Genomic DNA, 56,477 nt, shown 5'->3' on the forward strand with positions numbered 1-56,477 from the left:
TGGCAGCTGTATCGTGAGCGCCTGCCTGCAGGAGGCAAATTTCCTGGGGGTGAGGCGTATCTTTGCTCTCACCTATCAGAAGCCTTTCTTTGAGAAGATGGGTTTTCACGAAGTGGAAAAGAGTGAACTGCCCCACAAGATATGGGCTGACTGTGTCAAGTGCGCGAAGTTCCCGGAGTGCGATGAGATTGCCATGGAAATTCTGCTGCAAGGTGTGCGCGCAAGCTGATGGCAACACAGACTATCGGGGCGACGGGCATATTCGATGGCAGGCAGTGGGTACAGACTGTCGCCGTCCGCGACGGGGTTCTGCAGCCCGCCGGGGGCTGCCCTGCGGATCACGCCATCGAAGGAGTGCTTTTCCCCGGCTTTGTCAACGCCCATGCGCACCTGGACCTCTACTTTACCCTGGAGCCCGGCCCCTTCTATCAATGGGTGCAGCGGCTGATCGACAAAATATTTCACGAATATGATGCCGACTTCTCCATTCCCCTTTCCCTGAAGCTCCTTCGTGACTCTGGCGTGCGTTATGTGGGTGATATTGCCCGCAGGCCCCAGGCAGATCGCCTTCAGGAAGAGATTTTCGTCCGCAGTTTCTACGAGTTTATCGTGCGTTATCCGGACATCAGTGAGGAGGGTTTCTACTCGCCCCACTCGCTGTACACGGTTCCCCACGATTTCCTGCAGCGTTTTGGCCGGGAGAATCGGCAGCGCTTTCAGATCCATCTGGCAGAGTCCAGAGACGAGTACGAGTACTTCATCCGCGGTAACGAGACCTTTTACCGCGAATACCTGCAGAAATTCTCCCGGGAGCGCTTTGGGCAGCCGTATCGCTCGCCAGTGCAGGTGCTGGATGACCTGGGGCTGCTGGGGCCTCTCTCGATTCTCGTGCATATGGGCGAGGCCACCGGAGAAGATCTTGACCTGGTGCAGCGCGCTGGGGCCAGTGTTATTGCCTGCCCGGAAAGCAACCGGTTCCTTGGCAATGCGGTCGCCGACCTGCGCGGCCTTGAGGAGCGTGGTATCCCCTATGGTATAGGCACCGATGGTAAATGCTCACGCCACGCTCTGGATTTTCTGGAGGATTATCACGCTGTTGCGGGAGTGGTGGGATATGAGAGTGCCTTCCGCGCCGCGACCAGTGGGGGCGCGGGCGTCATCGGCCTGGGGGACGCGTACAGCCTGTATGGACAGCCGGTATCCCGGGCGGTTGTGGGTCTTGGTGATGGCGTGAATATCAACCGGGTCAAGAGCCTGAGCGATGTCCTGGCAGGCGCCTGAAATACGGGCTGGTTACAGGAAGGAACGCTGAAAGGGGCTGCCCTGTCCCACCTTGATCTGCCCGCGACGCAGCTCGGTTGCCGAATCGTACTGGGCCTCCAGGCGCTCCTTGAGGTAGTCGTAGGCGAGCCAGGGGTCAATGGTGTTTGAGGGTGTGAAGATATCCACGGCGGCGTAGCTGTGGGATGGCCAGGTATGAATGGACACCCGAATATCTGCCGTGATGACGGTGCCGTTGGCGCCGTTTTCTGGTGTAGGCTGAAAAAAACTCTCTTCGATGGAGGAAGTGCTGAAGGTGATGGCGCCTTCCACGTGTTGCTGAATCAGAACCACATCGCCGATAATCTGCGGGTTACAATTATAAAATTCGACAATAATGTGTTTTGCCAGCGCGTGGACCAATCCGGCACCTCCTTGAAAAATAAGAAAATACTTTTACTCTATTGGTGTGCCGGGCGTCAAGGATGTTTCTGGTTGACGGCGGGTAATGGCCTGTACAGAGGGCTGGCGGGGTGAGTGTTTTTTGCTTGCCTCGGATGAATATCTTTGCCAGAATTACTGTTTTGTTCAGCTGGCTGCTGAGGAAAACTCTCTGGGGCGCAAGCCTGTAGTCGTCTGTGGCTGCAATGCCTTGCGCACTGGGTGCTTTCAGCTGCCGACGGTCTTTTTGCAAGCTGTCTGTGGTTTCGGGCGCGCGGGGATCGTTTATGGAGTGGATGTTATGGAGAGAAAAGGGCTTATGTTTACGTTTTGTGCGATTACCGCTGCTGACGCCTTGGGCGACCACTGCCAGACGGCTGCTTCAGCCCTCGAGGGTGGAGCGGATATGATTCAGCTTCGGGCCAAGGAATTGTCTGGCGATGACCTGCTCGTCTGCGCCAAGAAGATCATGGAACTCAAGTCCCGCTTCCGTTTCACCTTTATCGTGAATGATTCCATCGAGGCAGCGCTGAAATCCAATGCTGACGGAGTCCATCTGGGGCAGGATGACGACGGTCTGGAATTTGCCCGCGATATTCTCGGCCCCGATGCCATCGTGGGTATTTCCACCCATACCCTGCAGCAGGCAAAATCCGCTGTGGCTGCCGGCGCGGATTATATTGGCTTTGGCCCGATGTTTGCCACGATGACCAAGTCATCGGAGTATGAACCCCGTGAAGTGGGAGATCTGCTCAAGGTGGCCCAGGGTGTCGAAGTGCCGGTGTGCGCCATTGGAGGCATCAGCGTCGCGTCCGTGGCGCAGCTGATTGTTGCGCCCAATGTGTTCGTGGCCAGTATAAGTGGCTTCCGGCGCGAAGACATGAAAGCGGCTGTCGGTGAGTATGTCCACGCGGTGGAAGAGTGCCGCCGCCTCAAAGGGTTTGACGTATCCTGACGCACCTGGCGGCTTTTCAACGGCCTGTTCGCGAGAAAAGACTTTACTAATGAAGCTTAAGGTGTTAACTACCCTGGGCTTAACTGGCCGCCGGGTTCAAGGGCCCGGCAGGCGGAAAACAACCGACTAACAATCTCACATACAATGCAAGGAGAAAGACGAAATGGCTCTGACGAAAGAGAGAAAAACTGAGATTATGAGGGAATTCGGGATGTCCGAAGGGGATACTGGTTCTCCTGAGGTACAGATCGCCCTGCTGACTGAGCGCATCAATTACCTGACCGAACACTTCAAGGATCACAAGCACGACTTCCACTCCCGCCGTGGATTGCTGATGCTGGTCGGCAAGCGACGTCGCCTGCTGGACTACCTGAAGAAGAAGGAAATCGACCGTTACCGTAAGATTATTGAACGCCTGAATATCCGTAAGTAAGTTTTCCTCGAACCTGTAAGGAGTAGTAATGGAATCGGTATCAGTAGAGTTCGGTGGAAAAATTATTGAAATGCAAACCGGCCAGGTGGCACGCCAGGCTTCGGCGGCTGTAGTGGTGAGGCAGGGCGATAATGTCATTCTGGTCACGGCCGTGAGCAATAACGAGCCCAAAGAGGGAATCGACTTTTTCCCTCTGACGGTCAATTATATTGAAAAGCGTTACAGCTCGGGCCGGATTCCCGGTGGTTTCAAGAAGCGTGAAGGCATGCCGTCGGATGACGAAACACTGATTTCGCGTCTGATCGATCGCCCGCTGCGCCCACTGTTTCCCGATGGATACTTCAATGAAACTCAGGTTATTGCCACGGTCATGTCATCTGACGGAGAGACGCCTGCTGATGTGCTGGCCATGTATGGCGCGGCTACAGCGCTGCATATCTCCGATGTTCCTTTTAATGGGCCCCTCGGAGCGTGCCGCATTGGCCGCATCGACGGTCAGTTTGTGCTGAATCCGACCTATGCGCAGATTGAGCAGAGCGACATGGACATCTCCCTGGCGGCCACGCGGGACGCGATCCTCATGATCGAAGCCGGCGCCAAAGAGGTTTCCGATCAGGATATCCTTGACGCCGTGGCTTTCGGCCAGCGTGAAATGGGTCGACTGCTGGACGCGCAGGAGCAACTGCGTACTCAGGCAGGAACCCCCAAGCGCGCGTTTACTCCCCAGCTGGTGCGCGATGAGGTTCGCGGTGCGGTGCGGGAGCAGTTTGCCGGACGTCTGCGCGACGCCCTGGCTGCTGGCGGCAAGATGGAAGTGTACAGCGCCATCGACCAGACGAAAAAAGATCTGCAGGAACACTTTGCTGCGGTTCTGGGTGAAGAGGAATTTGCGGCGCAGAAAAAAGAGTATATGCGGGCCTTTGGCGACCTTGAGCGGGACATCATGCGCGGACGTATTCTCGATGAAGGCAAGCGCGTTGACGGCAGAAGCCTCAATGAAGTGCGCCCCATCAGCATAGTCCCTTCCTTCCTGCCTCGCACCCATGGCAGCGTGCTCTTCACTCGCGGCGAGACCCAGGCCATTGTGGTGACAACGCTGGGTACCGTTTCCGATGAGCAGTTTGTGGAGAACCTTGAGGGTGAGCGTCGCTCAAACTACATGTTCCACTACAACTTCCCGCCCTACTGTGTTGGCGAGGCTGGTTTTCTGCGCTCGCCCGGACGCCGGGAAATCGGTCACGGCGCTCTGGCGAAGCGGGCCATTGAGGCGGTTCTGCCCCAGGGCGAGGATTTCCCCTATACGATTCGCATCGTTTCGGAGATCACCGAGTCCAATGGCAGTTCCAGTATGGCCAGTGTCTGCGGTGCGTCGCTGGCGCTTATGGATGCCGGTGTGCCCATCAAGGGAGCCGTTTCCGGTATCGCCATGGGCCTGATCCTTGAAGGCGACCGCTTTGCGGTGCTCACCGATATCCTTGGAATCGAAGATCACCTGGGGGATATGGACTTCAAGGTGGCGGGAACGTCCCGGGGCATTACCTCGCTGCAGATGGACATCAAGGTTGAAGGCATCACGCTGGAGATCATGAAGGCGGCCATCGAGCAGGCCAATGGTGGGCGCATGCACATCCTTGACCGCATGAATGAGGCCCTGGATACCCACCGCCCTGAGCTGAATCCCCACGCGCCCCGTATCGTGACCATCTATGTCAAGCCTGACAAGATACGCGATATCATCGGAACCGGCGGCAAGGTTATCCGCGGTATTGTGGAGCAGACCGGCGCCAAGATCGATATTGACGACGATGGTCGCTGTCTTGTGGCTTCCGCCAACAAAGAGAGCCTTGACATGGCGGTTGCCATCATCCAGGGAATCCTTGAGGAGCCGGAGATCGGCAAGACCTATAAAGGGAAAGTGAAGAAAGTTGCCGAGTTTGGCGCTTTCGTGGAATTCCTGCCCAATCAGGACGGCCTGCTGCATATTTCGCAGATTGACCACAAACGCGTTGAGCGGGTCAGCGATGTTCTGCAGGAAGGCGACGAACTGGAAGTACAGCTGATTGAAGTTGACTCCAAGACCGGTAAGTACAAGCTGTCCCGCAAGGCACTGCTGGTTCGCCCTGCCGGTATGCCCGATGATGATTCCGATGGCGATGGCGCTGAGCGTCGCCGTCCGATGCACAGTAAACGCCGCTGAAGCAGTATTTTTCCTTGACTTGGGGTCGGGGGGTGTATATGCTTTATCGGTTTTGTAAGAAAAATGATTGAGAGTTTCATGGAGGTGCAGCCGTGCAAGCGGTCATAAAAACCTGCGGAAAGCAGTACCACGTCAGCGAAGGAGATGTCCTGTCTGTCAGCCGTCTTGAAGGCGAGATCGGTGATGTCGTGCATGTCAATGAAGTACTTCTGCTCAGTGGTGACAGTGTTGTTGTTGGCGCTCCCTATGTCGAAGGCGCGAAGGTATCTCTGGAGATCCTGAGCCAGTACAAAGGGAAGAAGATTATCGCTTTTAAGTCCAAGCGACGTAAAAAATCGAAGTGTAAGCGCGGCTTCCGGCAATCGCTGACCAAGATTCGCGTTGCCAAGATAGAACAGTAACGAGTATTGAAGGAGTAGACCATGGCTCACAAGAAAGCAGGCGGCAGTTCCCGCAATGGACGGGATTCACAGTCCAAACGCCTTGGAGTGAAAAAGTTCGGTGGCGAACAGGTTCTGGCCGGAAATATTCTTGTTCGTCAAAGAGGCACGCGCTTCTATCCCGGTGAAAACGTTGGAATGGGCAGGGACTTCACCCTTTTCTCCAAGGTTGAGGGCAAGGTGACTTTTGTGACCAGAAAAGGTGGCAGAAGGTATATTAATGTTGTTGAAGCGGGCACGGAAAGCGCCAGCTGAACACAGGTGAATTTTAACCCCCGAGGGAGCACCAGCCATGCGTGGCCAGTGCTCCCTTTTCTCATTACAGATTTACCGTAAAAGAGTTTCATATGTTTATTGACAGTATCAGTATAAAGGTTCAGGGCGGCCGTGGCGGCAATGGCTGCATGAGTTTCCGCCGTGAGAAGTATGTGCCGCTGGGTGGCCCCGATGGAGGCTGTGGCGGCGCGGGCGGTAATGTCGTTCTGGAGGCTGATGAACGCTATCAGACGCTCCATGACTTCAACTACCAGCGCCACTATACCGCCAAGCGGGGGCAGCACGGCAAGAGTGCCAATATGACCGGGCGCACCGGCGAGGATCTGGTGTTGAAGGTTCCTCCCGGAACCCTGGTGCGCGATGTTGCTACTGGTGAACTGCTGGCGGATATGGTGGAAAATGGCCAGCGATTCGTGGTGGCAGCTGGCGGTCGTGGTGGTCGGGGAAATCTCTGTTTTCAGTCTGCAAATAACAAGGCTCCACGCCGGGCTGATGATGGTCAGGAAGGCGAGTACCGCGAAATTGAGCTTGAATTGAAGCTGTTGGCCGATGTGGGTATTGCCGGGCTGCCCAATGCCGGCAAGTCTACTCTGATCTCGCGCATTTCATCGGCACGCCCGAAGATTGCTGACTATCCTTTCACAACGCTTGTGCCGCAGCTGGGGGTAGTGAAGGTTTCCGATTACCAGTCCATGGTGGTGGCCGACATTCCCGGCCTTATCCGCGGAGCCTCCGAGGGAGTGGGCCTTGGTCACCAATTTCTCAAGCATATAGAGCGTACTTCCCTGATTCTCCACTTGGTGGATCTGGCCACAGATGAATATGACATCGAAGAGGCATATGCCATCGTTGACGAGGAGCTGCGTGCCTATGGAGATGAACTGGCCAGAAAGCATCGCATCGTGGTGGGCACCAAGACCGATAGTTGCCAGGATAGTGATCGTCTGCAAAAAATACGCAAGCTGGCTGAGGAAAACGGGTTTGACATAATTTTCATTTCCAGTATAACAGGCGACAATCTTGACGCCCTGGTGCGTCTTGCCTGGGAAAAGCTCTGTGATATTCGAGGTATACATGAAGTCCAGTGAACTTTTGGAGCGCATCCACCAGCTGGCGGATGAGAAACATGCAGCGGACGTGAAGGCCCTGGAGCTTGCAGGAGTCTCAAGCTTTGCCGATTATTTCTACATCTGTACAGCCCAGTCCGCGCGCCAGGCCCAGGCAATCGCTGACCATATTCGCGAGACAGTGAAGAAGGAAGCCGGTGTCAGCGTGCTGGGCGCAGAAGGCTATGATACCGGTGAGTGGGTTCTGCTTGATTTTGGAGATATTATTGTGCACATTTTTTCTCCCCAGCTGCGCGAGTACTATCGACTGGAGTCCCTCTGGGAGGGAGCGCCCGAGGTGAATTTTGAAGTATCGTCTTCTGAGCACCGGCAAGATCCGCAATAAGCATATCCAGGCACTGGTCGCCGACTATGAAGGGCGTATTCATCGCATGGTGCCTTTCGAAAGCGTTGAGATCGCCGATGAAAAGATTCAGTCTGGCCGGCCCGTCGCGGCCATTCAGAAGGCTGAAGGAGAGCGGCTGCTGAAAAAAATTCCCGCTGATGCCTGTACGGTGGTGCTTGATGAAAAGGGAAAGCAATTGAGTTCTGTTGAGTTGGCAAACTGGATTCAGGGCATGGAGAGTCGGTACCGGGAGATGATCTTCTGTATCGGTGGTGCCCTGGGGCATGGCGAGGAAGTGAAGGCGCGGGCTGATTGCCTCCTCTCACTTTCCGCCATGACCATGACCCACACGATGGCCCGGCTCTTTGCCGTGGAGCAGCTGTACCGGGCCTTCGCCATTCAAAAGGGTTTGCCTTATCATAATGAATAACTGGAGGTTTGCCATATGGCGATGAATCTGGAAAACGCAAAAGAAACCTTGATTCAGATGAAGCGGGATCTCTTGGAGGCTATTCGACAGCGCAGCGAACAGAGCAATGAGCTGGGTCGCGATGGTGCTCAGGACAGTGCGGATGAGGCTAACAATGATAACCTCCGCAACATCATGATTGAGATGAATGACCGGGACTCCCGCAAGGTGCGCCTGATTGAGCTGGCCCTTGATCGCATTGAAAAAGGCGAGTATGAGACCTGCATGGAGTGCGGAGAGCCTATTGGCACCGAGCGCCTGGAGTATCGCCCTTTTGCCCGTTACTGTCGTGACTGCAAGGAAGAACTGGAGCAATCCAAGGAAGTGGATGACTGATGTCCAGCCGGGCTGCACTGATTATTCTGGATGGTTTTGGCTTTCGCCCCGAGCAGCTGGGGAATGCGACTGTCGCCGCTGATATGCCATTTTATCGTGGGCTCCTGTCCCGGTATCCCCATACACTGATCCATGCCAGTGGCGAGGCGGTCGGCCTGCCGACCGGTCAGATGGGAAACTCGGAAGTGGGGCACCTCAATATCGGGGCCGGAAGGGTGGTCTACCAGGATCTTGTGCGCATCAGCAAGGCCCTTGGCGAAGGGAGTATCGCCGAAAATGAGACTGTGAACTCCTTTCTTGCGCAGGTGAAACCAGGGCGGACCCTGCACCTTATCGGGCTGTTGTCCGACGGTGGTGTGCATTCCCACCTCGAACACCTTTTTGGTCTTATCGACTACGCCCGTTCCCGCGGCGTGAAATCCATCGCCGTGCACGCCTTTCTGGACGGGCGGGATACGCCGCCACGCAGTGGCCTGGGCTATATCAGGCAGCTGCAGGATTTCCTGGCCAGCCGTCCTGGTGTGGTGCTGTCATCGGTCATCGGCCGTTTTTTTGCCATGGATCGTGACAAACGCTGGGAGCGGGTGGAGAAGGCGTACCGCCTGTTAGTTCACGGTGAAGGGGAGGTTTGCCCCGATGTCGAAGCCGCGCTGGAGCGCAGCTATGCCAGCAATGTCACCGATGAGTTCATGGAGCCCCTGAAGTGCAGTGGCACTCCCAATATAGCGTGCGATGACAGTGTTTTCTGCTTTAACTTTCGCTCGGACAGGGTTCGTGAACTGACACAGGCTCTGGCTCTGGACGCAGATCTGCCTTTCGCGACACCGGTAAAAATTCAACGCTTCCTGTGCCTTACCGAATACTCTGCCGACTTTGGGCTGCCCGTAGCCTTTGAGCAGCAGCCGCTGGCCGATATTCTCGGTGATGTGGTCAGTGCCCGGGGGCGAACCCAGCTGCGCATCGCCGAAACCGAAAAGTACGCCCATGTCACCTTTTTCTTTAATGGAGGAGTAGAGCGGCAGTTTCCCGGTGAGCAGCGGCTCCTCATTCCCTCTCCCCGTCAGGTCAGAACCTACGATGAAAAACCCGAGATGAGTGCCATGGAAGTGGCCGATGCTCTTTGCGCCCATGTGCGTCAGCAGCAGCCGGATCTGATTATTCTGAATTTCGCCAATCCTGATATGGTAGGACATACGGGGATTTTCGAGGCTGCTGTGGCAGCCTGCGAGGCGGTTGACCGTGCACTGGAAAAAGTTGTCAATGAGCTGCTGCAGCACGGGTATGCCGTATTGATCACGGCAGACCATGGCAACGCCGAACAGATGCTGGATGCCTCCGGCCAGCCGCATACTGCCCATACCAGTAACCCCGTGCCCTTCATTGCGCTGACATCGCAGCCATGTCAACTGCAGCAGCAAGGTAAACTGGCGGATATCGCGCCGACGCTTCTGTATCTGATGGGTATTGAAAAGCCTGCTGCCATGACCGGGACACCGCTGCTCTCCCTATGAAACCGCTTGCACGTCTGTGTTCACGGGTTCTGGATATTGCCTATCCCCGCATCTGCCGTCACTGTCATCGACCCATCGAGCGTGAGTTGCAGGCCACGGCTTTGTGTGCAGCCTGTTCACGGCTCTGTGTCCTGGATATGTCCACCCAGCTTCTTGACCCCCTCTGGGTTACTTCCCTGTATACCTATAAATCGCCTCTGCTCTCCCTGCTGAAGTCGTGGAAATACAGCCGCGACATGCAGGCTTTGCAGACCCTGACCTGGTACTGGCGCAAAGGGATTGTCAGTATGCCCGATGAGTATTTCGCGGGCGCCGTAGTCACCTGGGTGCCCATGCATTTTTCCAAGTACCTGTACCGGGGCTTCAACTCGGCCCGGCAGCTGGCGCTGGATGTTCCGGGGGAGAAACGGACACTTCTGTGGCGCTACCTGCCCGGTTTCTCCCAGGCAGGCAAAGGGAGAAAAGATAGACTTGCCACGGCTGGCTTTGCTATAGTGCCAAAGAAATATAACGTTCAGAAAGTGGTGCTGGTGGATGATATTGTCACTACTGGAGCCACTCTGCGGGCATGCGCTGTGGCGCTGTTGCCGAAAACCGGGGGGAATGTGCGTGCAGTGACGCTTTTGAGGGCCGATTCGCTATGAAGTATACCGTGTCATCCAACGAAGTGAAGTTTCTGGAGTTTTTTACCCAGTCGCTTCTGCAGGCACAGTGCTTTTACCAGATGATCGTTGGTGTGGCTGGCCATGAGTCTTTCACCATCATCGTGCGTGGTGCTGCTGATGACGTGAAGGTTTATCAGCAGGAGGTCAGCTATAAGGATAATCCGGTCAGCAATGCTATTCAGAGTGTTTTTGAGACAGGCAAGTCAGCGGTGGTGTCGGCAACCCAGAACGAACAGGCTTTTCAGATACTGGCCTTTGCCTTCCCCCAGCTTCACGAAAAAGGTTTTGTGCTCTTTGACAGCAAAGGCTATTCAGAGGTCTTTTCCCAGGACACCATAACCTTTCTTCAGAATAAAGCGTACAGCGTCGGTAACCTCAAAGGTCTGCTGATGAGTACCTTTGAATCCTACCAGAGTCAGATTAACCGCATGCGCAGAGATGCGGCTGACTTTTTTTTCCAGTCTCAGGGAGACAAGCCCGAATGCGACGAAGCAACGGCGCAGCTGCAGGAGATGCAGAACATCCTGGCTGTGGTCAAGGAAAGTCGTCGTAAACTCTACACCCTTTTTGACAATATCTCCGTTGGCCTGTGTTCTATTGATCCATCGCTGGTTATCGTCAATGTAAACCGTTATTTTGCCAGGGCCATAGCGGGTAAGGATGTCAAGGATCTGGTGGGGCAGTCGCTGAGCCCCTATGTCAATATCAGTCAGCACATGGCAACCATTAGTGAAGTGTTTGCTTCTGGCGAGGGTCGCACCACGGTGGTCGACGAGATGGGGGGGCATGGGAGTAACCGCACCTTTTCCGTTGAGCTGTTTCCCATTTCTGAAAATGATGCCATTATAGAAGTGGGACTGCTTTTCAAGGATATCACGGAGCTCATGAAGACCCAGAAGACCTTCCGTGATTTTCAGAAGTTCACCCAGAACAAGTTCAAGAACCTTGATTCGCTGCAGAAAGAGTACAGCCTGCTCTCTGAGAAGTACAAGGCACTCTATTCGCGCTATGTAAGTGCGACAAAGGAGTTCCAGGAGATGAGCAAGCGCCACCAGCTGCTGGGCGTGAAGTATGAGCAGGCTGTGGGGCTTATTGAAAAGGGCGAGCAGGGAAAGTTGATGGTGGAGAAGCTTGCGGAGCAGAAGAAGCGGCGTGAGCTCGTATTGCTGCTCTCCCGTCAGAAAGAGATGGTGGAGAACCTTCTCATTGAACGGGCCGATGTTGCCAAGTCATTTGGCGAGGGGTATCAGCGCTACCTGCATCAGATATCCCTCTACCTCAATCGTGTTGATAATATGGTGAGCAAGTCGGGGCTGAGCAGTGCCCAGCTTGAGGAGGTGCAGGAGATGACTGTGGAAGTGCGCCAGCAGCTTGAGCGTTTTACGCAGTTGATAGCTCCGGTCTTTGAGGTGGTCAGTGATCTGCGTGGCAAGGTGCAGTCATTCTCCCGCGAACTCCATGAGTTTGTGCAGAAATATTCCCGCGAAGGAGCTCCAGAGGAAGAAGAGAGCTCCTCGGGTGAATACACCTACCGGGCACTGGCTCCTACCCAGGCACCCCGTGAAGCGGGCAGCCGCGACGGAATACAGATGTTTGTTCTTTCTTGAATTCTGATATACGCAGAACTGCAGACTACAACTTTTTCTCCAGGAGGATTGTATGAAAATTGCCATCAATGGATTCGGCCGGATCGGACGTTCGGTTTTCCGCATTGCTTCACAGCGTAAGGATATGGAAGTGGTCGCCATTAACGATCTGACAGATCCCGCCACCCTGGCGCACCTGCTGAAATATGACTCGGTTCACGGGATTTTCGGCCAGGAAGTCAAGGCTACTGAGAAGGGCATTGTCGTTGATGGCAGGGAGATCCGGGTCTATGCGGAAAAGAATCCCGCAGATCTTCCGTGGAAGTCCCTGGGTGTTGACTATGTCGTCGAGTCCACCGGAATATTCACCAGCAAGGAAAAAGCCGAGGCGCATATCAAGGCCGGAGCGAAAAAGGTCATAATCAGCGCCCCAGGGAAAAACGAGGACATAACCATAGTGATGGGCGTGAACGAGGGCAACTACGATCCGGCCAGCCACCATGTGGTTTCCAATGCCTCCTGCACCACCAACTGTCTGGCGCCGGTTGCCAAGGTTATTGTCGATAACTTCGGTCTGGTAAAAGGATTCATGACCACCATCCACTCCTATACCAATGACCAGCGCATCCTCGATTTGCCCCACAGTGATTTGCGACGCGCGCGGGCTGCTGCCATGAGCATGATTCCCACCACCACGGGCGCCGCCAAGGCTGTTTCGCTGGTTATTCCTCAGGTGAAGGGGAAGCTTGACGGCGTTGCCGTGCGAGTCCCTACCCCCAATGTGTCCGTGGTCGACTTTGTCTGCCAGGTGGAAAAGAACACCACGACTGAAGAGGTCAACGCCACCCTGAAAGCCGCGGCCGAAGGCCCCATGAAAGGCATCCTGTCCTTCTGCCAGGAGCCCCTGGTCTCCATCGACTTCATGGGGAACAGTCACTCCAGTATCGTTGATGCCGATAACACCAAGGTAATGGATGGTAACCTGGTGAAGATCTTCTCCTGGTACGATAATGAGTGGGGCTACTCCTGCCGTTGCGTCGACCTGATCGCCTATATGGCATCACGCTGATTCGGGGGAAGCATGGCCAAGCAAAGCGTGCGCGATATTGATTTCCAGGGGAAGCGGGTTTTTGTCCGCGTCGATTTCAATGTTCCGATCAAAGATGGCGTGGTGCAGGACGCAACGCGAATTGAAGCCGCTGTTCCCACCGTGGAGTATATTGCCGGTATGGGAGGCAAGGTTATCCTTGCCTCCCATCTGGGGCGCCCGAAGGGTAAGCCCGATGCGACATTTTCCCTTGAACCCGTTGCCGCCGAGCTCGCGAAGCGCATGGGCCGTCCAGTGGTATTTGTGCCGGACTGCGTTGGGCCGAAAGTGGTTCAGGCGGTTGCTTCCATGCGGGCTGGCGATGTCGTCCTGCTGGAAAACACACGCTTCTACCGTGAAGAGGAGCAGAATGACCCCGAGTTCTCCCGCAAACTGGCTGAAAGTGCCGATATCTATGTGTGCGATGCCTTTGGCTCTGCTCACCGTGCTCACGCTTCCACCGCAGGTATGACCGCGTATATTGCGCAGAGGGTCACCGGCTTTCTCATGGAAAAGGAGCTGGAATACCTCAGTGTTCGTATCAGTCAGGCTGAGGCGCCCTTCGTGGCGATTCTTGGCGGCGCCAAGGTCTCCGACAAAATCCCGGTTATCGAAAACCTCTTTGATAAGGTGCACCATATCATCATCGGTGGCGCCATGGCCTACACTTTCCTCAGTGCCCAGGGAATACGCACCGGGAAATCCATGGTGGAAGAGTCCATGAAGGAATATTCCCTGCAGCTGCTGGCTACGGCGCAGCGCAAGGGCGTTAAAGTGCATCTGCCCGTCGATCACGTGGCCGGACGGGAGTTCTCCGAGGTGACGGAAAAGCTGATCACTCCCGATGCCCATATCCCCGACGGGTATATGGGTCTTGACATTGGCCCCCGCACCAGGCAGGCGTTTCAAGAGATTATTGCGGGAGCCAGGACGGTGCTGTGGAATGGCCCCATGGGGGTGTTTGAGTGGCAGAGTTTCGCCGAGGGAACCTTTGCTATTGCCGCCGCCATGGCGAACAATACCGCTGCTACCACCATTGTTGGTGGTGGTGATAGTGTCAGCGCCATTCAGCAGAGTGGTCTCGCCGATCGCGTCAGCCATATCTCCACTGGCGGGGGAGCCAGCCTGGAGTTACTCAGCGGCGTCGACCTTCCAGGTGTGGCCTGTCTTTCAGACAAATAATTTTCTGTCACTTCCGTCCTGGCAGGATTGTATACACACGCTTGACGAGATTGTATACACATGGTAGATTACGGCGTTTTACTCTCTCGGGGTGCGCTTGTATCTATTTGTGAACGGGCGTATTAAGTATTGCTCAAGGGGTTTATCGTGATTGATTTGAATGTGACGTTTTTTATTCAACTTGCGAATTTCCTGATTTTCCTCGTCCTTCTCAATCATATCCTCATCAAACCCATGGTATCCATGCTGCAGAAAAGAAGGACCACCATGGAGGGTTCCGCCGCTCAGGTGCAGAGCACTGACGAACTGGTTGCCCGCAAGAAAGCAGAGTATGAGGATGCTTTGGCCCAGGCCAAAAAGGAAGCCAAGGATTATGCCGAAGCCGAGCGTCGCGCGGCACTGGCCCAACAGGAAGCTCTTCTTCAGGAGGCGCGGCAGGAGTCCGAAGCTCTTCTGCAGTCTGGACAACAACAGATTCAGCAGCAGATGGAAACATCACGCAAACAGCTTTCCGGCGAAGCTCAGTCGCTGGCTGAGCTGATCAGCTCGAAGTTGATGGGGAGGGCATCATGAACCGCCGTCTTTGCGCTCTGCTGGGCCCGATTCTCATCCTGATACCGACCATGGTGCAGGCTGCCGAAGGTTATCCCACCTTCAGTTCCATGTTTCCCAAAGCGTTTAACTTCTTTCTCCTGGCAGCATTGCTGTATTTTATTCTGAAAAAATATGTCATAGCCTTTTTCAAGGGGCGTACAGAACGCATTGAAAGTGAGCTCAGCGCCGCTCGCAAGGCCCAGGAAGAGGCGCAGCGCAAGGCGGCCGAGTACGAGGAGAAGTACCGTACCGTAACCGACGAACTGGCGAAGCTGAAAGAGACCATGCGCATATCTGCCCTTGATGAAAAAGAAAAGATTCTGGCTGAATCCAAGGAGATGGCGGATAAGATGGTGGCCAACGCCAAGTCTGCCATTGAGATTGAGTTCGCCAAAGCTCAGGCGGAAATCCGTGAGCTGGTTCTTGAAAGTGCCTTCACCGTCGCCAGGGATAAGCTCAAGGACACCATGGACAGTGCCAAGAATGAAGAGCTGGTCAAGGAATATGTCAGTGGTATAAGGGGGATGAAGTGAGTGAATCCATAGTAGCCCGGCGCTATGCGCTGGCGGTATATGAGCTGCTCAAAGCACAGTCAGCCACCGAGATTTTCGCGGCGGAGGTTGGCGCTTTTTCCCGTGAAATGCTGAGCTCCGATGAACTTGCCCACTTCTTTCTCAATCCGACCGTCCAGAAGCGGGATAAAATTACCGCTCTGGAGCTGAGCAGCAAAGGCATGCATTCGGTGTGTGCCCGATTCCTCGTGCTGCTGGCTGCGAAGGGTCGTCTGGGAATTCTGGACGCTATTGTTCGTGCCTACGAAAATATCTATAACGATGACCGCAACCGGGTGGTCGCTCAGGTGCGCTGTGCGTTTCCCCTGGACGACAAGGGCCTTGAAGAGATTCGTCAGGCCCTTGCTGCCATTACCCGCAAGGAAATCGAAGTGCAGACAGAAGTGGATGAAACGCTGATCGGCGGCGTTTGCGCCCAGATCGGTTCCGTAGTTTATGATGGATCCCTGCGCGGCCATCTGGACAAGATGAAAGACAGCTTAGTAAAAGCTTAAATTTTATAGAGGTGACGTGACTCATGCAGATTAAAGCTGAAGAAATCAGCCGGATAATCAAGGAGCAGATCGCAGGGTTTGAAAAATCCTTCGATGTGCAGGAGACCGGCAAAGTCATTTCGGCAGGTGACGGTGTTGTACGTATCTACGGCCTGGAAAACGCCATGGCCGGTGAGCTGCTGGAATTTCCCGGTGATCTTTACGGATTGGTACTGAACCTTGAAGAAGACAATGTCGGTGCGGTTTTGCTGGGTGAGGCCACTGCCATTAAGGAAGGCGATACGGTCAAGCGTACCGGTCGCATCGCCCAGGTTCCCGTTGGCCCTGAAATGGTTGGCCGCGTTGTCAACGCCATTGGTCAGCCCATTGACGGCAAAGGCCCCATTGACGCCAAGGAATTCGGCTATCTGGAACGCAAGGCGACAGGCGTTATTTCCAGAAAATCAGTTCACGAGCCACTGCAGACCGGTATTAAAGCCATTGACTCCATGATTCCCATCGGACGTGGACAGCGCGAACTGATCATCGGTGACCGCCAGACCGGGAAAACCACGATTGCCATAGACACCATTCTGAACCTCAAGGGCGAGGACGTTTACTGTATCTATGTTGCCATAGGACAGAAGCGCTCCACTGTTGCCCGCGTGGTCAACGTTCTCGAAGCCAACGGCGCCATGGAGTACACCACCGTAGTGGCGGCGACGGCCTCTGAGCCTGCTCCCATGCAGTTCCTGGCTCCTTATGCCGGTTGCACCATCGGTGAATATTTCCGCGACAACGGCAAGCATGCCCTCATCATCTATGATGACCTGAGCAAGCAGGCCGTTGCCTACCGCCAGCTCTCTCTGCTGCTGCGTCGCCCACCAGGACGCGAGGCATATCCCGGGGACGTTTTCTACATCCACTCGCGCCTGCTTGAGCGCGCCGCCAAGCTCAATGATGACCTGGGAGCCGGTTCGCTGACCGCCCTGCCCATTATTGAAACTCAGGCCGGTGACGTTTCCGCCTATATTCCCACCAACGTCATCTCCATTACCGATGGTCAGATCTTCCTGGAGTCCGACCTCTTCTATGCTGGTCAGCGTCCCGCGGTAAACGTGGGTATCTCTGTTTCCCGTGTTGGTGGTGCCGCGCAGATCAAAGCCATGAAGCAGGTTGCCGGTACGCTGAAGCTTGAGCTGGCCCAGTATCGCGAACTGGCGGCTTTCGCCCAGTTTGGCTCCGACCTTGATCCTGCCACCAAAGCCGTTCTCGACAAAGGCGCCCGTCTCTCTGAGCTGCTGAAGCAGCCTGAGTACAGCCCCTTCAAGGTTGAAGAACAGGTGGTCAGCATCTACTGCGGTGTCAAAGGGCACCTCGACGATATCCCCGTCAGCGCCGTTGGCAAGTTTGAAAAGGAATTTATCGCCTACATGAAATCCCAGCAGTCCGACATCCTCAAAGGCATTGTTCAGAAGAAGCAGCTGGACGAAGAACTGGAAGGAAAGCTCAAGGCAGCCATCGCAGAATTCAAGAAAACCTTTAGCGTTTAAGGAATCAGGGCATGTCAGGTTTCAAGGAAATAAAACGCCGAATTAATTCGGTCAAGAGCACCCGGCAGATTACCAAAGCCATGAAAATGGTTTCGGCTGCCAAGCTGCGCAAAGCACAGGATGCCATCACCAATGCCAGACCCTATGCCACGAAGATGCAGGATGTCATCGACAGCCTTTCGTGGAGGGTCTCCAGTGACGCGCATCCCATGCTGCGGCAGGCAGAGTCGGTAAAAAAGATAGCAGTGTACGTGATCACCTCTGATCGCGGACTCTGCGGCAGCTTCAACGGCTCGGTGATACGGACCGCCAAGAATTTTGTGCGCGACAGGCGTGCTGCCGGACAGGAAGTGGATATTTATGCTCTGGGCAAGAAAGCGCGGGATCTGTTTCGCCGTGACCAGGGCTTCCAGAAAGCCTATACGGATATCAGCCAATCCTATCAGTTTGAACTGCTGCGACCCATTATCAACGAACTCAATGAAAAGTTCATTGATGGTGAGTACGACGAGGTGCATGTCATCTTTAACCGCTTTGTCTCCGCGCTTACCCAGCAGCCGATCACCCATCGACTGCTTCCGCTGAGCCCTGCCGATGAGCCGGACAATGTCCCCGTCGAGGAGAGCCAGCGCCTTGACTACACCTATGAACCCCAGGATGAACTGTTACTGGCGCAGCTTTTGCCCAAGCATGTTGAAGTCCAGGTTCACACCATGATGCTTGATTCCGTTGCCAGTGAGCATGCCGCGCGCATGACCGCCATGGACTCTGCAACGAACAATGCGTCGGAAATGATCGACAAACTCACCCTGCTCTACAACCGGGCACGGCAAGCCGCTATCACCACGGAGCTCACGGAGATTATTGCCGGAGCAGAAGCGCTGTAAAACGAGGATAAGGAAGGAATAGGTATGAATACGGGAAAAATTACCCAGGTCATCGGTCCCGTCGTGGACTTTGCCTTTGACGCCGACAAAATACCAGCGGTATACAACGCCCTGGAGATACAGCTTCAGGATCGCAAACTGGTGTTGGAAGTGCAGCAGCACCTTGGAGAGGGCATGGTACGCGCTGTTGCCATGGACTCCACCGACGGACTGGTTCGCGGGATGGACGGCATTGACACCGGCAAGCCCATTGCGGTCCCTGTCGGCAAGGCCACGCTCGGGCGCATTCTCAACGTTATCGGCGAGCCCGTTGACGAAGGTGAGCCAGTGAACGCAGAAGAGTACTGGTCAATCCACCGTGAGGCTCCCTCGTTCGTGGATCAGGACACCCAGTCAACCATGCTGGAAACCGGCATTAAGGTTGTCGATCTGCTCTGCCCCTATGCAAAGGGTGGTAAAATTGGTCTGTTTGGTGGCGCCGGTGTTGGCAAGACTGTTCTCATCATGGAGCTTATTCGCAACATCGCCACCGAGCACGGTGGATACTCTGTTTTTGCCGGCGTCGGTGAACGTACCCGCGAAGGCAATGACCTCTATCATGAAATGAAGGACTCCGGTGTTATTGATAAGGCCGCGCTGGTGTATGGTCAGATGAATGAGCCTCCCGGAGCCCGTATGCGCGTTGCGCTTTCCGGCCTGACCATTGCGGAGAATTTCCGCGAAGATGGCCTTGACGTCCTGCTCTTTGTCGACAACATCTTCCGCTTTACCCAGGCGGGCTCTGAGGTATCAGCTCTGTTGGGCCGTATGCCCTCTGCGGTTGGTTATCAGCCGACACTCTCCACCGAGATGGGGAACCTGCAGGAGCGCATCACGTCCACGAAAACCGGTTCCATTACCTCGGTTCAGGCAGTTTACGTGCCAGCGGATGACCTGACTGACCCCGCGCCTGCCACCACCTTCGCCCACCTTGACGCTACTACGGTTCTGAACCGTTCCATCGCCGAGCTGGGCATCTACCCTGCGGTGGATCCCCTTGACTCCACATCCCGTATTCTTGAGCCCGGAGTCGTGGGTCAGGATCACTACCATGTGGCCCGCGCTGTGCAGAATATTCTGCAGCGCTATAAGGCGCTTCAGGATATTATCGCCATTCTGGGTATGGACGAGCTTTCCGAGGACGACAAACTGATAGTAAACCGTGCCCGTAAGGTTCAGCGCTTCCTGTCACAACCCTTCTTTGTTGCTGAAGTCTTCACCGGCTCGCCAGGAAAGTATGTTCCCGTGAAGGAGACCATTCGCGGCTTCCAGATGATCATTGAAGGGAAACTGGATCACTTGCCGGAGCAGGCCTTCTACATGGTAGGTACCATTGACGAAGCCATAGAAAAAGGCGAGAAAATCCAGGCCAGCGTAAAAAAGTGAGTGTGAACTGATGGCCGAAAAAATTCGACTGGAACTGGTGACACCGACCAAGCAACTCCTCAGTGTTGATGTGGACTCCATTTCCATGGTAGGTACTGAAGGCGACTTCAGCGTCCTGCCCAACCACACTCCCATGCTGACGACTCTGGAAATGGGCGAACTCAGCTATCAGGTGAACGGCGAAACCCACTTTGTCTTTGTGGACTGGGGTTTCTGTGAAGTACTTCCCGATAAGGTCATAATCCTGGCGGAGACCAGCGAGCTTGCCTTTGATATTGATGTGGAAGAGGCGAAGCGACTGCGGGCAGAAGCCCAGGCGATCCTGGATCAGAAGCGTGCGGAAGATGATGTTATCTTCGAGCAGGCCCGCGTCGAGCTGCTCAAGCAGATTGCCCGCTTGGGAGTAGCCTCAAAGATTCGAATGTAGGCTTTTTGCTGAGTTGCCTTGAATCAGATACATCAACCGGGAAGCTTTCGGGCTTCCCGGTTGTTTTTCATTGGATACACTCCATCACTTCGACACCATAACGGAAAGGTCCCGCGTGCTGCTCCCACCCCTTATTTTCGGAACCCTGATTCAACGCTATAAGCGCTTTCTGGCAGATGTCCGTCTGGAAGACGGCACCGTCGTCACGGCACACTGTCCCAACTCCGGCAGCATGCTTGGCTGCGCTGAGCCCGGCAGTGTGGTTGCCCTTTCCCGCAGTGATAATCCCAGGCGCAAGCTGTTATATACCTGGGAGCTGGTGCAGGTTGATGGCAACTGGATCGGCATCAATACCTTCCGCACCAATGGTATCGTGGAAGAGGCGGTCGCAGGCGGGGCTGTCCCGGAACTGCAGGGATATGGACGTCTGCGTCGTGAGGTGCGCTACGGGCACCAGCGCAGCCGCATTGATCTCCTGCTGGAAGATGATCAGCGTGGGAGGTGTTATGTGGAGGTCAAGAGTGTCACCCTGAAACTGGATGGGCGGGCCAGTTTCCCAGACGCCGTGACCACCAGGGGGCAGAAGCATACCGAGGAACTGATGGCCATGGTGGCAGAAGGGCATCGTGCCGTGGTATTTTTTCTCGTGCAGCGAAGTGACGTGGAGTGTTTCACACCAGCCGATACCATTGATCGGCGTTATGGCCAGCTACTGCGTCAGGCGCTGCAGGCAGGTGTCGAGGTCTGCGTCTATGGAACGGAAATTTCCCCCGCTTCCATCGTCGTGGCAGAGGCTCTGGCAGGAGATTGGAGGCAGCATGAAGAGCAGCAGACATGAGTTGACGGTGGACGCCTCCCGGCGCCTGGATCAGTTTCTCGCCGCCACGGAGCTTTTCTCCCGGAGTATGGCTCAAAAACTGGTGGCCCAGGGGCATGTCCAGGTGAACGGCACGGTGATCGAAAAAGCCTCTTACAGCCTGCAGCCGGGAGATCTGGTGTGCGTGCAGCAGCCAGCACCTGTGGACCATGCCACTGTGGTGGGCCAGGAAATTCCCCTGAATATCTGGTATGAGGACGAGTCCCTGCTTGTCGTCAACAAGCCTGCTGGCATGGTCGTGCATCCGGCTGCCGGCAACTATGATGGCACCCTGGTAAATGCGCTGGTGCACTATCTTGGGGATGGATTGCCCGCAATCGGTGGAGTGCTTCGCCCGGGTATTGTTCACCGTCTTGACAAGGACACCAGCGGACTGATGCTCGTGGCCAAAACAGAAGTGGCCCATCAGCGGCTGGTCAGCATGTTTGCCGCCAAGGAGATCGATCGGTGCTATCTGGCACTGTGCCATGGATCGCTGGATGATTCCGGGGTTATTGAAGGCAATATCGGGCGCGATCCGAAGGATCGCAAGCGCATGGCCATTGTTGAGGCGGACAAGGGCAAGACGGCTCGCACCCACTACCGCCTGCTGGAAAAATTCTTCTGTCATCAGCAGTGGGTTTCCCTGATCGAGTGTCGCCTTGATACCGGTCGCACACACCAGATACGCGTGCACCTGCGCTCCGTGCAACGCCCTTTGCTGGGAGACCAGGTGTATGGGGTAAAAAAGGAGCCGGGCTATGTGAGTATGCGACGCCAGGCGCTCCACTCGGCCTCCCTGTGTTTTCAGCATCCGATCAGCGGTGAAGTGGTGGAGCTGCAGTGTCCGTTGCCGGAGGACATGCGTGACCAGGTCGAGAGCCTGCGCAGGCGAAGCAGCTGATGGTGCAGGCATCCTGTGAATCAGCTATTTTCCGTACATGTCATCGACGGTGAAGTAGATTTCGCCGGTTGAGCGAAAGGTGCGATCCGCAAAGCTGTGGACGCGATACTGCAGGCCCCGGCGGTCCACGGAATAGCGCCAGTCAAGTTCTTCCGGATGCAGGGCGTAGCCCCTGTCATCGGGGGTTTTTCCTTCCAGACCCGGGGGGACGTAGCCGGCTACATTGACCATGGTTTCCTCTCCCCGATCGGTGAATCCCCTCAGAATCTTGAATCGCTCATGGACATGCACCACTTGTCCCTGGCGCAGCAAATGAATTTCCCCATCGACCAGCGCTTCAAAAAATTCCGTTGGCTCATCGGCCAGACGGACCTCAATGATGCCGCGGTCTTCATTATTGCGACGGATCACGATTTTTGTCTCTTCCGCGACGGAAAAGCTTCTCAGGCTGTCATCATAGAATCCGGTGCCGTAAATATCGGGATACCAGCCGATGGGGCTGCTGGCATTGATTTCCTGCACGGCAATGCTGTCGCCGGGCCGAACGTGGATGCGCCCGCTGGGTGGCATGGTGCGCGCAGCGCCGTTGATGGCGATGGTGACGCTGTGCAGGTGGTCCGTGTGTGCCAGGAAGGTGCCGATATCGGCATAGGTGTTCCACGGGCGGTGGTACTCAATGCCCACGGCAGCCGCGAAACCCTCGATGGCATTGATGTGGTAGAAGACTTTCTGATTGATGTCCGGCAGGAGTTTGGAAGCTTCCATGCAGAATGCGGGCACACCCAGCTGGGTCAGGGTAAAAAATGTCAGACTGGTGCGCTGTTCGGCATGAATGGTCTGCGGACTGGCGGTATTGTGGTTATTGACGCGAAACTGGTGGTCCTCATGGAGGATCTGCCCGTTGAGGGTCTGGATGATCTCTTCGGCGATACACTGAAGGCAGACTGTGCCGTGCCTGGTTTCGTGGTAGATATCCGTGTCGATGATAATGGACTGTCCATAGCGCCGGGGATTGCGCACATTATCAATATACTCAGGGTGGTAGAATCCTCCGCCGTCGTGAAGGCTGAGAATATAGTCGTACTGGGGGATTATGGAAATCAGTTCCCGCACGGTGCGCTGCTCCGGGATTCGGGGGGAGATATCATGCTCAAAGAGCCGGTTCATGTCAGCGTAGACCCCGCGGCGGTTCAGAATAATGGCGCGTTTGTTCATGCGGGGGATGACATGGATCTCCCCTTTGCCAACCACCCCTTCGAGGGCGTAGTCCGCTGCCAGGTAGCCGCCGGGCTCATCACCGTGGATGCCGCCGATAACCAGCACCTTGGGCCCTGGCTGCCATTTGGAGGCCTTGGGGACTTCGTGAATATCGAAAGCGAAGTCATGGTTCGCCAAAGTGATGGGCGGAGAAAGGAGCAGCGTGAGGAAAAAGAACACGCAGGCACCCCCCCGCGCAATGAGCGGGGGGCACAAACGTGCGGATGGGGAAGGAGTGGCGCCTTTGGGAGTGCTCAAAGCCTACTCTTTCAGACGTAAGCTCTTGGGCGCAAGGGCCACTTTGTCATGAGCCTGGAATTTGAAGTCATTGACGGTACTGTTCATCTGCCGAGCCAGGGCCGAAAGCTCTTCAATGGCTCTGGCAGCGTCTTCCGATCCACGGGCAGTTTCATCGGCGACATTTTTGATGTTTTCGATGCTGCGGGCTATTTCGCCCGTGGTAGCTGACTGCTCTTCGCTGGCGGTGGCAACCTGCTGGAACTGGTCATTGAGGGAGTTGACCACGACCACGATGCTTTCCAGAGCCTGGGAGGCCTGTCCGGCCAGGCTATTGGCAAGTTCGACCCGCTCCTGTGTGTGCATCATGGTGTCATTGGTCTTGACCGCGTCACCCTGAATTCCCTTGATCTTGGTGGCAATTTCCTTGGTGGCATTCTGAGTGCGCTCTGCCAGCTTGCGGACCTCGTCGGCCACGACGGCAAAGCCGCGCCCATGCTCGCCGGCACGGGCCGCCTCGATGGCGGCGTTCAGAGCCAGCAGGTTTGTCTGGTCGCTGACTTCATCGATAACCTGAATGATTTCACCGATTTCCCGGGCGCTTTGATTCAGGCGCTGAACCATGTCATTGAGCTCTCCGGTGGCCTGCTGCACCGAACTTATTTCATGCATGGCTTTGGAAACTACCGAGCGACCCTCAATGGCAGTGTTGTTGGCGTCCGAAGCTTTTTCAGCACTTTGTGAGATCAGCCTGGAAATTTCCACTACGGTTGAGCTCATTTCCTCAGCGGCGCTAGCGACCTGGGCTACGGCATCGGCCTGCTCGTTGGCCCCCTCGCTCATGGCGGCTGTGGTCTCGCTGAGCTGAGTGCTGTGGCTTGCTACCTGAATGCTTGATTTATTAAGTTTTTCAAAAGAGAGGCTCAGGTCATCGAAGGTTTTATTGATTGATGTCACCAGTGTGCTGATTTCGTCATTGGAGCTGCTTTCAGGCACGCGCTGGGAGAAATCGCCCTGGGCAGCATCGCCCAGTACATCCACCACCACATTGATTTTCCGGGTGATCAGCCTCTCAAGCAGTTTCATCATGAAAAGGGTTACGGCGATCAGCATCACGACAGCAATGCCGATGACCTGCAGGGTCGTGCGGGTTACGGCTGCCTGGATAGGGGCGAGGTCAGCGATGACTTCATAGGCTCCGTGAATCTGTCCGACTCTCCAGCCTTCCATGGGAAAACCCAGCGGGTCTATACCGTCGCCGGAAATACTGTCAGCGCGGGTTCCATGGCAGACCATGCAGTTCTGGTCGAGTACGATTGGCTTCATGTAATAGAGGGCATTTTCCTGGCGATTCACCCGGTACAGTTCATTGAGGCGCTTTTCCGTTGCTTCACGTAACATGCCGGCTTCGAAGTCTGTGGGGGTGTTTTCCGGGTTTCGTGGCTGGAACTTTGGGACGCGGAAGGTGTAGTTGGAAAACTCCGCGTTTTCCAAGGCAACTCTCCAGCCAGCGATAATGGGAATAGTATAGTAGGCACCGGTTTTGCGCAGCTCCTGCAGGCGCTGCTGCTGCGGAAGCTGGCGCAGGCGCTGGAAGTCACTGTTGATGGCGTGCTCATCCAGAACACCCATTTGCCGCAGGTTTGCTACGTAGGTGCGCGCGTTCTCGGCCTGGGTTGTGATGGCGCGGGCCTTTTCCACCAGCATGTCCTGGGCGATGCTGTCTATCTCAGTTTTCGCAACGAAAATGAATATAACAGACATGAAAATAAAAGCGATGGCAATGGCGAGTTGGACTTTTGCGCTGATGGATTGTAGCATTGTGCCTCCTGTGGGCGCTGATAGAGTAAAACAGTTGCGCTTTCCATAGTAGATGTTTTTGAGCCACTTATACAAGAGTAATCTATGTTGAACGTTGTATTGTTTGAGCCTCGTATACCTCAAAATACCGGAAATATCGGCCGCCTGTGTGTTCTCACCGGCTGTCGGCTGCACCTGATAGAGCCCCTGGGTTTTTCCCTGGACGCCAGGCACCTGCGTCGCGCAGGGCTGGATTACTGGGAGCACCTGCCCCTGCGCGTTCATGGGACGCTTGCGGAATTCCTTGAGTATGTGAACTTCCAGAAAGGTACACTGTGTGGCATTACCACGAAGGCGCGCAGACCATACACGCAGATTCCTGTCGATGGTGGCCCGCTCTTCGTCATTTTCGGTCGCGAAGATACCGGGATGACTGAGGCGCTGCACGGGGCCTGCGGCGAAAAACGCTACCGGTTGCCGATGCGGGAATGCTCCAGTTGCCGCAGCATGAATCTGTCCAGTAGTGTTGCTGTGGTGGTTTATGATATATTGCGAAGGCAGGGTTTTTCTGAACTTTTGTAGCGGCAAGTTTCATTTTAGGCTCTTTGTCCATGTAAAGGGGATAATGCATGCAGGATCAGCAGGAACTGTTGGGAGAAGAAGAGACCAGTGGCAGCGGTTCTTCTGAACTTTGTGAAACCACTGTCGGCAGCTGGTTTGATCTTTTCTGGCATGACAATCGCCAGAGGCAGGAGTTTCTCTACTACTGTGGCGTTGTCCTGCTGCTGATTCTTGCCGTTGGAGTGCTGGGGGGAATGTACCTGCACCTGGACGATGGTCATAGCGCTGGCAGCCGCTCGCTGGTCGTGCTGGTTCTCTCTTTTGCCGCAGGTGGCGCACTTGCCATTGGTTTGCTGTATGGAGCACTGCTTGTCGGCTTTATGAAGAGGTGGAAACGGGATATGCTGAGCCGACTTTTTGATGTGCGTTCGGCCGCTGAGCTTGCCGGAACGGGGCCCGTTGGGGTGCGTCTGTTCAGTGGACTGCAGAACCCCATGGCCAGCGCGGCTTTCCTCTGGTCGACGGTGGGAAATACCCCCTTTGAAGAGTTTGTCGAGCGCTGGGTTGTTTATATCGAGGAAGATATGCTGGGAAAGATGCCCTGTATTCGCGGCAATCCCCAAGCGGTCATCAGCGTGAACGCCTATCCGGAAAAATATCAGAAGGTGCTCTTTGCCGATGGCCTTGTGCGTATGGATGGTTCCCAGACAGCGCTTTTCGGTGTGGTGCCTTTTCTTTCTGAAGGACTGGTGGCAGCAGACTACCAGGATTCCAAGGAGCTGCTCCTTTCCATGCCGGCAGAAATCGCAGAAATGCAGAAGCGCATAGGGGGGGGGAGAGGGGGCGCCCAGGCGCGAACTTCGCTATCCATCAGAGCTTGAGCTTCTGATACCCGAAGACACACTGGATGTTCTGACGGTATTTGATATTGATCTGGCCAAGTGGCACTTCGATGTCTTCAGTCGCCAGTACAGCCTGGAGCAGTTCACGGAAAGCCCCCGGGAGTTCCGCGTGAAGGTGCTGGAGTACTTTGGGACAGTGCCGACATTTCAACGCATTCGTGCCGGTATGCACGATCTCGAATCCAGTCTTGCCAGCTCCTATGGTAAGGCCTTTGGCTTGCTGCTGGATGAATTCGGCTATCGGCATAAGCGCAAGACCTATGAGCAGTTTGTTCGTCAGTGTACGCGCCTGTTTCGCCTGTTCATGATGATGGAGCACCAGATTCGGGAGTTGACCGTTCGCGATCGGGTGAGCATTGCCCTGTTGCGCAATCATCTGCGTGAAATGCCCTGGGAGATGGCGGTGCTGATGGTGGGCCCGCCCCGGGCGATCATCGCCCAGCTGAATATTGCCGGTATTCGACCTGACAGACCCTATATTTTTTTCCTGAAAGAGGCAGGGGTTGATGATCTTGGTGAGTCGCCCTATCGGCGAACCATTGAGTCAACACTCGAAGAGTCTGGTTATAAAAGCTTTGAGCTGTGTTTTATGCCACTGCCGTGAGTGTGAGATCCGCAAAAAAGACGCCCATGAGGCGTCTTTTTTGCGTTGAAGGGTATTATGGGGTGAAGGTGTCGGTTACCAGCTCAAACTCCATGGATTCCTTGTTGTAGCTGAAAACTTCACCGGTTTCGATAATATAATACCAGCCGAGAATACTCAGCTTCCCTTCCTGATAACGCTCCTTGATATAGGGGTAGGAGAGCAGATTTTTCATCTGCTGCACTACGTTCATCTGCTCCGTCATCCATTCGCGCTTTTGCGCATCGGCATCGGGGTACTCTCGCAGAATTTTTTCCTTCACTCCGTGCGATATTTCCAGCCATTTCTTGACATGGGGTACGGCGTTCAGTGTCTCCTCGGGGGCGAAAAGGGCGTTGCAGCCGCCACAATTGGAGTGTCCGCAGACGACGATATTTTCAACATTGAGCGCTTTTACCGCGTATTCAATGGCCGAAAGCGTGGCGACATAGTCGTTGGTATCGCGATATGGCGGCACGATATTGGCCACATTGCGTATGACGAAAAGCTCTCCAGGCAGTGTCTGAGTGATGAGATTCGGTACGACCCGTGAGTCTGAACAACCGATAAAAAGGGTGTGAGGGCTTTGGGACTGGCCAAGTTCTTTGAAAAGATCCTTGTGACTCTGGTAGTCGCTTTCGCGGAAGCGGACTATCCCCTGGTAGAGGCGTTCCATGCAGTGTGCTCCTTTATTAATGGTGAACTTTATCTTGTCATGTTTTCGAGATGATCAGCGTGGGGATATTCTGAGTTTGAATCTTGAGAAAAATCGCACAAACAACGTTCTGTTGTCAAGAAAATGTAACAGAGTAGCGGTAAAATGTTTTCTTTGCGCTAAATCGTTGTTAGGGAAAATGTTAGCCAAACAACACTGCGCTTTGTAACTCCATATTCGGTATTGCGTTGTCTTGCGGGGCCCGGCGCCAACAACCAATGTTCTATGAATTGTATACAGTGTACAATCTTTATAAACAAAAGGTTTACGAAAAAAGTCGCTTGACATGTGAACGGGTTGGCACTATAAGCAGGAACGAGGATAGAACGTCATATCATTTTGGCGACAATGATCGGAAAACCTGGAGGTGCCTGTCGAGGCGGTTACCAGGGAAGGGGATCTCGCTCTATTGGTAGCAGATGTTCTTTCATAAGGGAGTGGGATATCGTTAACGGTGTTTTATTTGTGTCGCCAGGATGTCAGTGGCGCGTCAATGTGACACCTTGGAACAAATCGCAGGGGGTGCAGAAGGGAAAGCAGCTCAAGATCGTTCTGGGGATAGTGCCGGACCGGCGGGGTCCCTGCAGAAATAACGCTACTGTTTAGGGAGGTGACATCATGGCCAAGACCTCAGGCCACCCTATAGGTTTTGCCACTGCTCCTTGACGCGGCGAGTCCGTGAAGGGTTATTGTGGACAGGGAGCGTATCTCTGGGAAATTTCGAGGTGCATCGCATCTCCATTGAGGTTTGAAAAGGTCGTTGAACGCTTTTTTAAGAAAAGGAAGGTGGGAATATGAGTGAAAAAGACACTGAATTGACCCCGCAAAATTACTGGAAAGAAAATGTACGCTTGCTGTCCATACTTCTGGTGATCTGGTTCGTGGTCTCTTATGGATTCGGTATTCTGCTGGTGGATGTGCTTGACAACATCCGTTTCTTCGGTTTCAAGCTGGGCTTCTGGTTTGCTCAGCAGGGATCGATTTATGTCTTCCTGGTGCTGATTATCGTCTATGTGCGTGGCATGGCCAAGCTGGACGAGAAGTACAATGTCGGTGAAGACAAGCCTGTAAAAGCAGCGAAGAAATAAGGGGGGACGTATGGATTTACAACTTATGATATACCTCTTTGTCGGGGGTACCTTCGCGATTTATATCGGTATTGCCATCTGGGCAAAGGCCGGTTCGACAAAGGATTTCTATGTGGCTGGTGGCGGTGTTCCGCCTGTGATGAACGGCATGGCGACTGCGGCTGACTGGATGTCGGCGGCGTCCTTTATCTCCATGGCGGGCCTGATTGCCTTCCTGGGGTATGACGGCTCCATGTACCTGATGGGCTGGACGGGCGGTTACGTTCTGCTGGCGCTGCTGCTGGCTCCTTACCTGCGCAAGTTCGGGAAGTTTACAGTTCCCGATTTCGTTGGTGATCGCTACTACTCCGACACGGCTCGTATCGTGGCGGCTATTTGTACCATCTTTATTTCCTTTACCTATGTTGCCGGCCAGATGCGCGGTGTTGGTATCGTCTTCTCCCGCTTCCTGCAGGTGGACGTGAACAGCGGCGTTGTCATTGGTATGGTTATCGTCTTTATCTATGCTGTTCTTGGTGGCATGAAGGGTATTACCTACACCCAGGTTGCCCAGTATGTGGTGCTGATCACCGCCTATCTGGTGCCTGCAATCTTCCTTTCCATCATGACGACGGGCCACTTCTTCCCCCAGACGGGTATGGGTGCCACCGTTCTTGACCCTGTCACTGGTGCTGACACTGGAGTCTACCTGCTGGATCGACTGGATGGCATGCTGACGGAGCTGGGCTTTGCGGCCTACACCGATGGCACCAAGTCCACCCTTGATCTGTTCTTTATTACCGTAGCCCTGATGGCTGGTACAGCAGGGCTGCCCCACGTTATCGTGCGTTTCTTCACGGTTCCCCGTGTACATGACGCTCGTATATCTGCAGGCTGGGCCCTGTTCTTCATCGCCCTGCTCTACACGACTGCCCCTGCGGTAGGTGTGTTTGCCCGTACCAACATCATTGAAACGGTGCATGGTCAGGATTACGCTGAGATGCCCCAGTGGTTTAAAACCTGGGAGGGAACCGGTCTGATTCGAGTGCAGAACCAGACGCCCAATGCCGAAGGGAAGATCATTCTCGATATGTCCCGTGGCGCGACGGAAAACATTGTCCAGGTTGACCGCGACATCATGGTTCTGGCGAACCCTGAAATGAGTCAGCTGCCCAACTGGGTAATTGCTCTGGTTGCAGCTGGTGGTATGGCGGCAGCCCTCTCCACGGCGGCTGGTCTGCTCCTGGTTATTTCGACATCCATTGCCCACGATGTTCTGGGTAAGGTGGTGATGAAAGGCAAGATGTCCGACAAGGGTGAGCTTCTGGCGGCCCGGATAGTAGCGGCGGTGGCCATCTGTGTCGCAGGTCTGCTGGGCATCTATCCGCCGGGCTTTGTGGCCCAGGTGGTGGCCTTCGCCTTCGGACTTGCCTGCGCCTCCTTCTTCCCGGTTATTATCATGGGCGTATTCTCCAAGCGCATGAATAAGGAAGGCGCCATTGCCGGCATGACTGTGGGTCTGAGCTTTACCTTCGTGTATATCGTCTACACCCGCTTTATTAACACCGATCCCTCCATCTGGTGGTTCGGTATCTCTCCCGAGGGTATCGGTACCCTGGGTATGATCTTTAACTTTATCGCGGCCTACGTGGTATCCAGGATGACATCGCCTCCTCCGGCGCATATCCAGGATCTTATCGAGGACATCCGCGTTCCCAAAGGCGCTGGAGCGGCAACTCACCACTGAGTCCTGCTTCTGTGCGGCCCCCGGTTCTCCGGGGGCTTTTTTTATTTACCGTGCGAGCAAGAAGACGTATGGTATTGGCTTCAGCGTATGACTCTTTGGTCGCGCACTTTCAATAAAACGAACATGGTGAGTCATGAATTTTTTGAAGAATCTCTATCGATCGGGCAAGCTTCCCCGCTGGCTCATTTTTCTTTCCATTATCATGTTCATTGTCGTGTATCTTTCCTTTCGCGAAACTACGCAGGCCAAGTTTTATAACGGGTGTCTGCAGGGGGATTCCCGTCCGACGCCTGCACAGTGTCAGTGTCTGACGGACTACGTTTTCGAGCACCTTGATGGTATTCAGGTAATTGCGATCATGGAGCCCAAGCGCATCCGGAAGCAGGATGACATGGAGCGGATTCAGCAGGTGCTCAGAGCCGGAACCGAAGCGTGCGGGTGGTGATCTGATGGTGGCTGTTATTCTTTCCGCCCTGCAGTACATTTTCCTTGTTTTTGGCCTGCTGCTGGTGCTGGCGTCGTTCTTCCTGTATCTTCGCCGCACAGGCGACGTGAAGGGTGTTATCATGTTCTGGTCTCCCCGCATGGTGATGCTGAAGCAGGAGTTTGTCATTAACCGTGTTGGCTTCGGGCTGATGTTTGCGGGTGTGGTTCTTCGTATCCTCTATTTTTCCTTTTATCTTTAGCGGGCTGCTGGAGAGGGGAAGGTCTTTTTTGCTGAGATTGTCATGAATTGTGGTGCCGCACGCGTTTTCGCGTGCGGCTCTTTTTTTTTGGGTTGGTGTGGCGTGGTCGGATGGGGCGTGTGATGGTGGTGCTTGTCGGTGTTCCTAGCCTATCTTTTTTTCTTACAATGAGATATTGAGATTGTACCATATTTTGAGCCATGCAAATGTTAATTGCTACAGCGATGCGTGTTTACAATTGCGCTTTCTTGACTGTGCAACAATGCGCGCTGACTTTTCAGGCCGTTATCTGAGGCTGAAAACTTGATAATGTATAACGACGTTTGTCTGGTTACGATTTTTCAGTTGACAGGCTATGTGTTGTGTGGCAGCATCGGGCCGTTTTGGCTTTCCGGAAACAGATTAGCTGTTGCACGAGCTCTTTCCCGAAAGCCAAACGGGGTTTGCCGACATCGGCAAGCCAATTCAGAGACAAGGAGAGTGTGATGGGACACGGACCGGCGGTCAAGCTTGGCAAGGATAATGCCTCGCCGTACAAAGCAAAGCTCGGAATTAAGATGTTTTGGGTGTATGCCCTTCTGTACCTTGGTTTTGTGGTGATTAACCTGAACTGGCCCTCATTGATGGCGGCCCATGTGCTTGGTATGAATTTTGCGCTGGCCTATGGCCTCGGGCTGATTGTCATCGCCATGGTGATGGCAATGATCTATAACTACTTCTGCACCAAGGCAGAGCGTGAGATGAACAAGGACGAGAAGGCGGTGGTACGATGATTTACGCGCAGTCAAGCCTCGCGATCGTTCTCTTCTGCCTGTTCGTTGCCCTGGTACTGGGGCTGACCTTCTATCTTGCCCGCAAGACGACTTCGGCTGCCGGCTACTACGCGGCAGGCGGTGGTGTTCACTGGTTCACCAACGGGGTCGCCTTTGCCGGTGACTACCTTTCCGCAGCATCTTTCCTGGGGATTGCCGGTATGATTGCCACGGTTGGCTTTGATGGCTGGATGTACTCCCTGGGGTATCTCGGTGGATGGATTGTGGCTCTTTTCCTGGTGGCAGAACCCCTGAAGCGCCTTGGGAAATTTACCTTTACCGATGCCCTTGATTCAAAATTCAACTCAAAGGCCATTCAGCTGATGGCGGGTATCAGTACTCTGGTGGTATCTGTTTTCTACCTGATTCCGCAGATGGTCGGTGCTGGTACGCTGGTAACACCTCTGCTGGGCCTTCCCCACGCGGCTGGTGTCGTGATTGTTGGTGTTATTGTTACGATTATCGTTGTCTCGGCGGGAATGGCCTCCACCACGATGGTGCAGTTCCTGAAGGGTGCGCTCTTGATCATCTTCTCAACGGTTCTGGTTGTTGGACTGCTGGTTCGCGGTCTCTCCACAGAGCCCGATCATGGTGGAACCCGCGAATTCTACAACTTCCAGCAGATGGAAGCAGCGCTGGCTGCCGATGGTTCACTGGTTCTCCCCGCCAACAGTGGCTATGAGGTGGTGGATGGCTGGAAGCAGTCAGTCTATGCCCAGAAAGGCTACGCGCGTCTGAAGTCCCAGCGTGATGGCTACGAGACGATCTGGCGTATCGAGGAAACTGCTGCTGGAATCGTGCTGAATGAAGCCATGTATCGCGAAACCCTTGCCGATGGCACTCGTCTGTATAACGGTGCCCCTGCTGAAGAGGGTCGCTTTGTCCCCGTAGGCCAGGCCAAAGAGATCATGATTGATGGCGAAGTCGTCATGCAGACTGGCCCCATCGGTCCATTGGCTTTCCTGACGGCACTGCGCGACAGTACCATTGTCCTGTGGGGCACTGAGCATATGCGTGATGGCGACAATATTATCGTAGTCTACTACCAGAAGCCGACTCCCGGCAACGAGGTGCTGCGTCCCGGTATCCTGCTGCAGGTGGAAAATGCCACCCTGATCCAGCAGCTGAACTTCATCTCCCTGATGCTGGCGCTGTTCTGCGGTACGGCGGCCCTGCCCCATATCCTGATCCGTTACTACACGGTTCCCAGCCAGGCAGATGCCCGCAAGTCCACCATCGTGGCGATTGGTCTCATCGGTTTCTTCTACATCCTGACCCTCTACCTTGGACTGGGCGCCATGACCAGTGGTGTGGTAAACATCATGGACAGCAATATGGCGGCGCCGTTACTGTCCCTCTCCTTCGGGGTGGTGCTCTTTGCGATCATCTCGTCCATCGCCTTCGCGACGGTACTGGGTACTGTGGCCGGACTGATCGTTGCCTCCTCGGGTGCCTTGGCCCACGATCTGCTTGATAACTTCTTTGGTGTCAAATTTACCGATCAGGGAAAGGTGCGGGCCGGAAAGATTGCCGCAGTTACCGTTGGTATCTTTGCGATCTACCTTGGTATCCTGTTTGAGGGCATGAACGTGAGCTTCCTGGTGGGCTGGGCCTTTGCCATCGCGGCTTCTGCCAACCTGCCGGCCATTGTCATGCTGCTCTTCTGGAAGAAGACCACGGCGTATGGGATTGCGGCATCGGTGGGAACGGGTATTGTTTCCGCTCTCGGCCTCATCCTGCTGTCGCCTGACATGTATACCCGCTATGGCTTGTTGCCCCAGGACGCTCCCATGGTTCTGAACAACCCGGGTATCATCTCCATCCCCCTGAGCTTCCTGGCTCTGGTGGTGGTGTCACTGATGACCCAGAAGCATAATGAGGGTCTTGCCACTGAAGGTGAGGGCGCGACCAGCTGATCTGCTGAAATAAAAAATACTTTCGGGAAGCATGCGGCAGACTCTGCCGCATGCTTTTTCATTACCGGCAGGGCATATTGGCGCTTGTCAATTTGCAGGACTTGCAGTAGGTTAGCGACGAATTTTTAAAAGAGGAAGGCCCATGAGACGATTTCGTTTTACGGTTTTGGCAATATGTATGCTGTTGCTCTACCTTGCCTGGGGTGACATGCAGATTACCCTGCGCAATGGAGCTCCGGAGACAGTGAGCGCGCGTGATGTCTATCTGGACGGTTATCCCCGTGAATGGCTTGAGCTGAAGGGGGGCTATCTGGATCTGGAGAGGGCTATATCCACTTCGGGAACGGTTGAACTCGATGCCCTGGTGTTACCGCTTATGCCCGATCGTCGCTACGACGGAGAGATCCGTATTCTGGTGGAGACCCGCGATGAGGAGCTGCTGCACCACTTTGCCCAGTATCACTTCCGCTCCCCAACCCAGGAGCAGAAGCGACGTTATCTTGAAGAGCATCTGGACGCCTTTCATCCCCAGCGCGATATCATCGGACTGGTGGCAACGGGCAGTGCGTCGCAGCGCAACCGCGGGAAAATCCTTGACATTGCGGCCAGTGCCGGGTTGGATATCCATCCTGAAGTGATCTATGTGAGCGAGGGGAACACGCCACCGCGGTATCGTGGGTGGTTCTATCTGATAGTCGGTGTCCTGGGCATCGCGCGGGTATTGACAACCTGGAATGCCAGGCCGGAGGCGCAACGCTCAGCCTGAGCAAGGGATACTGGCTGTCCGCGTCGCATCTGCGATGAAGCCGGTGGCCGTGCTCTTCGTCTGCAGACACAGGTGCCGGGAGCCGCTCTGTGGAGAGTGGGCTTTTCGGTGCGTGGTTCGGTATTATCCGGCGCTTATCCGTAAAACATCTGGGGTAAATGGCAGTATTTTCCTTTGACAGTGCCTGTGAAACGCTATACTGTAAGAAAATTTTTTTATGGGGTGCTCTTTGTATGCCATACCTGAAGTCTCAGCATCTTTGTGATGTCAATTACGAAATACGGGGCAAAATAGCCCAAAAGTCCGCTGAATTACTGCGATCGGGCCACAATATTATTGAGCTCAATATCGGAAATCCAGCACAGTTCGGGTTTCGTGTGCCTGAAGCCATTAACCAGGCGATAACGCAGAATATTATCCAGGCAGAAGCCTACACGGACTCCAAGGGGATTTTTCCTGCGCGCCAGGCGGTGGTCAATGAAGTACAGCTGCAGGGTATCGCCGATGTGAAAATTGAGCATGTGTTTCTGGGCAATGGGGTCAGTGAGCTGATTCTCCTGGCGATGGAAGCTCTGTTGAATCCTGGGGACGAAGTGCTGATTCCCTCACCGGATTATCCGTTGTGGACAGCTGCTGTGCGCCTTTCTGGCGGCAAGGCGGTTCACTACAACTGTATTGAAGAGAAGGGCTGGATTCCCGACCTTGCGGATATGGAAGCCAAGATAACCTCGCGTACCAAGGCGATTGTCGTCATCAATCCCAATAATCCCACGGGCGCTGTCTATGACCGCGAGACGCTGACGGAAATTGTGGATCTTGCCCGCACCCATAACCTGATCCTCTACAGTGACGAGATTTACAATAAGATTACCTACGACGGGATTGAGCACATTCCCATGGCTTCCCTTTCCACTGATGTTCTGACCGTTACTTTCGGGGGCCTCAGTAAGGTCTACCGCGCAGCGGGCTACCGGGTGGGATGGCTCTACTTCAGTGGCCCGGTGCGGGAAGCTGAAGACTATATTGACGGCATAACATTGCTTGCCAGCATGCGGCTGTGTTCCAACGCCCTTGGGCAGTGGGGCGTGCAGGCGGCACTTGGTGGCATTCAGTCCATCTTCTCCCTGACGGCGCCCGGCGGTCGTCTGTACAATCAGCGCAATGCGGTGTACGAGCGACTCAACGCCATTGACGGTGTGCATTGCGCCAAACCTCTGGGTGCTCTCTATGCCTTTCCTTCATTTGACCTCAGGCGTTTCCGTTTCAAGAATGACGAAGACTTTGTCTACCGCTTTCTCAGTGAACAGCAGGTGCTTCTCGTTCAAGGGAAGGGCTTTAACTACTTCAGTGAGTGTCACTTCCGGGTGGTCTTCCTGCCGCAGGTTGACCTGATCAACGACGCTATGGATCGCCTCGAAGAGTTCCTGCGGGAAAACCAGGCATGATGAAGACCGTAGGTCTGCTGATGGGCGGCACTTCCCGGGAGCGGGAAGTGTCCGTGCAGAGTGGTACCTTTGTCGGCAAGGCTCTTGAGGAGCTTGGCTACGCTGTGCGCATTCTGGATCCGCAGGAGCCTCGGTGGCAGGAGAAGCTGATTGGTGTGGATATGGTGTACAACACCCTCCACGGCCCGGTGGGCGAAGATGGTACTGTGCAGGGATACCTGCAGATGTGTGGAATTCCCTATACGGGAACGGGTGTCCTGGGCAGTGCGGTGTCCATGGATAAGATAGCCGCCAAGCGCATAGCGCTTGCCTGCGGTATTCCCACCCCTGCCTATCTGGTAGTGACTGCAGATATGGCCCATGGGGCCGTGGATATGCTGGCAAAATCCAGCTTCAGTTTTCCCCTGGTGGTGAAGGTTCCCCGGGAAGGTTCCAGTATCGGTGTCTTCATCGTGCATGATGCTGGGGAATTTCAGCGGGCCTTGCAGGAATGTCTCCAGCTTGATAGCCAGGTGATGGTGGAGGAGTATATTCAGGGGTACGAGCTGACCAGTGGTTTTCTTGATGACCTGGCCCTTCCCCTGGTGGGCATTGTTGCGGGCAACGCCTTTTACGACTATGCTGCCAAGTACACCAAGGGTATGACTGTCTATGATGTCCCCGGCAAGGTTGAGCCATCAGCGGCCTCTCGCGTAGTGGACTACAGCCGCCGACTCTGCCGTGCCCTTGGCTTGCGTGGGGCCTTCCGCGTTGACTACATGCTCAAAGATGGTGTCCCCTATTTCCTGGAAGTCAATACAAACCCTGGAATGACGCAGACCAGTCTCATTCCCAAAGCGGCCGGAGCGGCCGGCATGAGTTTTGCGGACGTGGTTGCAAAGGTTCTGGAAGGTGTCGCAAAGTCTTGAGTGTAAAAAACAACAGCCGTCGACTGCCCGTGGCCGCCACTGTCGCCGTATTTCTCGCTGGTCTGAGCGTCTACTGGTATTACCTTGCCTCTCCCCTTTTTCCCTTGCGTGCTGTCGTGAAGGAAAATCACTATTACGCCCGCGAGGAAAAGATAACAGCACTGTTTACAAATTACCTGGGAAAGGATATCCTTGCCCTGGACATTCAGTCGGTAGCACAGGAGCTTGCAGGATTGCCATGGGTAAAAAGTGTGGCCGTCTTTCGCAAGCTCAATGGTGTTGTCCAAGTGGTTCTTTCAGAGTACCAGCCTGGGTACATACTGAAAACTCCTCAGGCAAAACGTTTCTACATCTCCGCTGACGGTTATGTCATGGAGGAGGTACACGGGGCCATGGATCGCAAGCTTGAGTACCATGGCATTCATCTGCCTGAGATTTTTACCGCTGAGTCAGGTGTTGCCCCTGGCGACTTTATATGGCAGACGCCACTGCTGTACTCGCTGGCGCAAAGTGTGCCGGAGGACTTCCTGCTGGATTTTTCCATCCGCCTCGAAAGCGGGGGGATTGTCCTGGTCAAGGGCAACATGGAAGTGTTCCTGGGCGAAGACAAATATCCGCGGAAAGCTGACGCGCTGGCAAGTGTGCTGGGTCAGCCATTTTCGTTTTATCTTGACTACAGGGTCCATATAGATGACAACGCTGTGTATATCAGGGAGAGCTTGGGGAACTAATGTCAAAAGAAAGCGCTGAACAGAAAAACATTATCGTCGGACTCGATATCGGTACCACGAAAGTCTGTGTGGTTGTCGGTCAGGTCAAAAGTGATGGTTCCATCAATGTCATCGGTATCGGCAAGGCTGAGTCGCGGGGCATCCGCAAAGGAATAGTGGTCAATATCGACCAGACCGTGGATGCCATACGCAAGGCCGTCAACGAAGCGCAGCTCATGGCAGGTGTTCCCATCCGTGACGTGTATGTCAGTATTGCCGGCGCCCATACCAAGGGCCAGAATTCCCGCGGTGTTATCGCCATAAAAAACAAGGAAGTCAGCCTCGAAGATATCGACCGCGTGATCGAGTCTGCCCGGGCCGTGGATATATCACTGGATCGTCAGATAGTACATGTGCTTCCCCAGGAATACGTTGTCGATGGTCAGGACTCCATCAAGGACCCCCTGGGCATGAGTGGTGTGCGCCTGGAGATAGAGGTACATATTGTTACCGCCTCTAAAACCTCTGTCGAAAATATAGTCAAGAGCTGCAACCGCGCCGGACTGAATATCTCTTCGCTGGTGCTGAGCCAGCTGGCCACCTCCCACGCCGTTCTCGCCCATGATGAACGGGATCTCGGGGTCGCCGTAGTTGATATCGGCGGCGGAACCACGGACGTGGCCATCGTCATTGAAGGCAGCCCCTGGCACACCTGCAGCATCCCGTTCGGTGGTGTCAACATCACCAATGATATCGCTATTGCCCTTAAGACTCCCTTCAAGGAAGCGGAGAGGATCAAGCTCGACTACGGCAGCGCCCAGGTGCGTCCCCAGGATGAGAACAGCATTGTGGAAGTTCCGGGTGTTGGTGGACGTGATCCCAAGCGGCTCTCCCGCTATGTGCTGAGCCAGATTATCAACCCGCGCGTGGTGGAAATCATGGGCTGGGTGCGCAAGGAACTCGTGAGCGCAGGCCTTGAGGAGCGTATAACCAGTGGTATTGTCCTGACCGGCGGGACCAGCCAGATGGAAGGTATTGGCACCGAGACGGCCAAGGTCTTTGGAACCGAGGTGCGTAAGGGAATTCCCAGCAGAATTGGTGGCCTGGTGGACATAGCCAGTGCGCCGGAGTATTCAACTGCTGTTGGGCTCGTGCTTTATGCTGCTTCGGAAAATCCGTTTCTCTTCCAGGCCGGCGTCGAAATCCACCCGGATGGGCCCCAGGGCTCAGGATCCATGAAAAAAGTTGCACAGAAAGTTCAAAAACTGTTTGGAGAATTCTTTTAAAAATATGCTATATAAAGAAAAGCCATTACGTGACCGGTCAATTCCCACGACCATTTCCGGTCGCTGGTACCGGAAATCATGAACGGTATCATGGTCGCGTTCGTGGCATCAGTAGCCGAGTGTGCTATTGTTGGGACCAGCTCAACGCTATGCGAGGGGGACTAACGTATGTTGGAATTTGAAGAAGATTATATACCCGGTGCGACCATTAAGGTCGTTGGTGTCGGCGGAGCTGGCGGAAATGCTGTCAACAGCATGATCGACGCCTCCCTGGAGGGCGTTGAGTTCATCACCGCCAACACGGATCAGCGCGCCCTTGACATATCCAAAGCACCGGTGAAACTTCAGATAGGATCGAAGCTCACCCGCGGCCTTGGTGCAGGAGCAAATCCCGATGTGGGACGTAAAGCGGCTGAAGAAGACGTGGAACGACTGCGTGAAGCTTTGAGTGGTGCGGATATGGTCTTCGTGACCCTGGGCCTTGGCGGGGGAACCGGTACCGGCGCTTCGCCGGTTATCGCCAAAATCGCCAAGGAAATGGGCGCCCTGACCATTGCGGTGGCCACCATGCCTTTTGCCTTTGAAGGACGTCGCCGTATCCAGGTGGCCCAGAAGGGGTACCTCGAACTGCGGGAGTTCGTCGACAGCATCATCACCATTCCCAATCAAAGCCTTTTTGAAATCTGCGACAAAAGCACCAAACTCACGGAAGCCTACCTCCTGGCGGATGATGTTCTGAAACAGGCCGTTCAGGGCATATCCGACGCCATCAACGTCACCGGTATCGTCAACATCGACTTTGCCGATGTACGCACGGTCATGTCCAACTCTGGCCTGGCTTTGATGGGTACCGGCGAGGCTGAGGGCGAGAATCGGGCTGTCGAGGCTGCCCGCAAGGCCATCACCAGCCCCCTGCTCAAAGACTTCGATATCTCTGGAGCCAAAAATATCCTTCTGAATATCACCGGCGGCATGGAAACCACCCTCCATGAAATCGAAGCTGTCACCAAAGTGGTTTCAGAGGCCGCCAAAGGGGAAGCGGAAATTATCTACGGGAACGTCATTAACCCGGACATGCAGAATCGCATGAAGGTTACTGTTATCGCTACCAGCTTCCGCAATGACAAGTCCCAGGTGGCCGGAATCCCTTCGGAGGCCCAGCGTAAAGGTACTACAACAGGCATGGAAAGCGGCTTGCGCAAGGCACCCGAGTCCGTGTCATCATCCCATGAGGGGGTTGCCAGTGCTGCTCAGGTGCGCGCGCCAGAGAGCTCCAGAGGCTCTTCCCATGCGGCTATGGCGGCGCTGGAGCGCGAGCTGAAAAGCGATGATGAGGATATGATCATTGAGGAGATACCGGCAAAAAGTGCAGGAACCGGGCCGGCGGCCCCAGCAGCACGCAGTGCCGTGAACCCTGAGTTTATTTCCATCAAGAAGATTCGCGAAAACCAGAGCGCCGATGTGCAGAAGATCCATCAGATTCTCGGCGGCAATGACGAGACCGATTACTTTGATATTCCGGCGTTTTTGCGCAATCAGGCTGATTAAAAGACGGCAAATACCTGAAAAAGCCGGACACACGAAAGTGTGTCCGGCTTTTTTTCTTTGGTATATGGCCTCAAAGGTTCTCCCAGCGGCAGTATATCCCACAGGGCAGGGTTTTGCCATCGCTGACCACGGGCAGGCCGATTTCGCCGCAGGTGATGGTACCACGGCGTTTCCCGAGAATATCCTGCAGCATATTGGCGAGAACCGTTGGGGAGATGCCGGTGGTGTAGGAATTAATCAGCAGGAAGCGCGCGTTGGGGGCCAGGGCAGCTGCGCACAGTTCCAGCAGTTCCCAGAGGTGCTTTTCCAGTTTCCAGGTTTCGCCGCTCTTGCCCCGTCCGTAGGATGGTGGATCCATGATGATGGCGTCGTAGGTGCTTCCACGTCGGATCTCCCGCTGCACAAACTTGATGCAGTCATCCACAATGTAGCGGATCGGCGCTTCCTGCAGGCCGTTCAGGCTGGCATTCTCCCGACACCACTGTACCATTCCCTTGGCGGCATCCACATGGCATACTGCGGCGCCGGATTTGGCTGCCACAATACTGGCCGCACCGGTATAGCCGAAGAGGTTGAGCAGGGAAAAGGGGCGCTGCGACTGACGGATGATGGGGCCAAACCAGCTCCAGTTTGCCGCCTGTTCGGGGAAAAGGCCGGTGTGCTTGAAGTCGGTAGGCCGGACGCGGAAGCGGTAGTCCTGGTAGCGAATCTCCCAGGATGTCGGCAGCTTTCGGGTAAATTCCCACGTGCCACCACCGCTGGCACTGCGATGGTACCACCCATCGTAGGTGCTCCACTGACCACCCTGAGTGCCCTGCCACAGTACCTGGGGATCGGGGCGCACCAGGCGCACATCCCCCCACTTCTCATATTTCATGCCATTGCCACAGTCAAGGAGCTGGTAATCTTCCCAGTCTGTGGCCTGCAGCAAGGGGCGATGGTGAACGGGCAGGGGGCTCATCATGGTGTCTCCGATGGGGTGATGACTGCTCCGCGAAACCGTTTGGCCTCGTCAAAAAGCGGTTTTTCCAGGGTATCTCCAAAGAGGCTGGCAAGGGATTGGTGTTGGTCGTAGCCTGCTTCAAGCAGCATGCGTCCTCCAGGATTGAGGTGGTGTCGAAAGCCTCTGGCCAAAGCGCGGTAGAAGTCCAGTCCATCCCGGCCGCCGTCTAGGGCATGGAGGGGTTCGTGGCGCACTTCGTCTTCACGCTCAGACAGATGGGCCTGGTCAAGGTATGGGGGGTTGCACAGGATGAGATCAAAGGTGCCCCTAATGGCGCCAAAGAGGTCTGAAGGAAGAACATGCCAGGCACCTGCGCCAAGGTGACGGCTGGCGTTGCGCTGGGCGTACTCCAGAGCAGCGGGGTCTATATCTGCCAGGGTGAGCTGACAGGGTTTGCCAGCCATATGGGCCACGGTGATGCCCAGGACACCGCTGCCACAGCACAGGTCGAGAATGGCTGGCTGTTGCGGTGCGCAAGGCAGGCGTAGACGGGCCACGGCTTCCATGGCAATGGTTTCCGTGTCAAAGCGTGGAATCAGCACTCCGGGGCCCACCTGAAAGTCCAGCCCCAGGAAGTTCTGTTCGCCGGTAATATAGGCCAGGGGTTCGCCACCGGTGCGGCGCTGCAGCAAGTGCTTGAAGCTCTGCAGCTCTTCTGGGGTGCAGGGCCGGTCAAAGTGCAGGTAAATATCGAGGCGCCTCTGGTAGTCACAGACTTTTGCCAGCAGTGTTTCCGCACTGTAGCGCGCCGCATTCACCCCTTTTTTTTCCAGGTACGTCGTACTCCACAGCAGCAGGCGCTGCAGGGTCCAGATCTCAGGTGTTTCCACTGAGTTCACCGGCGCGGGCGCTCTTGGTCAGGGTGTCAATGACCTCATCCAGGTCACCTTCGAGAACCTGTTCCAGTCGGTGGAGGGTCAGGTTTACCCGGTGGTCGGTCACGCGTCCCTGGGGGAAATTATAAGTGCGGATGCGCTCGCTGCGGTCACCGGATCCCACCTGCAGCTTGCGATCCTGGCTGCGCTGGGAGTCGGACTGCTGGACGGCATGGTCCAGCAGACGCGAACGCAGAATACTGAGTGCTTTCTCCTTGTTTTTGTGCTGCGAGCGCCCCTCCTGGCAGGCAACGGATACGCCGGTAGGGATATGGGTGACCCGCACGGCAGAGTCCGTCGTGTTGACGTGCTGCCCACCTGCACCGCTGGAGCGATAGACATCGATGCGCAGGTCGGCGGGGTTGATATCGATATCCACCTCTTCTGCTTCCGGCAGCACGGCCACCGTGACCGCTGAAGTGTGAATGCGTCCACTGGATTCGGTCTGGGGAACCCGCTGCACCCTGTGGGTGCCGGACTCGAATTTCAGGCGCGAATAGACGTTACGGCCTTCAATCATGGAGATGATCTCGCGGAAACCGCCATTGCCCGTTTCATTGACACTGAGCACTTCCACTTTCCAGCCACGCTCATCGGCGTAGCGGGAGTACATGCGGAAGAGATCCGCCGCGAACAGGGCAGCCTCCTCGCCGCCGGTTCCGGCGCGTATTTCCAGAATGATGTTCTTGGTGTCGTTGGGGTCCCTTGGCAGCAGCAGTTCGGTCAGGGCGTCTTCGAGCTGCTGTTCCTGGTGGCGCAGGCTCTGGATTTCCTGCTGAATCATTTCGCGCAGTTCACGATCCTTTTCGCTGGTGAGCATCTCCTGATTATCTGCCAGTTCACGACGCACGGTTTTGAACTGCTGGAAGGCTTCCACCACTTCGCGCAGCTCGCTCAGTTCCCGGTTTACCTGTTGCAGTCGTTGGGTATCCGCCGTGACGCCAGGGTGGGAAAGCTCGGCGCTGAGCAGTTCATAGCGATCTTCAATATCCTGAAGTTTTTCGAGCATGGTCTTCTTTCCGTAAAAAGTATATTCAGATCAGTGGATCGGTTGCCTGTTGAAGATGGCGGCATGCTCGACCATGAGACAGCGATCCATCACGACAGCAAGTCCGGCGGTACAAGCTGCTGTGGCGGCCTCCCGATGTTCAATGCCCTTTTGCATCCAGATCGCCTTGGCGTGGCAGGTGATGGCCTGTTCAACCGTGGGGGGGACGTTTTCCGAACGCTGAAAAATATCAACCAGGTCAATGGGTTCCGGTACCTGCGCCAGGGAGCCATAGCAGTGCTCCCCCAGCAGCAGCTGGCCTTCGTAGACCGGGTTGACGGGGATGACGCGGTATCCCTCCCGCTGCAGGTAGCGGCTGACGAAGTTGGAGGCCCGATCCTCCTTGGGCGAGAGCCCTACGACGGCGATGGTTCGGGTTGATTCCAGGAGGCGTTTCATATCGGCACGGTGTTCCAGTATCATGGCGTGTTCCTTGGAGAAGTTTGCAGAGTGTGTTGGAAGTTTTCCAGAATCGATTGCTGCTTTTGCGGTGGAAGGTGCACAAACCACTGAACCGTCTTCTCCAGACCATCGGCAAGGGATGTCCGGGCACTGTAGCCAAGCTCTGCAGCGGCCAGTGCCGTGTGCGCCAGCCCATGGTGCATGTCGCCTGGTCGCTGCGGCAGGTGGCGGGGGGGGATATCCGCGTTCAGGCCACGTCGCTTCAGAATGGTCTGCAGTTCTTCACAGATTTCATTTACCGAAAAGCGTTGTCCGGAGCCGACATTATACTCTCCGGCGGGAATGTCGCGGTGGAGGGCGGCGGTGAGAGCGCTGACGGCATCATTGACGTAGACAAAGTCACAACTCTGATTGCCATTGCCGAAAATGATGGGCTCCTGAGCCTGGGAGAGGTGCGCGATAAGGGATGTCACCAGCGCGGGCCCCTGTTCGCCCCAGATCTGCCCCGGGCCGTAGACATTGAAGAAGCGCAGGCCCACGGTGGGGATATGGTACTGCCGATGCATCAGGCCGGCATAGAGTTCGCAGGTGTACCGGCTGACGCCATAGGGTGTCAGGGGCTTTCCCAGTGAGTTCTCCGCCAGGGGAACCGCAGAACTGTCTCCATAGACCTTGTGGGAGGAAGCGTAGACGATTTTACCCACTCCCTGGCGGTGTGCCGCCCAGAAGAGGTTGAGACTTCCCTGAATATGGATGGCAGCGCTGGGGAAAGGATCTGTGAGGCTGTGGGGGGCGCAGCTCTGCCGAGCCAGGTGCACAATGGCCTGCTGCCCGGAGCAGGCTTGCATGCAGGTTTGGGGGCAGGTCACTGTGCCCTCGATCAGGCGCAGGCGCTGATGGTGGCGGTTCTGCAGGTTTTCCAGCTGCTCGCGGCTGCCGGAAGAGAAGTCATCCAGGACGCTGACGTGCAGATGCTGCTCTTGCTCAAGCAGTGTTTCCAGCAGATGCAGGCCGATAAAACCGGCTCCGCCGCTTACGAGTACCCTCATGGATGTTCCTTGACCTCGGAGATATTTCGACTCAGATTATCCTGTCCGCTGGTGGATTGCAACAGATGGGAGTTCATGGGATATCGCCAAAGCGATGCTGCACTATGCTCAGGGCAGCGACCTGCGCGGTACTGGCTTTGAGTATGCGTGGCCCAAGGCTGACCATCTGTATGCCGCACATACGGGCTTTTTGCGCTTCCCGCTGACTGATTCCCCCTTCGGGACCGATCATGAGCAGCAGTGGCTGGCCTGTGTCAATGGACAGGGAGGCTATGGGCTCCCGAGCGCCCTCGTAGCAGAGGATCTTCTGGCGGGGCAGCCACTGATCGTCACTGAGCAGCTGCTCAAAGGTCGTCAGCGGATCAATGGCTGGCGGGCAGGTACGCAGGTTCTGCTTGCAGGATTCGTTGACGATGCGCTGCATCTTTTCCCGTTTGCGCTGAGCCCTTTTTTCATCGTACTGCACGACGCAGTTCTCCGACACGAAGACGACAATGCGCTGGGCGCCCAGCTCGCAGAACATGCGCACGTTGTCAAAAAAAGCATCGCCCTTGATCGCCGCGCAGGCGATCGTCAGCTGGAGCGATGATTCCGTTTCGTGGGCGATGGGATCGCTCAGGGAGATTGCGGCGCTGTCATCTGCCATGGCGGTGATTCTGCCGCGATATCGCACTTTACCGGTGGAGAGAATATCCACCGGGTCGCCGATATTTTTGCGCAGCACCCGTCGCAGATGGTGGAAGTCCTCGCCTTCAATGCGGCAGGAGTCCTGGCCTATCAGTGCCTGGTCAATCAGGAACGCCATGGCAGCCTAGACCTCGACGCACAGGGCGCACCAGTCTCCGCGATAGGTGCTGGCTGCATGCCTGAAGCCGTGCAGGTTCAAGGCCGTACGCACATCGGCTTCCCGCTCTCGCAGGATGCCTGAGAGGATGAGGTACTCGCCGGCCAGTTGCCGGTAGTGGGGCATGATCTCGATATGCACCCCGGCAATAATATTGGCAATGACAATATCATGTACCTGGCTGATGTGCTCTGCCGTGGTCGTGCGGAAATCGATGCCTTCCACCTGGTTCAGGGCGGCATTTTCCCGACAGATGGGCTCACAGAGGGGGTCGTTGTCAAAGGCCAGCACAGGGTTTGCCCCCATTTTGCGGGCGCCGATGGCAAGAATGCCGGAGCCGGTTCCCACATCAAGGACGCTTTTGCCCGCCAGGGGCAGGCGGGCGAGGGCCTCGAGGCAGAGGATGGTGGTCGGGTGCTGGCCGGTGCCGAAGGCCATGCCGGGGTCAATGAGGATAACCGCCATGTAAGGCGCGGTCTCCTGGGGGCTCAGGGGCTCCCAGGCTGGCTGGATGCGTATGGAGCCTTCGGCCACCTCAAGGGGCTGAAAGTAGGCCTTCCAGCTGTTTTCCCAGTCCTGGGGTTCAATGACACGGGTGCAAAAACCTGCGGCCGCGCTCTGCAGATAGCGCTCAATGGCCTGGCGTCGGCCTGCGTACTCCTGGGGATCGAAATAGGCCTTGAGGCTGAGGGTCGGCTGCTCTTCATGCTCAACCTCTTCGAGCTCCTTGCTGAGGAATGCCTGGCAGCCGAAGAGTATCAGTTGGGTTTCAATGGCTTCGTGGCAGGAGCGTTCATAGGTGATGGTGAGTTCAATGGAGTTGCTCATGGATAGTGCCGCCGCAGGTGGGGGAATTCTTCCTGGTAGAGCAGTGGTTCGTGCGGTACAAGTGCCTCGGGGAAAATATCTTCCGGCAGATTAATGAAGAGTGTTTCGGGTGTGGCGCGGTAGACCGGCGAGGTTCTTTCCAGCACACGGAAGCCGCCACGGGCAACTTCGACCATGGCGGGACGTTTGACAAAGCGCTGTTCTTCATCGCGGAACATGACTCCGGTTACGCCGAGGAAGCAGGCTTCGTTGGTTTTGCTGACGCCGTAGAGCAGGAGCAGATGTCCGAGGGTGGCTGCGTCATAGCCCTGGGCCGAAAGCCAGGAAGGCTGGTCGGAGTGGCTGTACTCCTGCAGGGAGCGGCGGAAAATGACATCGGAGATCCAGCGGTTATCGGATATGTACAGGGTAGGGAATCTGGCGCCATGGATGTGGGGCGCGGCTTCATAGATCTTCTGGTCGTGCCAGTAGCTGGTGCCATAGACTTTCAGGTGATCCATGTCAAAGTTGAAGAAGGGAAACAGTGGTGCCACGACGATGGCATCCAGGAAGTCCATGGGCAGGAATACCCCGTCAAAGTCGGTGGTGTAGGTGGCAAACTTTTCCCGGGTCTGGTGCTCCACCAGCTCCCCCAGGAACTCGCGGATAACACGTGACTGGTTGTTGAGCTGTTTGGAGTAGATCCTCTCGCGGAACAGTGTCAGATAGCGGCTGTATTGTGCCTGCTGCTTGATGGCGTTGGCATATTCGGCGGTCATGGGTTCGCCGGGCCGGAAGACGATATAGCGGAAGATGCCATCGTCCTCCATCTGCTTGATAACAGCGCTGACTTCATCGCGCACGCTCAGGCCGGTGGAGTACTCGGCAGGCTGCTGAGGATTGTGGGCAATGGTGGGTGTGATGAACACCTTGCGCTGTCCGAACCGCGCGCGCATCTTTTCCAGCAGTGAAGGCTGCAGGGGGCCGATGACAACAGCGTAGGGCCGCAGGCTGTCCAGGAGCTCCTCTTCTTCCATGGAAGCGGAGTTATAGACGATCAGGGAAAAGCCCCGCTCATGGGCGCTGGCGGTAATTCCCCTGAGAATTTCACGGGATGCGGAGAAGTATGCTGGCGAAAAGTCCAGCACCACTGCCAGGGAGCGGAAGCTGTCATGGTAGGCTTCAATGGCGCGGCCTGGATCCATCTCCATGTCCTGCTGGAGAGAAAAGGGCATGGCGTAGCCCTGCAGGCTGTCCCAGAGGTAGCGATCGTCAACAGCAGCGCGATGGCGCGGGTGTCGTTGACCCTGGATGGTCTGGTCGTCTGTATCGCCGAAGGAGGAGCTGATGCCCTCAAAGGTGGATTTGGCAGGTCCGGCGCAACCGCTGAGCATGAGCAGGGCCGCAATGGTGAGAAGCGTAATGAGTCGCAAGGCTGGCATGGCAGTATGTCCTGGGGGTACGAGTTTTTTCGGATTATACACATGAACACCTTGATTCTCAACGCATCATCAGGGTATTTTTGTCGGGCATCCTGAGGAGGTGTTTTTCATGAAACTTTTTACGGTACAACCGAATAACATTGACAGCCGTCAGATTGCCGCTGCAGTGGAAATCATGCGCAACGGCGGCCTGGTCGCCTATCCCACCGATAGCGCCTATGGCATTGGCTGTGATATTCTCAATAAAGATGCCATCGCCCGCGTGCGGCGCATCAAACAGATGCATGACGCCAAGCCGTTGACCTTCATCTGCAGCTCCCTCTCCCACGCTTCCCAGTACGCGATAATTTCCGACTACGCCTATCGCACCATGAAGCACCTGATTCCCGGCCCCTACACCTTTTTGCTTGATGCCACCAAGCTCACGCCCAAAGCGGTGCAGAACCCCAAGCGCAAGCGGTGCGGCATCCGTATTCCCGCCAATGACATCTGCATGGCACTGGTGGAGGAGCTGGGCCGGCCGATTATCTCTACTACCGCCAAGGTAGACGGTGAGCCCACCGGTGACCCCTGGCGCATTCACCAGGAGCTTGAAGGGATGCTGGATGCGCTGGTGGATGGCGGCTACAGCGAGCCAACGCAGACCACGGTCCTGCTTTTTGAAAACAACCAGGTGGAGCTGGTGCGCCAGGGAATGGGCGCCGTCGATTTTTTATGAGCCTGCGGGATCGCTATCTCTATGGTGGGGGATTGTGGCACCTGCCGCGCCTGGCCCTGCTGCCCCTGAGCCTGCTCTACCCTCTGATCAGTGCCTGGCGCTATCGCCTGGCCACTCCCCGGCGCTTTCCTTTTTTTACCATCAGCCTCGGCAACCTGGTTGCCGGAGGGACCGGCAAAACGCCCCTGACCATTGTTCTCGCCCGCCTGCTGACTGAACATGGGCTGAAGGTGGGTATTCTCAGCCGCGGTTATGGGGGCTCCTATCGCGAACCCTATCTGGTGGTGACCGAATCGACCCCGTGGCGGGAGTGCGGGGACGAACCGCTGCTCATGGCCCGCAGAACCGCAGCGCAGGTGGTGGTCAGCCGCCAGCGCATTCCCGGGGCTCTTTATCTGCAGCAGCAGGGAGTTGACGTGGTGCTGTTGGATGATGCTTTCAGCAACCATAAGCTGGTGAAGGACTTCGAAATACTTTTACTGGATCATCGGCACCCTTTGGGGAACGGACTGCCCATTCCCAGCGGTTTGCTGCGGGAGTTTCCCTCCGCCATTGCACGGGCGGACCTGGTCATCCGTACCCGGGTGGAGGAGCATTTTGCCGGCGATGCTCCGGCGGCCCACTATGCCATGAGCTGTTCTGCGGACAGGGCATTTCCCATCAGTGCTTACAGCGCCCTTGGGAATAACCGGGCATTTTTTGAAGGTTTACAGCAGATGGGATACCGGTTGGAGCGAACCCTGGCTCTGCCCGATCATGGCGTGCCGACGGATGATCAGCTGGAGGCGCTCAGCGCGGGTGGGCACCCGCTGGTAACCAGCGAGAAAGACCACCTCAAGCTGTCAACCCACTGGCAGCCCCGCGTGATGCCCGTTGGCCTCGCCCTGAAGCTTCTGAATACAGATGCCCCTCTGGAAAACCTTCTGCAGAGGATCAAACGCCATCAGGAAAGGTGAATTCATGTCCACTCTCCGTCCACGGGCCGGCGTTGTCAGCTATATCAATTCGGTTCCCATGATCCATGGTATCCAGCAGGGCCGGGTCCCCTGCAACTGGGATTTGCACTTTACTACTCCTGCGTGCATCTCTGAGTTGCTGTTCGCAGGGGAAGTGCAGTCGGGCCTGGTTTCCAGCTTTGCCTATACAGGCGCTGGCAGCGAATATGTGGTGCTGCCCGATGTTTCCATCTCCAGCTGCGGCAATGTCCAGAGTGTTTTACTCTTTCACAACAAACCCCTTGGCAGAATCCGTCATATTCACCTTTCCAGTTCCAGCCTGACCAGCAGTAACCTGATGCGTCTGCTGATGCACCTTGAAGGTGTGCCCTGCCAATACACGGCCATTGATGGCGAGGAGCAGTTCGCCCCTGATCAGCAGCCCGAGGCGGTGATGTACATTGGCGATCGCGCCCTGCAGGAGCTGCGTCTGGGGCGCTTCAGTTACGTTTCTGATCTGGCAGCCCTGTGGTACGACAAATTCCACCTGCCCTTTGTCTTTGCCCTGTGGGTGGTGCGCCGGGACTTCGCTGGCGAGCACCCGGCTGCGGTGGGTGAACTCTACCACAGCCTGCAGCAGTCCATGGCTTATGGAAAACAGCACCGGGATGAGATTGCCGCTCTCTGTGGGCAGCGTATCGGCTATAGCCCTGCCGAGTCCCGCGACTATCTGAGTAAAATTCACTATGAACTGGGCCCTGAGCACCTGAAGGCGCTGAAACTCTTTTATTCACTGCTGGAAATTTTCCAGATCATTCCCGAAGCACCAGTTGTCGAATTTTTTCCGGTACCCGAGCGCTGACAGACAGCTGAAAGCTCCTGGCTGCCATTTCCCGCTCGCTGTGTTATCATGGGCGGACTTCAACTGACGGTGAGAGTTGCCCGATGCCAGACCCGCAAAACACTCTAATGCAAAGCTACTTTGCTCCCGATGGTGCTCTGGCCAGTGTGCTTCCCGGCTATGGCTTCCGCCAGGAGCAGTTTCGAATGGTCCGTTGTATTGAGTATTGCCTGGACCGTCAGGAAAGCGCCATCATTGAAGCGGGCACTGGCACGGGCAAGTCGCTGGCCTATCTCATTCCCTCCATCGTCCATGCCCTGCGCTCCAAGGTGCGGATACTGATTTCCACCAATACCATCAATCTGCAGGAGCAGTTGCTGGAGAAAGATCTGCCAGTGGTCCGGGCCCTGGGCCTCGAGTTCAACGCTGCGCTGATCAAAGGCCGCGGCAATTACCTGTGCCAGCGCAAGCTCGATAGCCTTCCGGAACTGGATTCGCCCCTGCTGCTGCCCGACGCAGTAGAGGATGCCTATGAACAACTCTACCACTGGCTGGGGCGAACCCGGGAGGGTTCCCGCAATGACCTGGACTTCGCCCTGCCGCCCTCGGTGTGGGAGGAGGTCTGTTCCGAAGGTGATACCTGTCAGCACGGTCGCTGTGCCTTTTACCGCGACTGTTTCTTCTTCCGCAGCCGACGCGAAGCCCAGAACGCCCATGTGTTGATCGTGAACCACGCACTGCTGTGCAGTGACCTGGCCCTGCGCGGGCTGGACAATGACTCCTCCGGCATTATTCCAGCTTATGGTGTCGCCATTATCGATGAGGCCCACAACCTGGAGGATGTGGCCAGCTCCCATCTGGGAATGCAGTTCCACTTTCGCGGTTTTCTGAAAAATCTCTCTCGTATCTACTTTCTGCGCGGCAGCCGCGAATCGGGCAAACTCCTGCAGCTGGCCCAGAGTATTGTGCGCCGGGAACTGCCGCCCACCAGCCAGGAGGAGATGCTGGTGCGCCTTGAGGGAGTTCGCCAGCGCATAAGCGGCTTTTATGGCAGTGTACAGGTACGGGCGCAGCGGGTCCTGGATGAGCTGGCCGGGCTCAGCCAGCGCCGCATTCGCAAGGATTCAGATTACCCCCAGGCCCTGCTGGAGTTTGTCTTTCTGTGCACCGAGGAGGGTCGCCTGCTCCTTGATCAGCTGCAATCGGCCATTGGATACGCAAAAATTCTCCTGGAAGGTGATGATCTGCTGCAGGAGCTCAGTGCCTACCGCAGTCGCCTGGAAGGCTCTATCAGTGCCCTGGAGTTTTTCCTGCGCCACGACGATCCCACCCATGTGCGCTGGTTTGACGTGGGGCGTGACAACTTTGCCATGGTCAGCGCTCCCCTGGAAGTAGGGCCGATATTGGCGGAGCTTCTGTTCAGCCGTGTCAAAAGCAGCTTTTTGACCAGTGCCACCCTGGTCGTTGAGAATTCCTTTCAGTACATGCGCCGCAGCCTTGGCTGCCAGCCGCGTTATGAACTGACCCTGCAGAGCCCGTTTAATTATGACGAGAACGCCGTGCTGATCGTGCCCCGCCTGCCGGATTATCAGGATGAAGGACAACACCAGAGCGCCTTTTCGCATCTGATTCTGGATGTGACCCGCACCATGGGAGGCGGCATATTTGTGCTCTGCACCTCCTACCGGCGCATGAACCAGCTGGCTGCAGTGCTGGAAGGGCCAATGGCAGGGTTGGGTGTCAATCTCTACGTGCAGGGGAGTTTTGCGCGCACGGAGTTGCTGAGGCGGTATCGGGAAAATCAACCGGCAGTGTTACTGGGAGTCTCATCATTCTGGGAGGGTGTGGACGTCAAAGGGGAGGCCCTGCAGTGCGTGATTATTGAGAAGCTCCCCTTCCCCGTTCCCGATACCCCGCTGTTTCAGGCCCGCTGTGAAGCCATAGATCGCGCGGGGGGGCGATCCTTCTGGGATCTTTCAGTGCCCAAGGCGGTTATCCGGTTGAAGCAGGGTTTCGGGCGCCTTATCCGGGACACCAGTGACCGCGGAAGCTGTATACTTTGTGACAACCGGATCGTGAATCGACGTTACGGAACCATTTTTTTACATTCACTTCCATTGAAAAAACATGTATTCTGTGAGGCGGATGAAGTGGCGCGGCATCTGAAATTTTCCATACCCACACTGCCCGAGCACTGAGCCGCGCCAGCGGGCGAATATGTTTGCAAAAGCATGCGAAATCTATTACACGATAGGCTTACACCACTGTTGACGGAGGGTTCCCTTGATATTTGATGCACTGGTTGGGATTTTTTCCCGCGATCTGGCGATTGACCTTGGAACAGCTAACACGCTGGTCTACTGCAACGGCGTAGTGATTAGCGAACCGAGCGTGGTTGCCATAGATGAGAGGACGAAACAGGTTCTGGCCGTCGGGAAGGAAGCCAAGGAGATGCTGGGCAGAACTCCCGGCAGCATTACCGCGATCCGCCCCATGAAAGACGGTGTTATCGCGGACTTCGAAGTCACTGAAGCCATGCTGAAGTACTTTATCCAGAAGGTCCATAACCGCAAGACTCTGGTCAGCCCCCGCATTGTCATCTGTATCCCCAGCGGTATCACCCAGGTGGAAAAACGTGCTGTCAAGGACAGCGCCCGTCAGGCCGGTGCCCGCGAAGTCTATCTGATGGAAGAGCCCATGGCGGCAGCCATCGGCGCCGATCTGCCCATTCAGGACCCCAGTGGTAACCTGATTGTGGATATCGGTGGCGGCACCACTGAAGTGGCGGTTATCTCCCTCTCGGGAATCGTCTATGCCAAGAGCCTGCGTATCGCCGGCGATGAAATGGACGACGCCATCGTCCAGTATATCCGCAAAAAACACAATCTGCTTATCGGTTACCGCACCGCCGAGCAGATCAAGATAGAAATCGGCTCAGCCTTTGACGTCTTCGAAACGCCGCTGACCATGGCGGTCAAGGGCCGTGATCTGGTAACCGGCATACCCAAGCACGTTGAAGTCTCTTCCGATGAAGTCCGCGAAGCCCTCAGCGAGACCATTGCCACTATTGTGGATACCATCAAGGTAACCCTGGAGAAAACACCACCCGAGCTGGCTGCTGATATCGTGGACAAGGGCATTATGCTTGCCGGTGGCGGTTCGCTGATCCGTGGCCTCGACACCATGATTCGCGAAGAGACCAACCTGCCAGTGTCCATCGCTGAAGATCCGCTGAAAGCCGTGGTACGCGGTGTCGGCAAAGCACTGGACAATATCGGGCTGCTGAAAGCCATTTCTGTTGACTGATTGCTTCTCCGTGACGCGAAGAGCAGAAGGAAAATGAGGATAAGGAAAAGACGTCGGGCAATCCGGCAGCTTTTCCTTTTTTTCTGGAATACGATAACACGCGCTGGAGTGTCCCATGAGTTTTACCGACTACAAAGTTGCCGATATGTCACTGGCCGAATTCGGCCGCAAGGAAATCCGCATAGCCGAAAAAGAGATGCCCGGACTCATGTACATCCGGGAGAAGTATCGCGCTTCCCAGCCCTTGAAAGGGGCCCGGATTGCCGGGTGCATTCACATGACCATTCAGACCGCCGTGCTGATCGAAACCCTGGTTGACCTGGGAGCGCAGGTGCGCTGGTCTTCGTGCAATATCTACTCCACCCAGGATCACGCCGCCGCCGCCATTGCCGCAGGCAATATCCCGGTTTTTGCCTGGAAAGGGGAGACGGAGGAGGAGTACTGGTGGTGTGTGCACCAGACCATTCAGGGCCCTGATGGCTGGCTGCCAAACCTGCTCCTTGACGATGGTGGTGACTTGACGGAAGTGGTGCATCGCGACTATCCCCAGCTGTGCCAGGAAATAAAAGGGGTATCCGAGGAGACCACCACTGGCGTTCACCGCCTCTACCAGATGATGGGACGCAATGAGCTGAAATTTCCCGCCATCAATGTCAATGATTCGGTCACCAAGTCCAAGTTCGACAACCTCTACGGTTGTCGCGAATCCCTGGCGGATGGAATTAAGCGGGCAACGGACGTCATGGTGGCCGGCAAGATTGTGGTGATCTGCGGGTATGGTGACGTGGGCAAAGGCTGCGCCGATGCCATGGCGGGATTGGGAGCGCGGGTGCTGGTCACGGAAATAGACCCCATCTGTGCCCTGCAGGCCACCATGGAGGGGTATCAGGTGACGACCATGGATGAAGCCGCAGCCATGGGGGATATCTTTGTGACGGCCACTGGCTGCTGCGACGTGGTGACCGGCGAGCACATGCTGGCCATGAAGGATAACGCAATTCTCTGCAATATCGGACATTTCGATTCAGAAATTGACATGCGCTTTCTGGAGAATCCTGCCAATAATATCCGGGAGACCGGCATCAAACCCCAGGTGGATATGTTCACCTTTCCCGATGGCAAAACGCTTATCGTGCTGGCACGTGGACGGTTGGTCAACCTGGGCTGTGCCACGGGCCATCCCTCCTTTGTCATGAGTAATTCCTTTTCCAACCAGGTTCTGGCCCAGATCACCCTCTGGAATGACCACTACGATCTGGGGGTCTACACGCTGCCAAAAAAGCTGGATGAAGAGGTGGCCAATGCGCACCTGGCCAAGCTGGGCGCCAGGCTGACCAAACTGACCCCCAAGCAGGCAGAGTACCTGGGGATCCCCATTGAAGGCCCCTTTAAGCCCGAGCATTATCGTTACTGACGGGAATACCAACAGGGAAAGCCGCCGGCTCAGCACAGAGCCGGCGGCTTTTTTTGTGCAGCCAGAGAATGCATGGTGAATTCATACGGTTTTCATGCGGTGAAACATTATTTTCAGTTTCGGCACCCCGAAACGGCAGGTTGTCGGGATCGACCCTGATGCCATGCTGGAATGGCCGAAATGATTCTGCGCAGACGGGGGTCGCTTGACACTGCCCTCACCCTGTTTATGAGTTTATTTTGCCACTTTTTACCCGCAAAAAGTGGCGCAAAAGCGGCCCCCAGTGCTGCCCTTATCAGCCGTTCGCTTGCCTGGAACTGGGGACCGCAAACAACCGCCCTCCATGGCTTTTGGTTTGCGGTTGCCGCCCTCGTGGCGGCAACCCTGCGGGTCCATAACGTTCCAGTCGGCGCGTCCTGGCTGGGCCAGCACACGGGGGAGAGGCAGAAGCAGGCTGTTTCCCCCTGAGCCCGTCCGGTGAGTGCGACGCCTGGCTGGCAAGACCCGAACGGGACACTCACAGGAAGTGAGTGGTCCGGCAGCACTGCAGGGATGCAGGGGTCAGGCGTGCCGGAAAAACGGGCGCGTTTTTGAGTCCTTTTTGCGCGGTCAAAAAGGGCAATATCCACAAACGAAAACAGGAGTGCCAGATGAGTCAAACATGCAAAATCAATACTGTCTTGGCGTGGTAAGTGTCAGTATGATAATGCCTTAACCCGGGATGGTGCAATGCGAAACTTCAGCTCATAACAACACCACCTGAAGCCGAGGTGGCAGGGTGCGGAACTTCCGTTATTTCACTTCCAGCACAAAATCGAGCCCCTTGA

Annotated in this window: 59 protein-coding genes (2 of these 59 cut by a window edge); 46 read left to right on the top strand and 13 right to left on the bottom strand. The window is 55.6% G+C overall.

From position 1 onward, the window contains the following. Both ACZ46I_RS05620 and ACZ46I_RS05625 read left to right on the top strand, forming a co-directional pair. Nucleotides 1-229, top strand: partial view of an N-acetyltransferase gene (locus ACZ46I_RS05620; RefSeq protein WP_013506823.1) — the 3' portion only. 245 nt of this gene lie to the left of the window's left edge; the window shows 229 of its 474 coding nt (coding positions 246-474); its start codon lies beyond the left edge, outside the window; the stop codon is at nt 227-229. Further along, entirely contained in the window at nt 229-1,281 is a 1,053-nt protein-coding gene (locus ACZ46I_RS05625; RefSeq protein ID WP_464281723.1) for an amidohydrolase family protein, read from the top strand. The genes ACZ46I_RS05620 and ACZ46I_RS05625 overlap by 1 nt, the downstream gene beginning before the upstream one ends. Before the next feature lie 12 nt (nt 1,282-1,293). Here the strand turns inward: ACZ46I_RS05625 and speD are convergent, their stop codons facing one another. Beyond that, entirely contained in the window at nt 1,294-1,683 is a 390-nt protein-coding gene (gene speD, locus ACZ46I_RS05630; RefSeq protein ID WP_013506825.1) for an adenosylmethionine decarboxylase, read from the bottom strand. Nucleotides 1,684-2,020: 337 nt separating this feature from the next. Between speD and thiE the strand changes: the two genes are divergently transcribed. From thiE to ACZ46I_RS05745, 23 genes are all read left to right on the top strand, one after another. Beyond that, nucleotides 2,021-2,656 (top strand): thiamine phosphate synthase, encoded by a 636-nt coding sequence (gene thiE, locus ACZ46I_RS05635; RefSeq protein WP_198007095.1) that lies wholly within the window; start codon nt 2,021-2,023, stop codon nt 2,654-2,656. Between the two features lie 163 nt (nt 2,657-2,819). Then, on the top strand, nt 2,820-3,089 hold the full coding sequence (gene rpsO, locus ACZ46I_RS05640; RefSeq protein WP_013506827.1) for a 30S ribosomal protein S15: 270 nt from the start codon (nt 2,820-2,822) through the stop codon (nt 3,087-3,089). A gap of 28 nt (nt 3,090-3,117) precedes the next feature. Beyond that, nucleotides 3,118-5,286, top strand: a complete 2,169-nt coding sequence (gene pnp / locus ACZ46I_RS05645; protein WP_226508047.1) for a polyribonucleotide nucleotidyltransferase — start codon at nt 3,118-3,120, stop codon at nt 5,284-5,286. A 92-nt stretch (nt 5,287-5,378) separates the two neighbouring features. After that, nucleotides 5,379-5,687, top strand: a complete 309-nt coding sequence (gene rplU, locus ACZ46I_RS05650; RefSeq protein WP_013506829.1) for a 50S ribosomal protein L21 — start codon at nt 5,379-5,381, stop codon at nt 5,685-5,687. Nucleotides 5,688-5,708: 21 nt separating this feature from the next. Continuing rightward, complete coding sequence (gene rpmA, locus ACZ46I_RS05655) at nt 5,709-5,981, top strand: 50S ribosomal protein L27 (protein WP_013506830.1); 273 nt, start codon at nt 5,709-5,711, stop codon at nt 5,979-5,981. A 92-nt stretch (nt 5,982-6,073) separates the two neighbouring features. Beyond that, nucleotides 6,074-7,090 (top strand): GTPase ObgE, encoded by a 1,017-nt coding sequence (gene obgE / locus ACZ46I_RS05660; RefSeq protein WP_464281724.1) that lies wholly within the window; start codon nt 6,074-6,076, stop codon nt 7,088-7,090. Beyond that, a complete protein-coding gene (gene rsfS, locus ACZ46I_RS05665; RefSeq protein ID WP_013506832.1) occupies nt 7,077-7,454 on the top strand; it encodes a ribosome silencing factor in 378 nt (125 codons plus the stop codon). The genes obgE and rsfS overlap by 14 nt, the downstream gene beginning before the upstream one ends. Beyond that, on the top strand, nt 7,414-7,884 hold the full coding sequence (locus tag ACZ46I_RS05670) for a 23S rRNA (pseudouridine(1915)-N(3))-methyltransferase RlmH (protein WP_013506833.1): 471 nt from the start codon (nt 7,414-7,416) through the stop codon (nt 7,882-7,884). Before rsfS ends, ACZ46I_RS05670 begins: the two co-directional genes overlap by 41 nt. Before the next feature lie 15 nt (nt 7,885-7,899). Further along, on the top strand, nt 7,900-8,259 hold the full coding sequence (locus ACZ46I_RS05675) for a TraR/DksA family transcriptional regulator (protein WP_013506834.1): 360 nt from the start codon (nt 7,900-7,902) through the stop codon (nt 8,257-8,259). Further along, nucleotides 8,259-9,770 carry a 2,3-bisphosphoglycerate-independent phosphoglycerate mutase gene (gpmI, locus tag ACZ46I_RS05680; protein WP_464281725.1) on the top strand — a complete coding sequence of 504 codons (1,512 nt, stop codon included), beginning with the start codon at nt 8,259-8,261 and terminating at the stop codon, nt 9,768-9,770. The genes ACZ46I_RS05675 and gpmI overlap by 1 nt, the downstream gene beginning before the upstream one ends. Next, nucleotides 9,767-10,414 (top strand): ComF family protein, encoded by a 648-nt coding sequence (locus ACZ46I_RS05685; protein ID WP_013506836.1) that lies wholly within the window; start codon nt 9,767-9,769, stop codon nt 10,412-10,414. Before gpmI ends, ACZ46I_RS05685 begins: the two co-directional genes overlap by 4 nt. Beyond that, on the top strand, nt 10,411-12,042 hold the full coding sequence (locus ACZ46I_RS05690) for a PAS domain-containing protein (RefSeq protein ID WP_013506837.1): 1,632 nt from the start codon (nt 10,411-10,413) through the stop codon (nt 12,040-12,042). Before ACZ46I_RS05685 ends, ACZ46I_RS05690 begins: the two co-directional genes overlap by 4 nt. 52 nt (nt 12,043-12,094) lie before the next feature. Then, nucleotides 12,095-13,090, top strand: a complete 996-nt coding sequence (gene gap / locus ACZ46I_RS05695; RefSeq protein WP_464281726.1) for a type I glyceraldehyde-3-phosphate dehydrogenase — start codon at nt 12,095-12,097, stop codon at nt 13,088-13,090. A gap of 12 nt (nt 13,091-13,102) precedes the next feature. Further along, a complete protein-coding gene (locus ACZ46I_RS05700; RefSeq protein ID WP_464281727.1) occupies nt 13,103-14,290 on the top strand; it encodes a phosphoglycerate kinase in 1,188 nt (395 codons plus the stop codon). A 147-nt stretch (nt 14,291-14,437) separates the two neighbouring features. After that, entirely contained in the window at nt 14,438-14,863 is a 426-nt protein-coding gene (locus ACZ46I_RS05705; protein WP_013506840.1) for an ATP synthase F0 subunit B, read from the top strand. Then, on the top strand, nt 14,860-15,417 hold the full coding sequence (locus tag ACZ46I_RS05710; RefSeq protein WP_013506841.1) for a F0F1 ATP synthase subunit B family protein: 558 nt from the start codon (nt 14,860-14,862) through the stop codon (nt 15,415-15,417). The genes ACZ46I_RS05705 and ACZ46I_RS05710 overlap by 4 nt, the downstream gene beginning before the upstream one ends. Then, nucleotides 15,414-15,950: an ATP synthase F1 subunit delta gene (gene atpH, locus ACZ46I_RS05715; RefSeq protein ID WP_013506842.1), complete on the top strand. Its 537-nt coding sequence runs from the start codon at nt 15,414-15,416 to the stop codon at nt 15,948-15,950. The genes ACZ46I_RS05710 and atpH overlap by 4 nt, the downstream gene beginning before the upstream one ends. A 23-nt stretch (nt 15,951-15,973) precedes the next feature. After that, a complete protein-coding gene (gene atpA / locus ACZ46I_RS05720) occupies nt 15,974-17,482 on the top strand; it encodes a F0F1 ATP synthase subunit alpha (RefSeq protein WP_226508043.1) in 1,509 nt (502 codons plus the stop codon). A gap of 11 nt (nt 17,483-17,493) precedes the next feature. Next, on the top strand, nt 17,494-18,369 hold the full coding sequence (gene atpG, locus ACZ46I_RS05725; protein WP_013506844.1) for an ATP synthase F1 subunit gamma: 876 nt from the start codon (nt 17,494-17,496) through the stop codon (nt 18,367-18,369). A gap of 18 nt (nt 18,370-18,387) precedes the next feature. Beyond that, entirely contained in the window at nt 18,388-19,794 is a 1,407-nt protein-coding gene (gene atpD, locus ACZ46I_RS05730) for a F0F1 ATP synthase subunit beta (RefSeq protein WP_156788071.1), read from the top strand. A 10-nt stretch (nt 19,795-19,804) separates the two neighbouring features. After that, a complete protein-coding gene (locus ACZ46I_RS05735) occupies nt 19,805-20,221 on the top strand; it encodes a F0F1 ATP synthase subunit epsilon (RefSeq protein ID WP_013506846.1) in 417 nt (138 codons plus the stop codon). A 115-nt stretch (nt 20,222-20,336) separates the two neighbouring features. Beyond that, complete coding sequence (gene sfsA / locus ACZ46I_RS05740) at nt 20,337-21,059, top strand: DNA/RNA nuclease SfsA (protein ID WP_464281842.1); 723 nt, start codon at nt 20,337-20,339, stop codon at nt 21,057-21,059. Next, entirely contained in the window at nt 21,040-21,981 is a 942-nt protein-coding gene (locus tag ACZ46I_RS05745; protein ID WP_464281728.1) for an RluA family pseudouridine synthase, read from the top strand. Before sfsA ends, ACZ46I_RS05745 begins: the two co-directional genes overlap by 20 nt. A 24-nt stretch (nt 21,982-22,005) precedes the next feature. On the opposite strand, the gene ACZ46I_RS05750 is transcribed toward ACZ46I_RS05745, so the two are convergent. Next, nucleotides 22,006-23,418, bottom strand: a complete 1,413-nt coding sequence (locus ACZ46I_RS05750; protein WP_464281729.1) for a M99 family carboxypeptidase catalytic domain-containing protein — start codon at nt 23,416-23,418, stop codon at nt 22,006-22,008. 81 nt (nt 23,419-23,499) lie between these two features. Beyond that, complete coding sequence (locus tag ACZ46I_RS05755; protein ID WP_464281730.1) at nt 23,500-25,296, bottom strand: methyl-accepting chemotaxis protein; 1,797 nt, start codon at nt 25,294-25,296, stop codon at nt 23,500-23,502. An 84-nt stretch (nt 25,297-25,380) separates the two neighbouring features. Between ACZ46I_RS05755 and ACZ46I_RS05760 the strand changes: the two genes are divergently transcribed. The 3 genes from ACZ46I_RS05760 (at nt 25,381) to ACZ46I_RS05770 (ending at nt 27,342) form a co-directional block, all read left to right on the top strand. Continuing rightward, nucleotides 25,381-25,857: a tRNA (cytidine(34)-2'-O)-methyltransferase gene (locus ACZ46I_RS05760; protein WP_013506851.1), complete on the top strand. Its 477-nt coding sequence runs from the start codon at nt 25,381-25,383 to the stop codon at nt 25,855-25,857. A 47-nt stretch (nt 25,858-25,904) separates the two neighbouring features. Next, on the top strand, nt 25,905-26,717 hold the full coding sequence (locus tag ACZ46I_RS05765; protein ID WP_464281731.1) for a hypothetical protein: 813 nt from the start codon (nt 25,905-25,907) through the stop codon (nt 26,715-26,717). A 157-nt stretch (nt 26,718-26,874) separates the two neighbouring features. After that, nucleotides 26,875-27,342 (top strand): hypothetical protein, encoded by a 468-nt coding sequence (locus ACZ46I_RS05770; protein ID WP_464281732.1) that lies wholly within the window; start codon nt 26,875-26,877, stop codon nt 27,340-27,342. Between the two features lie 55 nt (nt 27,343-27,397). On the opposite strand, the gene ACZ46I_RS05775 is transcribed toward ACZ46I_RS05770, so the two are convergent. Continuing rightward, a complete protein-coding gene (locus tag ACZ46I_RS05775) occupies nt 27,398-28,036 on the bottom strand; it encodes a carbonic anhydrase (protein WP_013506853.1) in 639 nt (212 codons plus the stop codon). A gap of 833 nt (nt 28,037-28,869) precedes the next feature. Here ACZ46I_RS05775 and ACZ46I_RS05780 point away from each other — a divergent pair. The 12 genes from ACZ46I_RS05780 to ftsZ all read left to right on the top strand — a co-directional run bounded on the left by ACZ46I_RS05780 (nt 28,870) and on the right by ftsZ (nt 40,966). Further along, a complete protein-coding gene (locus ACZ46I_RS05780; RefSeq protein ID WP_464281733.1) occupies nt 28,870-29,163 on the top strand; it encodes a DUF4212 domain-containing protein in 294 nt (97 codons plus the stop codon). Between the two features lie 10 nt (nt 29,164-29,173). Further along, nucleotides 29,174-30,889, top strand: a complete 1,716-nt coding sequence (locus ACZ46I_RS05785) for a sodium:solute symporter family protein (RefSeq protein ID WP_464281734.1) — start codon at nt 29,174-29,176, stop codon at nt 30,887-30,889. Between the two features lie 133 nt (nt 30,890-31,022). Then, nucleotides 31,023-31,334, top strand: a complete 312-nt coding sequence (locus ACZ46I_RS05790; protein WP_013506856.1) for a hypothetical protein — start codon at nt 31,023-31,025, stop codon at nt 31,332-31,334. 4 nt (nt 31,335-31,338) lie between these two features. Next, the gene (locus ACZ46I_RS05795) at nt 31,339-31,575 is read left to right on the top strand and encodes a hypothetical protein (RefSeq protein ID WP_013506857.1); all 237 of its coding nucleotides are present in this window, start codon (nt 31,339-31,341) and stop codon (nt 31,573-31,575) included. Between the two features lie 485 nt (nt 31,576-32,060). Next, nucleotides 32,061-32,348 (top strand): DUF485 domain-containing protein, encoded by a 288-nt coding sequence (locus ACZ46I_RS05800; protein WP_226508035.1) that lies wholly within the window; start codon nt 32,061-32,063, stop codon nt 32,346-32,348. Further along, nucleotides 32,345-34,303: a sodium/solute symporter gene (locus ACZ46I_RS05805; protein WP_464281735.1), complete on the top strand. Its 1,959-nt coding sequence runs from the start codon at nt 32,345-32,347 to the stop codon at nt 34,301-34,303. The genes ACZ46I_RS05800 and ACZ46I_RS05805 overlap by 4 nt, the downstream gene beginning before the upstream one ends. A gap of 142 nt (nt 34,304-34,445) precedes the next feature. Continuing rightward, entirely contained in the window at nt 34,446-35,069 is a 624-nt protein-coding gene (locus ACZ46I_RS05810) for a hypothetical protein (RefSeq protein ID WP_464281736.1), read from the top strand. A 233-nt stretch (nt 35,070-35,302) separates the two neighbouring features. Next, complete coding sequence (locus tag ACZ46I_RS05815; RefSeq protein ID WP_013506861.1) at nt 35,303-36,514, top strand: pyridoxal phosphate-dependent aminotransferase; 1,212 nt, start codon at nt 35,303-35,305, stop codon at nt 36,512-36,514. After that, nucleotides 36,511-37,422: a D-alanine--D-alanine ligase family protein gene (locus tag ACZ46I_RS05820; protein WP_464281737.1), complete on the top strand. Its 912-nt coding sequence runs from the start codon at nt 36,511-36,513 to the stop codon at nt 37,420-37,422. Before ACZ46I_RS05815 ends, ACZ46I_RS05820 begins: the two co-directional genes overlap by 4 nt. Next, nucleotides 37,419-38,153 (top strand): cell division protein FtsQ/DivIB, encoded by a 735-nt coding sequence (locus tag ACZ46I_RS05825; protein WP_013506863.1) that lies wholly within the window; start codon nt 37,419-37,421, stop codon nt 38,151-38,153. The genes ACZ46I_RS05820 and ACZ46I_RS05825 overlap by 4 nt, the downstream gene beginning before the upstream one ends. Beyond that, nucleotides 38,153-39,418 (top strand): cell division protein FtsA, encoded by a 1,266-nt coding sequence (gene ftsA, locus ACZ46I_RS05830; protein ID WP_464281738.1) that lies wholly within the window; start codon nt 38,153-38,155, stop codon nt 39,416-39,418. The genes ACZ46I_RS05825 and ftsA overlap by 1 nt, the downstream gene beginning before the upstream one ends. A gap of 168 nt (nt 39,419-39,586) precedes the next feature. After that, nucleotides 39,587-40,966, top strand: a complete 1,380-nt coding sequence (gene ftsZ / locus ACZ46I_RS05835; RefSeq protein ID WP_013506865.1) for a cell division protein FtsZ — start codon at nt 39,587-39,589, stop codon at nt 40,964-40,966. Nucleotides 40,967-41,036: 70 nt separating this feature from the next. Here the strand turns inward: ftsZ and ACZ46I_RS05840 are convergent, their stop codons facing one another. The 8 genes from ACZ46I_RS05840 to ACZ46I_RS05875 form a co-directional block, all read right to left on the bottom strand. After that, nucleotides 41,037-41,930, bottom strand: a complete 894-nt coding sequence (locus ACZ46I_RS05840) for a class I SAM-dependent methyltransferase (RefSeq protein ID WP_464281739.1) — start codon at nt 41,928-41,930, stop codon at nt 41,037-41,039. Next, the gene (prmC, locus tag ACZ46I_RS05845) at nt 41,927-42,799 is read right to left on the bottom strand and encodes a peptide chain release factor N(5)-glutamine methyltransferase (RefSeq protein ID WP_049871142.1); all 873 of its coding nucleotides are present in this window, start codon (nt 42,797-42,799) and stop codon (nt 41,927-41,929) included. The genes ACZ46I_RS05840 and prmC overlap by 4 nt, the downstream gene beginning before the upstream one ends. Then, on the bottom strand, nt 42,786-43,853 hold the full coding sequence (gene prfA, locus ACZ46I_RS05850) for a peptide chain release factor 1 (protein ID WP_464281740.1): 1,068 nt from the start codon (nt 43,851-43,853) through the stop codon (nt 42,786-42,788). The genes prmC and prfA overlap by 14 nt, the downstream gene beginning before the upstream one ends. 30 nt (nt 43,854-43,883) lie before the next feature. Beyond that, on the bottom strand, nt 43,884-44,315 hold the full coding sequence (locus ACZ46I_RS05855; RefSeq protein WP_464281741.1) for a CoA-binding protein: 432 nt from the start codon (nt 44,313-44,315) through the stop codon (nt 43,884-43,886). Continuing rightward, nucleotides 44,312-45,343 carry an NAD-dependent epimerase/dehydratase family protein gene (locus ACZ46I_RS05860; RefSeq protein ID WP_464281742.1) on the bottom strand — a complete coding sequence of 344 codons (1,032 nt, stop codon included), beginning with the start codon at nt 45,341-45,343 and terminating at the stop codon, nt 44,312-44,314. Before ACZ46I_RS05860 ends, ACZ46I_RS05855 begins: the two co-directional genes overlap by 4 nt. A gap of 73 nt (nt 45,344-45,416) precedes the next feature. Continuing rightward, on the bottom strand, nt 45,417-46,148 hold the full coding sequence (locus ACZ46I_RS05865) for an RsmE family RNA methyltransferase (protein WP_464281743.1): 732 nt from the start codon (nt 46,146-46,148) through the stop codon (nt 45,417-45,419). Between the two features lie 6 nt (nt 46,149-46,154). Then, nucleotides 46,155-47,015 (bottom strand): 50S ribosomal protein L11 methyltransferase, encoded by an 861-nt coding sequence (locus ACZ46I_RS05870; RefSeq protein WP_464281744.1) that lies wholly within the window; start codon nt 47,013-47,015, stop codon nt 46,155-46,157. Beyond that, on the bottom strand, nt 47,012-48,436 hold the full coding sequence (locus tag ACZ46I_RS05875; protein WP_464281745.1) for a type 1 periplasmic-binding domain-containing protein: 1,425 nt from the start codon (nt 48,434-48,436) through the stop codon (nt 47,012-47,014). The genes ACZ46I_RS05870 and ACZ46I_RS05875 overlap by 4 nt, the downstream gene beginning before the upstream one ends. A 109-nt stretch (nt 48,437-48,545) precedes the next feature. Between ACZ46I_RS05875 and ACZ46I_RS05880 the strand changes: the two genes are divergently transcribed. The 6 genes from ACZ46I_RS05880 (at nt 48,546) to ahcY (ending at nt 55,650) form a co-directional block, all read left to right on the top strand. Next, on the top strand, nt 48,546-49,154 hold the full coding sequence (locus ACZ46I_RS05880) for an L-threonylcarbamoyladenylate synthase (protein ID WP_013506874.1): 609 nt from the start codon (nt 48,546-48,548) through the stop codon (nt 49,152-49,154). After that, nucleotides 49,151-50,110, top strand: a complete 960-nt coding sequence (lpxK, locus tag ACZ46I_RS05885; RefSeq protein WP_464281746.1) for a tetraacyldisaccharide 4'-kinase — start codon at nt 49,151-49,153, stop codon at nt 50,108-50,110. Before ACZ46I_RS05880 ends, lpxK begins: the two co-directional genes overlap by 4 nt. A 4-nt stretch (nt 50,111-50,114) precedes the next feature. Next, nucleotides 50,115-50,951: a menaquinone biosynthetic enzyme MqnA/MqnD family protein gene (locus ACZ46I_RS05890; RefSeq protein ID WP_013506876.1), complete on the top strand. Its 837-nt coding sequence runs from the start codon at nt 50,115-50,117 to the stop codon at nt 50,949-50,951. 83 nt (nt 50,952-51,034) lie between these two features. After that, the gene (locus ACZ46I_RS05895; protein WP_464281747.1) at nt 51,035-53,128 is read left to right on the top strand and encodes an ATP-dependent DNA helicase; all 2,094 of its coding nucleotides are present in this window, start codon (nt 51,035-51,037) and stop codon (nt 53,126-53,128) included. Nucleotides 53,129-53,213: 85 nt separating this feature from the next. After that, entirely contained in the window at nt 53,214-54,236 is a 1,023-nt protein-coding gene (locus ACZ46I_RS05900; RefSeq protein ID WP_013506878.1) for a rod shape-determining protein, read from the top strand. Nucleotides 54,237-54,351: 115 nt separating this feature from the next. Beyond that, nucleotides 54,352-55,650 (top strand): adenosylhomocysteinase, encoded by a 1,299-nt coding sequence (gene ahcY / locus ACZ46I_RS05905; protein ID WP_013506879.1) that lies wholly within the window; start codon nt 54,352-54,354, stop codon nt 55,648-55,650. Nucleotides 55,651-56,442: 792 nt separating this feature from the next. Here the strand turns inward: ahcY and ACZ46I_RS05910 are convergent. Then, on the bottom strand, nt 56,443-56,477 hold the 3' end of the coding sequence (locus ACZ46I_RS05910; protein WP_464281748.1) for a RelA/SpoT family protein. Its footprint extends 2,146 nt past the window's final position; 35 of the gene's 2,181 nt are visible here — the last part of the coding sequence; the start codon falls outside the window, past its right edge; the stop codon is at nt 56,443-56,445.

The organism is Desulfurispirillum alkaliphilum, from assembly GCF_055378285.1.

Coding starts and splice junctions, on each gene's coding strand:
- ACZ46I_RS05625 (WP_464281723.1), top strand. CDS start 229: ATGGCAACACAGACTATCGGGGCGACGGGCATATTCGATGGCAGGCAG.
- thiE (WP_198007095.1), top strand. CDS start 2,021: ATGTTTACGTTTTGTGCGATTACCGCTGCTGACGCCTTGGGCGACCAC.
- rpsO (WP_013506827.1), top strand. CDS start 2,820: ATGGCTCTGACGAAAGAGAGAAAAACTGAGATTATGAGGGAATTCGGG.
- pnp (WP_226508047.1), top strand. CDS start 3,118: ATGGAATCGGTATCAGTAGAGTTCGGTGGAAAAATTATTGAAATGCAA.
- rpmA (WP_013506830.1), top strand. CDS start 5,709: ATGGCTCACAAGAAAGCAGGCGGCAGTTCCCGCAATGGACGGGATTCA.
- obgE (WP_464281724.1), top strand. CDS start 6,074: ATGTTTATTGACAGTATCAGTATAAAGGTTCAGGGCGGCCGTGGCGGC.
- rsfS (WP_013506832.1), top strand. CDS start 7,077: ATGAAGTCCAGTGAACTTTTGGAGCGCATCCACCAGCTGGCGGATGAG.
- ACZ46I_RS05675 (WP_013506834.1), top strand. CDS start 7,900: ATGGCGATGAATCTGGAAAACGCAAAAGAAACCTTGATTCAGATGAAG.
- gpmI (WP_464281725.1), top strand. CDS start 8,259: ATGTCCAGCCGGGCTGCACTGATTATTCTGGATGGTTTTGGCTTTCGC.
- ACZ46I_RS05685 (WP_013506836.1), top strand. CDS start 9,767: ATGAAACCGCTTGCACGTCTGTGTTCACGGGTTCTGGATATTGCCTAT.
- ACZ46I_RS05690 (WP_013506837.1), top strand. CDS start 10,411: ATGAAGTATACCGTGTCATCCAACGAAGTGAAGTTTCTGGAGTTTTTT.
- gap (WP_464281726.1), top strand. CDS start 12,095: ATGAAAATTGCCATCAATGGATTCGGCCGGATCGGACGTTCGGTTTTC.
- ACZ46I_RS05700 (WP_464281727.1), top strand. CDS start 13,103: ATGGCCAAGCAAAGCGTGCGCGATATTGATTTCCAGGGGAAGCGGGTT.
- ACZ46I_RS05710 (WP_013506841.1), top strand. CDS start 14,860: ATGAACCGCCGTCTTTGCGCTCTGCTGGGCCCGATTCTCATCCTGATA.
- atpA (WP_226508043.1), top strand. CDS start 15,974: ATGCAGATTAAAGCTGAAGAAATCAGCCGGATAATCAAGGAGCAGATC.
- atpG (WP_013506844.1), top strand. CDS start 17,494: ATGTCAGGTTTCAAGGAAATAAAACGCCGAATTAATTCGGTCAAGAGC.
- ACZ46I_RS05735 (WP_013506846.1), top strand. CDS start 19,805: ATGGCCGAAAAAATTCGACTGGAACTGGTGACACCGACCAAGCAACTC.
- ACZ46I_RS05745 (WP_464281728.1), top strand. CDS start 21,040: ATGAAGAGCAGCAGACATGAGTTGACGGTGGACGCCTCCCGGCGCCTG.
- ACZ46I_RS05755 (WP_464281730.1), bottom strand. CDS start 25,296: ATGCTACAATCCATCAGCGCAAAAGTCCAACTCGCCATTGCCATCGCT.
- ACZ46I_RS05760 (WP_013506851.1), top strand. CDS start 25,381: ATGTTGAACGTTGTATTGTTTGAGCCTCGTATACCTCAAAATACCGGA.
- ACZ46I_RS05765 (WP_464281731.1), top strand. CDS start 25,905: ATGCAGGATCAGCAGGAACTGTTGGGAGAAGAAGAGACCAGTGGCAGC.
- ACZ46I_RS05775 (WP_013506853.1), bottom strand. CDS start 28,036: ATGGAACGCCTCTACCAGGGGATAGTCCGCTTCCGCGAAAGCGACTAC.
- ACZ46I_RS05780 (WP_464281733.1), top strand. CDS start 28,870: ATGAGTGAAAAAGACACTGAATTGACCCCGCAAAATTACTGGAAAGAA.
- ACZ46I_RS05785 (WP_464281734.1), top strand. CDS start 29,174: ATGGATTTACAACTTATGATATACCTCTTTGTCGGGGGTACCTTCGCG.
- ACZ46I_RS05790 (WP_013506856.1), top strand. CDS start 31,023: ATGAATTTTTTGAAGAATCTCTATCGATCGGGCAAGCTTCCCCGCTGG.
- ACZ46I_RS05795 (WP_013506857.1), top strand. CDS start 31,339: ATGGTGGCTGTTATTCTTTCCGCCCTGCAGTACATTTTCCTTGTTTTT.
- ACZ46I_RS05800 (WP_226508035.1), top strand. CDS start 32,061: ATGGGACACGGACCGGCGGTCAAGCTTGGCAAGGATAATGCCTCGCCG.
- ACZ46I_RS05805 (WP_464281735.1), top strand. CDS start 32,345: ATGATTTACGCGCAGTCAAGCCTCGCGATCGTTCTCTTCTGCCTGTTC.
- ACZ46I_RS05810 (WP_464281736.1), top strand. CDS start 34,446: ATGAGACGATTTCGTTTTACGGTTTTGGCAATATGTATGCTGTTGCTC.
- ACZ46I_RS05815 (WP_013506861.1), top strand. CDS start 35,303: ATGCCATACCTGAAGTCTCAGCATCTTTGTGATGTCAATTACGAAATA.
- ACZ46I_RS05820 (WP_464281737.1), top strand. CDS start 36,511: ATGATGAAGACCGTAGGTCTGCTGATGGGCGGCACTTCCCGGGAGCGG.
- ftsA (WP_464281738.1), top strand. CDS start 38,153: ATGTCAAAAGAAAGCGCTGAACAGAAAAACATTATCGTCGGACTCGAT.
- ftsZ (WP_013506865.1), top strand. CDS start 39,587: ATGTTGGAATTTGAAGAAGATTATATACCCGGTGCGACCATTAAGGTC.
- ACZ46I_RS05840 (WP_464281739.1), bottom strand. CDS start 41,930: ATGATGAGCCCCCTGCCCGTTCACCATCGCCCCTTGCTGCAGGCCACA.
- prfA (WP_464281740.1), bottom strand. CDS start 43,853: ATGCTCGAAAAACTTCAGGATATTGAAGATCGCTATGAACTGCTCAGC.
- ACZ46I_RS05855 (WP_464281741.1), bottom strand. CDS start 44,315: ATGATACTGGAACACCGTGCCGATATGAAACGCCTCCTGGAATCAACC.
- ACZ46I_RS05860 (WP_464281742.1), bottom strand. CDS start 45,343: ATGAGGGTACTCGTAAGCGGCGGAGCCGGTTTTATCGGCCTGCATCTG.
- ACZ46I_RS05865 (WP_464281743.1), bottom strand. CDS start 46,148: ATGGCGTTCCTGATTGACCAGGCACTGATAGGCCAGGACTCCTGCCGC.
- ACZ46I_RS05870 (WP_464281744.1), bottom strand. CDS start 47,015: ATGAGCAACTCCATTGAACTCACCATCACCTATGAACGCTCCTGCCAC.
- ACZ46I_RS05875 (WP_464281745.1), bottom strand. CDS start 48,436: ATGCCAGCCTTGCGACTCATTACGCTTCTCACCATTGCGGCCCTGCTC.
- ACZ46I_RS05880 (WP_013506874.1), top strand. CDS start 48,546: ATGAAACTTTTTACGGTACAACCGAATAACATTGACAGCCGTCAGATT.
- lpxK (WP_464281746.1), top strand. CDS start 49,151: ATGAGCCTGCGGGATCGCTATCTCTATGGTGGGGGATTGTGGCACCTG.
- ACZ46I_RS05890 (WP_013506876.1), top strand. CDS start 50,115: ATGTCCACTCTCCGTCCACGGGCCGGCGTTGTCAGCTATATCAATTCG.
- ACZ46I_RS05895 (WP_464281747.1), top strand. CDS start 51,035: ATGCCAGACCCGCAAAACACTCTAATGCAAAGCTACTTTGCTCCCGAT.
- ahcY (WP_013506879.1), top strand. CDS start 54,352: ATGAGTTTTACCGACTACAAAGTTGCCGATATGTCACTGGCCGAATTC.